Annotated in this window: 50 protein-coding genes, 1 tRNA gene, 1 other RNA gene and 1 pseudogene (2 of these 53 cut by a window edge); 35 read left to right on the top strand and 18 right to left on the bottom strand. The window is 34.2% G+C overall.

Going from position 1 to position 57,671, the window contains the following annotated elements:
* The 3 genes from MHB47_RS12390 to MHB47_RS12380 form a co-directional block, all read right to left on the bottom strand.
* Positions 1-51, bottom strand: the 5' portion of a protein-coding gene (locus tag MHB47_RS12390) for a hypothetical protein (protein WP_340756983.1). It extends 153 nt beyond the left edge of the window; 51 of the gene's 204 nt are visible here — the first part of the coding sequence; the start codon lies at positions 49-51; its stop codon lies off the left edge, out of view.
* 85 nt (positions 52-136) lie between these two features.
* Positions 137-307, bottom strand: coding sequence for a hypothetical protein (locus MHB47_RS12385; protein WP_021339655.1), 171 nt, complete (start codon positions 305-307; stop codon positions 137-139).
* Positions 308-348: 41 nt separating this feature from the next.
* Positions 349-687, bottom strand: a complete 339-nt coding sequence (locus tag MHB47_RS12380; protein WP_340756981.1) for a hypothetical protein — start codon at positions 685-687, stop codon at positions 349-351.
* Between the two features lie 375 nt (positions 688-1,062).
* Between MHB47_RS12380 and MHB47_RS12375 the strand changes: the two genes are divergently transcribed.
* The 5 genes and pseudogenes from MHB47_RS12375 to MHB47_RS13490 form a co-directional block, all read left to right on the top strand.
* Complete coding sequence (locus MHB47_RS12375) at positions 1,063-1,263, top strand: hypothetical protein (protein ID WP_340756979.1); 201 nt, start codon at positions 1,063-1,065, stop codon at positions 1,261-1,263.
* Positions 1,264-1,395: 132 nt separating this feature from the next.
* Positions 1,396-1,779: a phosphate-starvation-inducible PsiE family protein gene (locus tag MHB47_RS12370; RefSeq protein WP_230456613.1), complete on the top strand. Its 384-nt coding sequence runs from the start codon at positions 1,396-1,398 to the stop codon at positions 1,777-1,779.
* Positions 1,780-1,848: 69 nt separating this feature from the next.
* Positions 1,849-2,007, top strand: coding sequence for a hypothetical protein (locus MHB47_RS12365; RefSeq protein ID WP_340756977.1), 159 nt, complete (start codon positions 1,849-1,851; stop codon positions 2,005-2,007).
* Between the two features lie 368 nt (positions 2,008-2,375).
* Positions 2,376-2,576 carry a cold-shock protein CspD gene (cspD, locus tag MHB47_RS12360; protein WP_002506017.1) on the top strand — a complete coding sequence of 67 codons (201 nt, stop codon included), beginning with the start codon at positions 2,376-2,378 and terminating at the stop codon, positions 2,574-2,576.
* Positions 2,577-2,897: 321 nt separating this feature from the next.
* A pseudogene (locus MHB47_RS13490) lies at positions 2,898-3,074 on the top strand (GrpB family protein); the annotation flags it as partial.
* Between the two features lie 132 nt (positions 3,075-3,206).
* Here the strand turns inward: MHB47_RS13490 and MHB47_RS12355 are convergent.
* Complete coding sequence (locus MHB47_RS12355) at positions 3,207-4,820, bottom strand: PucR family transcriptional regulator (protein WP_340756975.1); 1,614 nt, start codon at positions 4,818-4,820, stop codon at positions 3,207-3,209.
* A gap of 261 nt (positions 4,821-5,081) precedes the next feature.
* Here MHB47_RS12355 and allW point away from each other — a divergent pair, with 261 nt between their 5' ends.
* A complete protein-coding gene (gene allW / locus MHB47_RS12350; protein ID WP_340756973.1) occupies positions 5,082-6,572 on the top strand; it encodes an allantoin permease in 1,491 nt (496 codons plus the stop codon).
* Positions 6,562-7,923: an allantoinase AllB gene (allB, locus tag MHB47_RS12345; protein WP_340756971.1), complete on the top strand. Its 1,362-nt coding sequence runs from the start codon at positions 6,562-6,564 to the stop codon at positions 7,921-7,923. The genes allW and allB overlap by 11 nt, the downstream gene beginning before the upstream one ends.
* Before the next feature lie 265 nt (positions 7,924-8,188).
* Here the strand turns inward: allB and MHB47_RS12340 are convergent, their stop codons facing one another.
* Complete coding sequence (locus tag MHB47_RS12340) at positions 8,189-8,437, bottom strand: hypothetical protein (RefSeq protein ID WP_340756969.1); 249 nt, start codon at positions 8,435-8,437, stop codon at positions 8,189-8,191.
* 339 nt (positions 8,438-8,776) lie between these two features.
* Here MHB47_RS12340 and MHB47_RS12335 point away from each other — a divergent pair, with 339 nt between their 5' ends.
* From MHB47_RS12335 to MHB47_RS12325, 3 genes are all read left to right on the top strand, one after another.
* Positions 8,777-9,346: an RNA polymerase sigma factor gene (locus MHB47_RS12335; protein WP_069816724.1), complete on the top strand. Its 570-nt coding sequence runs from the start codon at positions 8,777-8,779 to the stop codon at positions 9,344-9,346.
* The gene (locus MHB47_RS12330; RefSeq protein ID WP_340756965.1) at positions 9,336-10,154 is read left to right on the top strand and encodes an anti-sigma factor; all 819 of its coding nucleotides are present in this window, start codon (positions 9,336-9,338) and stop codon (positions 10,152-10,154) included. The genes MHB47_RS12335 and MHB47_RS12330 overlap by 11 nt, the downstream gene beginning before the upstream one ends.
* 147 nt (positions 10,155-10,301) lie before the next feature.
* Positions 10,302-11,777, top strand: a complete 1,476-nt coding sequence (locus MHB47_RS12325) for a Mur ligase family protein (RefSeq protein WP_340756963.1) — start codon at positions 10,302-10,304, stop codon at positions 11,775-11,777.
* A gap of 194 nt (positions 11,778-11,971) precedes the next feature.
* Here the strand turns inward: MHB47_RS12325 and isaB are convergent, their stop codons facing one another.
* The 4 genes from isaB to MHB47_RS12305 all read right to left on the bottom strand — a co-directional run bounded on the left by isaB (position 11,972) and on the right by MHB47_RS12305 (position 15,848).
* Positions 11,972-12,601, bottom strand: a complete 630-nt coding sequence (isaB, locus tag MHB47_RS12320) for an immunodominant staphylococcal antigen IsaB family protein (protein ID WP_340756961.1) — start codon at positions 12,599-12,601, stop codon at positions 11,972-11,974.
* Between the two features lie 352 nt (positions 12,602-12,953).
* Positions 12,954-13,547 (bottom strand): histidine phosphatase family protein, encoded by a 594-nt coding sequence (locus tag MHB47_RS12315; protein WP_340756959.1) that lies wholly within the window; start codon positions 13,545-13,547, stop codon positions 12,954-12,956.
* Positions 13,548-13,747: 200 nt separating this feature from the next.
* Positions 13,748-14,998, bottom strand: a complete 1,251-nt coding sequence (locus tag MHB47_RS12310; protein ID WP_445684156.1) for a M20 family metallo-hydrolase — start codon at positions 14,996-14,998, stop codon at positions 13,748-13,750.
* 19 nt (positions 14,999-15,017) lie between these two features.
* Positions 15,018-15,848: an alpha/beta hydrolase gene (locus tag MHB47_RS12305; RefSeq protein WP_340756956.1), complete on the bottom strand. Its 831-nt coding sequence runs from the start codon at positions 15,846-15,848 to the stop codon at positions 15,018-15,020.
* A 161-nt stretch (positions 15,849-16,009) separates the two neighbouring features.
* Between MHB47_RS12305 and allC the strand changes: the two genes are divergently transcribed.
* The 9 genes from allC to MHB47_RS12260 all read left to right on the top strand — a co-directional run bounded on the left by allC (position 16,010) and on the right by MHB47_RS12260 (position 26,613).
* On the top strand, positions 16,010-17,242 hold the full coding sequence (allC, locus tag MHB47_RS12300; protein WP_340756954.1) for an allantoate deiminase: 1,233 nt from the start codon (positions 16,010-16,012) through the stop codon (positions 17,240-17,242).
* Positions 17,243-17,346: 104 nt separating this feature from the next.
* Positions 17,347-18,135: a (S)-ureidoglycine aminohydrolase gene (gene allE / locus MHB47_RS12295; protein WP_340756952.1), complete on the top strand. Its 789-nt coding sequence runs from the start codon at positions 17,347-17,349 to the stop codon at positions 18,133-18,135.
* 15 nt (positions 18,136-18,150) lie between these two features.
* The gene (gene allD, locus MHB47_RS12290) at positions 18,151-19,182 is read left to right on the top strand and encodes an ureidoglycolate dehydrogenase (protein WP_340756950.1); all 1,032 of its coding nucleotides are present in this window, start codon (positions 18,151-18,153) and stop codon (positions 19,180-19,182) included.
* 161 nt (positions 19,183-19,343) lie between these two features.
* Positions 19,344-20,393: an ureidoglycolate dehydrogenase gene (allD, locus tag MHB47_RS12285; RefSeq protein ID WP_340756947.1), complete on the top strand. Its 1,050-nt coding sequence runs from the start codon at positions 19,344-19,346 to the stop codon at positions 20,391-20,393.
* A gap of 15 nt (positions 20,394-20,408) precedes the next feature.
* Complete coding sequence (locus MHB47_RS12280) at positions 20,409-22,169, top strand: acyl-CoA synthetase FdrA (RefSeq protein WP_340756946.1); 1,761 nt, start codon at positions 20,409-20,411, stop codon at positions 22,167-22,169.
* 1 nt (position 22,170) lies between these two features.
* Positions 22,171-23,436 (top strand): YlbE family protein, encoded by a 1,266-nt coding sequence (locus MHB47_RS12275; RefSeq protein ID WP_340756944.1) that lies wholly within the window; start codon positions 22,171-22,173, stop codon positions 23,434-23,436.
* An 8-nt stretch (positions 23,437-23,444) separates the two neighbouring features.
* Entirely contained in the window at positions 23,445-24,233 is a 789-nt protein-coding gene (locus MHB47_RS12270) for an oxamate carbamoyltransferase subunit AllH family protein (RefSeq protein WP_340756942.1), read from the top strand.
* Positions 24,226-25,185: a carbamate kinase gene (gene arcC, locus MHB47_RS12265; RefSeq protein ID WP_340756940.1), complete on the top strand. Its 960-nt coding sequence runs from the start codon at positions 24,226-24,228 to the stop codon at positions 25,183-25,185. The genes MHB47_RS12270 and arcC overlap by 8 nt, the downstream gene beginning before the upstream one ends.
* A gap of 216 nt (positions 25,186-25,401) precedes the next feature.
* Complete coding sequence (locus MHB47_RS12260) at positions 25,402-26,613, top strand: CynX/NimT family MFS transporter (RefSeq protein ID WP_340756938.1); 1,212 nt, start codon at positions 25,402-25,404, stop codon at positions 26,611-26,613.
* A gap of 136 nt (positions 26,614-26,749) precedes the next feature.
* Here MHB47_RS12260 and MHB47_RS12255 read toward each other — a convergent pair whose 3' ends face one another.
* Together MHB47_RS12255 and MHB47_RS12250 are read right to left on the bottom strand one after the other, a co-directional pair.
* Positions 26,750-27,961 carry a pyridoxal-phosphate-dependent aminotransferase family protein gene (locus tag MHB47_RS12255; protein ID WP_340756936.1) on the bottom strand — a complete coding sequence of 404 codons (1,212 nt, stop codon included), beginning with the start codon at positions 27,959-27,961 and terminating at the stop codon, positions 26,750-26,752.
* A gap of 152 nt (positions 27,962-28,113) precedes the next feature.
* A complete protein-coding gene (locus MHB47_RS12250; protein ID WP_340756934.1) occupies positions 28,114-28,716 on the bottom strand; it encodes a poly-gamma-glutamate hydrolase family protein in 603 nt (200 codons plus the stop codon).
* A gap of 442 nt (positions 28,717-29,158) precedes the next feature.
* On the opposite strand from MHB47_RS12250, the gene MHB47_RS12245 reads away from it, so the two are divergent.
* Together MHB47_RS12245 and MHB47_RS12240 are read left to right on the top strand one after the other, a co-directional pair.
* A complete protein-coding gene (locus MHB47_RS12245) occupies positions 29,159-29,692 on the top strand; it encodes a hypothetical protein (protein WP_002506006.1) in 534 nt (177 codons plus the stop codon).
* A gap of 184 nt (positions 29,693-29,876) precedes the next feature.
* Complete coding sequence (locus MHB47_RS12240) at positions 29,877-30,614, top strand: alpha/beta hydrolase (protein WP_340756933.1); 738 nt, start codon at positions 29,877-29,879, stop codon at positions 30,612-30,614.
* A 113-nt stretch (positions 30,615-30,727) separates the two neighbouring features.
* Here the strand turns inward: MHB47_RS12240 and MHB47_RS12235 are convergent, their stop codons facing one another.
* Positions 30,728-31,099 (bottom strand): iron chaperone, encoded by a 372-nt coding sequence (locus MHB47_RS12235; RefSeq protein ID WP_340756931.1) that lies wholly within the window; start codon positions 31,097-31,099, stop codon positions 30,728-30,730.
* Positions 31,100-31,265: 166 nt separating this feature from the next.
* Complete coding sequence (gene brnQ / locus MHB47_RS12230) at positions 31,266-32,570, bottom strand: branched-chain amino acid transport system II carrier protein (RefSeq protein WP_340756929.1); 1,305 nt, start codon at positions 32,568-32,570, stop codon at positions 31,266-31,268.
* Positions 32,571-32,867: 297 nt separating this feature from the next.
* On the opposite strand from brnQ, the gene MHB47_RS12225 reads away from it, so the two are divergent.
* A complete protein-coding gene (locus tag MHB47_RS12225) occupies positions 32,868-34,199 on the top strand; it encodes a sodium-dependent transporter (protein WP_340757334.1) in 1,332 nt (443 codons plus the stop codon).
* A gap of 576 nt (positions 34,200-34,775) precedes the next feature.
* Complete coding sequence (locus tag MHB47_RS12220; protein ID WP_340754162.1) at positions 34,776-36,422, top strand: IS1182 family transposase; 1,647 nt, start codon at positions 34,776-34,778, stop codon at positions 36,420-36,422.
* 349 nt (positions 36,423-36,771) lie between these two features.
* On the opposite strand, the gene ilvD is transcribed toward MHB47_RS12220, so the two are convergent.
* Positions 36,772-38,472, bottom strand: coding sequence for a dihydroxy-acid dehydratase (gene ilvD, locus MHB47_RS12215; RefSeq protein ID WP_056935213.1), 1,701 nt, complete (start codon positions 38,470-38,472; stop codon positions 36,772-36,774).
* 480 nt (positions 38,473-38,952) lie between these two features.
* Here ilvD and MHB47_RS12210 point away from each other — a divergent pair, with 480 nt between their 5' ends.
* Positions 38,953-39,732 (top strand): arylamine N-acetyltransferase family protein, encoded by a 780-nt coding sequence (locus MHB47_RS12210; RefSeq protein ID WP_340756926.1) that lies wholly within the window; start codon positions 38,953-38,955, stop codon positions 39,730-39,732.
* Between the two features lie 166 nt (positions 39,733-39,898).
* A complete protein-coding gene (locus tag MHB47_RS12205; RefSeq protein WP_340756924.1) occupies positions 39,899-40,870 on the top strand; it encodes a LysM peptidoglycan-binding domain-containing protein in 972 nt (323 codons plus the stop codon).
* Positions 40,871-41,011: 141 nt separating this feature from the next.
* Here MHB47_RS12205 and MHB47_RS12200 read toward each other — a convergent pair whose 3' ends face one another.
* The gene (locus tag MHB47_RS12200) at positions 41,012-41,281 is read right to left on the bottom strand and encodes a hypothetical protein (RefSeq protein WP_002505998.1); all 270 of its coding nucleotides are present in this window, start codon (positions 41,279-41,281) and stop codon (positions 41,012-41,014) included.
* 206 nt (positions 41,282-41,487) lie between these two features.
* On the opposite strand from MHB47_RS12200, the gene MHB47_RS12195 reads away from it, so the two are divergent.
* Entirely contained in the window at positions 41,488-42,339 is an 852-nt protein-coding gene (locus MHB47_RS12195; protein ID WP_340756922.1) for a GNAT family N-acetyltransferase, read from the top strand.
* 109 nt (positions 42,340-42,448) lie between these two features.
* Entirely contained in the window at positions 42,449-43,693 is a 1,245-nt protein-coding gene (locus MHB47_RS12190) for an ammonium transporter (RefSeq protein ID WP_340756919.1), read from the top strand.
* Between the two features lie 71 nt (positions 43,694-43,764).
* Here MHB47_RS12190 and MHB47_RS12185 read toward each other — a convergent pair whose 3' ends face one another.
* The 3 genes from MHB47_RS12185 to gltC form a co-directional block, all read right to left on the bottom strand.
* Positions 43,765-44,550, bottom strand: a complete 786-nt coding sequence (locus tag MHB47_RS12185) for a YibE/F family protein (RefSeq protein ID WP_056935217.1) — start codon at positions 44,548-44,550, stop codon at positions 43,765-43,767.
* Positions 44,547-45,659, bottom strand: coding sequence for a YibE/F family protein (locus MHB47_RS12180; RefSeq protein ID WP_340756914.1), 1,113 nt, complete (start codon positions 45,657-45,659; stop codon positions 44,547-44,549). Before MHB47_RS12180 ends, MHB47_RS12185 begins: the two co-directional genes overlap by 4 nt.
* Positions 45,660-45,753: 94 nt before the next feature.
* Positions 45,754-46,641: a glutamate biosynthesis transcriptional regulator GltC gene (gene gltC, locus MHB47_RS12175; protein WP_002505993.1), complete on the bottom strand. Its 888-nt coding sequence runs from the start codon at positions 46,639-46,641 to the stop codon at positions 45,754-45,756.
* Positions 46,642-46,778: 137 nt separating this feature from the next.
* Between gltC and gltB the strand changes: the two genes are divergently transcribed.
* The 8 genes from gltB to MHB47_RS12135 form a co-directional block, all read left to right on the top strand.
* Positions 46,779-51,278: a glutamate synthase large subunit gene (gene gltB / locus MHB47_RS12170; protein ID WP_340756913.1), complete on the top strand. Its 4,500-nt coding sequence runs from the start codon at positions 46,779-46,781 to the stop codon at positions 51,276-51,278.
* A 19-nt stretch (positions 51,279-51,297) separates the two neighbouring features.
* Positions 51,298-52,761: a glutamate synthase subunit beta gene (locus tag MHB47_RS12165; protein ID WP_340756911.1), complete on the top strand. Its 1,464-nt coding sequence runs from the start codon at positions 51,298-51,300 to the stop codon at positions 52,759-52,761.
* Positions 52,762-52,821: 60 nt separating this feature from the next.
* Positions 52,822-52,914: transfer RNA gene (locus MHB47_RS12160), tRNA-Ser, on the top strand.
* A 242-nt stretch (positions 52,915-53,156) separates the two neighbouring features.
* Positions 53,157-54,584, top strand: a complete 1,428-nt coding sequence (gene treP / locus MHB47_RS12155; protein ID WP_340756909.1) for a PTS system trehalose-specific EIIBC component — start codon at positions 53,157-53,159, stop codon at positions 54,582-54,584.
* A 91-nt stretch (positions 54,585-54,675) separates the two neighbouring features.
* The gene (treC, locus tag MHB47_RS12150; RefSeq protein ID WP_340756907.1) at positions 54,676-56,310 is read left to right on the top strand and encodes an alpha,alpha-phosphotrehalase; all 1,635 of its coding nucleotides are present in this window, start codon (positions 54,676-54,678) and stop codon (positions 56,308-56,310) included.
* Between the two features lie 28 nt (positions 56,311-56,338).
* Positions 56,339-57,064 carry a trehalose operon repressor gene (treR, locus tag MHB47_RS12145; RefSeq protein WP_340756905.1) on the top strand — a complete coding sequence of 242 codons (726 nt, stop codon included), beginning with the start codon at positions 56,339-56,341 and terminating at the stop codon, positions 57,062-57,064.
* A gap of 109 nt (positions 57,065-57,173) precedes the next feature.
* Positions 57,174-57,443, top strand: an RNA gene (gene ffs, locus MHB47_RS12140) — signal recognition particle sRNA large type.
* 191 nt (positions 57,444-57,634) lie between these two features.
* Positions 57,635-57,671, top strand: partial view of a GNAT family N-acetyltransferase gene (locus MHB47_RS12135; protein ID WP_340756903.1) — the 5' portion only. Its footprint extends 494 nt past the window's final position; only the first 37 of its 531 coding nucleotides appear in the window; it begins with the start codon at positions 57,635-57,637; its stop codon lies beyond the right edge, outside the window.

Here is a 57,671-nt window from a genome sequence, read left to right as displayed (position 1 = left end):
GATCATAAGCGCAATGTTAATTGTGCTGTGTATAAACAGAGACTTGCTCATTTTAATTTCCCCTTAAGTTAATTGGTTTCTAAAAATTTTTAAAGACTATTAGATGTTCACTTACTATTTTAATTTCTGGTGATTATTATAAATTAGAAACTTTCGTGTCACTATAAAGTATGCCGACGCCACAGCCGCTATAACCCATTTGGTAATCGAATTTAATAATCTCGATATATGGATTTTCTGTTAAAAATTCATTCACTTTTTTATTTAATCCTTTTTCTGTCATTGAAGTAAAATTTATGAATTTCATAATTGCATCAATCCTTTTTTATATTATGTATTCTTATTTTATTACTCACCAGTAGTGTATTTTTTCCTAACAACTAAATAATTTATGACAATTAATATAAAAGTTGCAGCTAAAAATATAATTTCAGGATAGTTCATGAAAAGGCTGCTTTTGGTATCCCAAAAACCAAAAAGTCGAAATATAAGTATGAGTACTAAAATATAAACTAGCCAAACGCAAGTTCTAGCTAAAATTTCAATGAATATTTTATTTTGTCTTTTGTTATATCGGCTATTGTTCTTGTTATTATCCACAGCTTCACTTGGTAAATACTTGCTTGTTATCACTGTCCAAATTGATGAAAATATCAAAATAGCAATGAAGAATAAAAGTAATTTCAAAATAAACTCTCCTCATTTATTAATCGACAATATAAGTATAATCCATTTTGTATTGCTTATAAATATATTATCAATAAAAATATAAATGGTGAAAAATTTTATGTTAGTGTATTGTTAAAAGAAATTAATATCAAGGAGATGTATAGATGAAGAAAAAAGAGGATCTAGACACGGGTTTTATGATTTCTAGTTTTATAAATATCTTTCTCGTATTAATCATAGCTTTCGGTTCATCTTCATTAAGTATGCCATTATTAATTATATTAGTGATAATCACCATGCTAAATGCAGGTTACCTCGTTTATAAAGCTATGAGCATAAGAAAAAAGCACAATAATTAAGCTTACATATTATTATAAAAAAGGAGGTATATTTATGATCGTCACAATCTTCATTATAGTCTTGCTCGTTAATTTTCTAGAAGCATTGTATTTATTAACAAAGTGCTGGCATTTAAAGAAAAATAATGCGCCAGATAAAGAATATAAAAAAATGATTGATAAAGTAGCACCCATATTGAGTTGGACGATGATTATTTCGGTAATATTGTTAGTGGGCACATTTCTAGTTGGTTAGCTGAATTATAAATTTTATTTATAAGGTTTTATATGATGTAATTTATGATATAAATGTTAAAATGGATGTCCTTATACAAGTGTTTGTATAAGGACATTCTCAAGCTAAGGAGATTTATTAATATTGAACAAAGTGATAGATTATTTCACTAAAGCACTTTATTTTTGTTTAAACCTCTGTATTGCAATATTAGGAGTTATTTTAGTCGTATTTTTATTTCAAGAATGTTGGGGTATGATTTATACCTTTATAGAAAATAAAAATGTGAAGTATAATTATGTCGTAGAGAAAATGTTGATTGCTTTCATGCATATCGAATTCATACTTTTAATCATACAATATTTCAGAAAGAATTATCATTTCTCATTACAATTTTTTATTTACGTAGGTATTACGGCAGTGATTCGATTTATTATTGTAGAGCATTATAATGCAATTGAAACATTGCTTCTTGCAGTGACAATTGGTGTATTAATATTTTGCTTACACTTATTGAAACGCTATTCATTAGATTAAAAGTTAAGACGCAGGTTTTGTGACTGAAATACTAATAAGCATTTAGAATGTAAAAAAGGAGATTTATAATTGAAAAATAAGGTAAAAAGCACATTAAGTAAATATGTAAAAAACGGTAAATTAGAGCAAGGTTTGTATAAAATAAGTGATAAACTTAAAAAGAAAACAGGAAAAGATTACTCAAAATATGTAAGTAAAATAATGGATCAATTACGTAAAAGAGTATAATATAATCTAAAAATAGAGTCATTTGAAACAATGGAGCACACTTGCTAGAGTATCTTCATTGTTTTATGTAGTGAATTTATGTTCTAAACGGCCATGTAATTAGTGGTCATATTAATGAGAGGCATAGTGTACGCAGGTTTAACTGAAAATAAAATGAGTCGAGCAACACAATATATTCGTATCAAAGATTAAAAATTAAAATTAAATTAGAAATAGGGGTGTACAAAATGAGTATAACTCGTTATAATAGGTATTAAGTAATTTAGTTCGTGAAATTGATTTGTAGTTTTATTCTTTTGAATTTACTCCTTTTGATTTTTTAAGACAGATTACAAATATTAGTGCAAAAGCACATGGAGGAATTTAATATGAATAACGGTACAGTTAAATGGTTTAATGCAGAAAAAGGTTTTGGTTTCATCGAGGTTGAAGGTGGAAACGATGTATTCGTACACTTCTCAGCAATCACTCAAGAAGGCTACAAATCATTAGAAGAAGGCCAAGCTGTTGAATTCGAAATCGTTGAAGGCGACCGCGGTCCTCAAGCAGCTAACGTTGTTAAATTATAATAACGGCTAAAAGACGAGTATAACTCGTCTTTTTTTTATGCCTAAATTTAAATTTCAAAATGAATAATGAAAGTATAAAACGTAAAACTCTTTAATCTAATACAATAAAGACACCTTCATATATTAAAATGAATTTTGAACTGACCCCAAATTGTGCGAACAAAATAAAAACACTTTCGTTGAATTCATACTAAAATGAATTTATACGGAGGTGTTTTTCTATGAAAAGAGTTACTTATTCATTCGAAACCAAAAACAAAGTGGTTGAGATGAAAATGGAAGTAAAAGTAGACTTTTTAAAAGAAAGGTGAAAAACCTCGAACCCATAGCATATATTTAATTCAGAATACAGATACCTATGAGATTGTAGCATTAAGATATTGCTTACGTACATACGAAGCAATTGCACATGAATACAGTGAATTAAAAGAAAAGTTAGCACAAAATTTTCGCTATAATATAGATGGATATTGTGAAGGAAAAGATATTTTAACATAGTATTTGAATTAATAAGAGAGAATGAAAGCGTAGTTTGTAAAAATATTTAAATACCCTTGGTTTCAGATTATTACTCTGAGACAAGGGTATTTGTTGTGAATTTTTGAAAAATAGTAGTGTACAAAATTAATCCTACATAGTGAAATCAGAAATGTATAAAGCAATTCGAATATTTAATGAATGCATCGGATCTTCAATATTTACACCAATCAAGTTACTACATTTATTAATTCTATATTTAACAGTATTACGGTGAATATATATTTTTTCAGCAGTTTTTGTTATATCACATTGGTTATCCATATAGACTTGTAAAGTTTGTTTCAGTTCTACATCCTTTTTGGTTTTAGGATAGCTTAGTGGTCCTAAAGTATGTTTTATAAAGGGCTGTAATTTCTCTTTAGGTATTAATTGTAAAAGTTCTTTTATATCTTTTGAATGATAGTAAGAAATGAACTCCTGTTTGTCTTTTAGTAAACCATTTTCAAATGCTTCATTTGCTTCGAAAAATGAGGAGGATATCTGCGTGAACTCTGTAACTTCATTGCCTATACCAAAGGAAATACTTCCTTCAAAATGATTACCGTAGCTATTTTGAATTCGCACAAGATAGTCAGAATAATAGTCATGTCGGTTTTGTAGTAAAATAGCAAAGCGATTTGTACTTGGTATTTTGTAAATACTAATATAATCATCTAGCCCAGTAAACATATGTTTTAGCCAGTGAAATGTTAGTTGATATCGTTCATTGAGATAATAACTATTTTCTAAACTATCCGGTGTATCAATGTCACAAATGATAATTTGATAATAATCAGATTTAAAAATATTATAACGTTTGAGCAATTCGGCATGTCTTTTAATAGAGAGCGTTTGATCATTTTGGTTATTAACTAAAGATTCAAAAAAGCGATTAATATCATTTTGCTCTGCTTCTTCAATTTTTGTATTTTTGTACAATGCGAAACTCAATACACTGACGACTTGTTCAATTGTCAATAAGCTGAAAGGATACGACAATTTATTGACTTGTGAGACCATTAAATAGTAAGGGAAATACGTGTAACCCAAAACTTTAAAGATGACATGATCTTTATTTTCAAAAACTTGTTTATTTTTATCATAAACAGATGACTGCTGATAATGATTAAGGAAATAACCAATATGTTCGTTAGTTAACTTTTTATTTTGATCATAATGATGACTTAACGCATCAGGTGCTTTGAAAGGATCAAAAAGTATAATAGGTACGCCTAGTAGCTTGCTCATACGTTGAATCATTGTATTGATGCTATAACCTTTGATGAGTAGTTGATTTAGCTCTTGTTGGATGCGTAAAGCATAGTTTAGTTTTCCGGTTTCTGAGTCTGAAATATAAGAAGAAATTTGGTACGTAATTTCACCTAAATTCCAACTTTCTGGAATTTCTATTAATGGAAAACCTAATTTATCAGCAAAGGCTATAACATCTTTATCAATTTCATATAAAAACCTAGAGACTTTTATACCAAGACCTGCCGTATTTATATCATGTAAATCTTTAATTAATCTTTTTAAATTTGTTTGATTCTCTTGAAATAAAACACCAGTTGTGAGTATAAAAGAGTTTTGAGATGTGAAATGCTTAATGTCATTATTTTCAGTAATATCTAAATTTGAAACTTCTGATGACAAATCCCCGTTTTTGTTAATCAGTTCTAATCCCTTAAACTGAGGAACGGACAAAATTTCGTTTAGTGTAGTCATGTTTGAATCCTCCGTTTCCATCTTCTTATATAATTAGGAATATTATTGTTTCTGTCAATATATATACTTATATAATAGTATAAATCCTATAAAAAATAATGTTATATAAAAATTATTATACACATGTTTTGTTCGAAATATATAAAATTCCGCCTAATATATGTCATTACTAACAAAGAAAAACGCTTACATAAGTAATAAACTAATTATTAAAGATTAAAAATATAGTGACTAGCTTATTGAAGCAAAGGAGATATATATATGGAAAGACAGGGGAATGAAACGGCTTATGAGCAATCTTTCTTTGAAAAACGCGGTTATAATAAAGACATAATGCCGAAGACATCAACGCAGAGAAATAATTCTGCATTTAACTTTTTCACTTTATGGATGGGTGCTGTTCATAATATACCTAATTATACAGCGGTTGGTGGGTTTCTATTAATAGGATTATCACCATTGCAAGTAATATTTGCGTTGATTCTAAGTTCATTTGTTATTGCAATGTTACTCGTTGCTAATGGCTATGCTGGTTCTAAATATGGCATACCTTTTGCAATGCAATTACGAGATACATATGGCGATATCGGTGCTAAGTTACCGGGTGTGTTACGTGGTGTTGTTGCTGGAATTGCATGGTTTGGCTTACAAACATTTGCTGGTTCCCAAGCATTGTTAATTTTATTGAATAAAATTTTCCCAGGATTTGAACATATAGGAAGTGGGATAACAATATTAGGTATTTCAATACCTGGTCTTATCGCATTTTTGATTTTTTGGGCAATTAGTTTTGCAATTGGTTTTGGTGGTGGAGATATATTAAATAAATTCACTGCTCTATTGAATCCTCTGATTTATATTGTATTTGGTGGTATGGCTATATGGGGTCTTACTGTTGCTGGAGGTTTCAGTAATATCATGAATTATGAGATATCAACGAAGACAGATGGGATTATTTATCCAGCGATATTATCATTTGTTTTAATTTTTAACTCTTTATTAGGAGTTTGGGCTGGCCCGGGGTCAAGTGTTTCAGACTTCACTCAAAATGCAAAATCTACTAAAACTCAAATTATTGGCCAAATTTCCGGTATCGTTGTTGCCCATGTCTTATTCGCGATTGCGAGTGTGTTCATTATTATCGGTGGCTCAATTTATCTAGGACATCAAGAATGGAACATTTTAACAATCATTAATGAATGGAGTAATTTCTGGGCAATATTGATTTCGACAGGCGTTCTATTAATGACAACCATTTCTACTAATGCAACGAGTAATATCATACCTGCTGCATATCAATTGAGTGCATTACTACCTAAGTGGATTAACTATAAACGAGGGGTGGTCATTGCTTCGGTACTAAGTGTTGTCATTATGCCATGGAAAATGATGGAAAACGAAGATAGCATCTTTTTATTCTTAAATGCAATTGGTGCGATACTTGGTCCTGTTGCTGGTGTAATGATTGTACATTTCTATCTGGTATCCAAATGCCATATAGATATTGATAAATTATACTTTGACTTACATGACAAAAACGTAAAAGTACAAAGAATTAACGTTTCTGCCTACATTGCAACGATATTAGGTGTTGTGATATCACTATTAGGTTTCTTACCAGCGTTTACAGTGATTTCTGATTTTTCATGGTTTATAGGATTCTTTATATCCAGTTTAGTTTATATAGTATTGCATTATTCAGTTAAATTATTTTCAAAAAAACAAGAAGGAGTGAATTATAATGAAATATGATTTAATTTTAAAAAATGGATTAGTTATTTTAGAAGATAGTCAAGAGAATGTAGAAATCGGTGTCAAAGATGGCCAAATTGCTGCGATTGGACAAGATTTAGGTGAAGCGGAAACAGTAATTGACGCTCAAAACCAAATCGTTTCACCAGGTATGGTAGATGCACATGTTCATATCACTGAACCAGGTGGCGGTTATCGTGATGGTTGGGAAGGTTATGTAACTGGAACAAACGCAGCAGCTAAAGGTGGCGTAACTTCATTTATTGAGATGCCTTTAAATCAAGTACCTGCTACAACAGATAAAGCATCTATTCAAGCAAAATTTGATGCTGGTAAAGATGAACTTTCAGTAGATGTTGCAAGTTATGGTGGTTTAGTACCATATAACTTAAACGGAGGTATACAAGAATTAGATGAAGCAGGCGTTGTGGCCTATAAAGCATTTTTAGCAACATGTGGCGATCGCTCAATTGAAGGCGATTTTGAAAATGTGGATGACTATTCATTATACGAAGGTATGAAGCAAATTGCTAAAACAGGTAAAATACTTTCAATTCACTCTGAAAATGCAACGATTACAGATCGTTTAGGTGAAATTGCTAAAGCAAATGGCGAAACAACTTTAAGTGCATATGTCGATAGTCGACCAGTTTTTACTGAAGTTGAACCAATTCGTAAAATTATTTTATTCGCTAAAGAAACTGGTTGTCGTGTACACATTGTACATGTTGCTTGTGAAGAAGGCGTGGATGAAATTATCAAAGCGCAACAAGAAGGTGTTGATATTTCATGTGAAACTTGCACACATTACTTATATTTCTATAAAGAAGAATTAGATGATATAGGGCCAGTTGTAAAATGTTCACCTCCAATCCGAGAACAGTCTCGTTTAGAAGGTATGTGGAAACGTGTATTAAATGGTGATATTGGATTTGTTACTTCTGATCACTCTCCATGTACACCTGACTTAAAAGATACAGATAATGCCTTTGAGGCATGGGGCGGTATCGCTGGCTTACAAAATAATGTTGATATTCTATTTGATGAAGGTGTGCAAAAACGCAATATGTCATTAAATAAATTTGCAGATATTATTGCTACAGCACCTGCGAAACGTTTTGGGTTGGAAAAAAAAGGTAGTATTGCTGTTGGGAAAGACGCAGACTTCATATTAATCAAACCGAATGCACCATACACATTAGCAGCTGAAGATTTAGCATACCGTAATAAGATGAGCCCTTATATTGGTCGTGAAATTGGCGCGCAAGTGACGCAAACCATTCTAAGAGGCGAAGAAATTTACAATCAAGAAACTGGTGTTTCTGAAAAACGTGTGGGACAATTTATTTAAGATTGAAGTATTTAAAATATGGCAACTACTGCTTTATATAAATCATTTTTGAGCATTAAGTATATTAAAGTTTAACAACATAAAACGTCTTAAAATTATTTTAGGGTCTTTAAATAAAAAATAAGTCTAGGATAATTATGCTCCTAGACTTATTTTTTATAATCATTGATAAAATACTCCTTGCAAAAGTTTATGTTTCTCAGTGCCCTATTCAATAAGGAATAACTCCTTGAATTTAAAAGATTAATTTATGATTGAAACGAAATTAGTAACTAACTATTTCTATACTAGTTTCAATTATAAATAAGACAAGCAATGTAAGCGTAAATGCGCCTATAAATGCTGTGATTAAGAAATACATACTTGGTGCTATTAATAAAGACGTGCCTATAAATGCGCCTAAAACACCTGAAATCAGACTGACAATAACAGTGGGAATTGAGTTACTCGTTAACCAAAGTGATAAACTGATGCCTACAATAGCACCTACGATTAGTATAAGAATGATACTCATCAAAATCCCTCCAGTAGGTTATGATTTACGTCCAGTGTAACACCTATTTATAGACAATCTAGTACGAAGGCTTATAGTATTATTACACATGTTAGTTAACTAACATGTGTACAACCACTTTTGTAATGAAATGCTTGAGCTATTAGTGGTAATGTGATTAATAGGTTAAAAATAAAAGGGGAAAAGGAAATAACTCTAATTATTTAGCGATACTATAAAAAGATTCTTGAAAGTTAAACTTTTAACGAATAACTTTCGTATGTTTATTGAATACATATGTAAATATACATATAGGATAGGTATTTCTAGATACTGAATTTAAACTAAGGAGGGGACGGCATGATAGATGAAAATGATCTTTATAGATCAATAATCGATAAAAAGGACAGCGAAAGTTTAGAAATCCTATATGATCGATATGAGTCATTGTTATTTAATTTGGCTTATAAAATCACAAAAGATGTTCAATCTAGTGAAGAAGTTTTGCAAGATGTTTTCATGAAAATTTGGAATCAAAAAGCTATATTCAAACCAAATAAAGGGAAAATGTCGACTTGGCTTATTACGCTATGCCGAAATAAATCAATTGATATGTTAAGAAAGAATAAACATATTGAAAATGAGTTTGATGAGGATTTTCAAGGAATACAAAATGATCATCTACCAGAATATGACTTATTGGATAAGGAAGTGTCTGAAGAAATTAAAAAAATGATTTCACTTTTAAATAAAGACCAACAAAAGATTATTTATTTGTTTTATTATAAAGGTTTGAGTCAGCAAGAAATTGCTGATAAACTACAAACTCCACTGGGCACTGTTAAGAGTAGAATGAGGCTGTCAATTAAGCATTTGAACGATTATTCCAAAAAACATTTAAGAAGGGAGCGTGGAGAAAATGAAAGATAATAAAGTTGATAAGCTATATGATTATTTCAATGACAATCTGAGCGAAAGTGAAAAAGAGCAAGTTGAACAAGAATTAGATTTGTCATCTGAAAGCCATGAGACTTTAGAAGACCTAAACGTTCTTCACGATTCACTTCCTTATAGTAATAAAGAAATTGAACCGCCAACAGGTATGAAGAAAAGAATTTTAACGTCAGTGCTAGATGAAGAAAACAATTCAAACGAAGAAGCAGAAAAAGAACAACAAGAAGATGAACTTGATACAACAAGTGCAAATAACAATCGTGAAAATCAACAAACAGCGCATATTTCAAAACACAAAAAGAAAAAATCTAAAAGTGTTATTACCAAGCGTGTATCGATAGGCGTTATAGTAGCGCTATTGTTCTTATCTATTATAGGTAATGGCGTGCAATACTTTGGATATAAGGCATCTCAAAACCAATCACCTTCTATGATTAATACGAATGATGCGAAAGCAATAAACTTAAAGTCCATGTCTGGAGACGAAGTGCAAGGGCAAGCCTATCTGTCTGACTCTAGTAGTACAAAAGATAGAAAATTAATGGTTGAAGCCAATGATATTGAAGCAACAAAAGGTAATGAAGTTTATCAAGTGTGGATATTAAAAGGCGAGCAAGCACACCCTGCAGGCACGTTTGCGAGTGCGAATGATAAAGGTATGGTTGTTTTTGACTTGAGTAATGTAGATGTTGATAAAAAAGATAAAATAGCAATCACACTAGAACCATCACCTAATAATAAGCAACCTAAAGGACAAATGATTATGTCTAGTAATGAAATTTAACTAGGTTTTAATTTAGAAAAAATGATTTTGAAAGGATCACAAATTAATGTGATCCTTTTCTTTGGTTTATACGTATACTTTATAATTACTTTTTTAATATGCATATTTAAGTATTATAAAATAAACGATAAATGTTGGGTGAATATAATGAAAATAACTGTTGAAGACATATTATTAACAATTGGGGAAAATATAGTTAAGCGTTCATTAAGCGTAAAAGTGAAGACAGATAAGACCTGTAAAAAAATCACGTCAATGTATCAAGATATTCAGCAAGACACAATATTTATGTTGAAGTGCTCGGACAATACGGTTTATTATGCGGAACGTGCGAATGAAATGAAACCATTGATTATGATTACAGATGCGTCTCCGTCTGCTTTTAAAGATTTTGAATTTAATATGCCTGTTATTTATATTAATGATTTTCCTAACGTGGCTAATCAATTAGTGAAGTTATACTATGGAAGCGCCATTGACGCTTTAAATTTCATTGCAGTGACGGGTACAAACGGTAAAACAACAACCTGTCATATGATTGGTAATTTATTAACACAGTTAGATAAAAAAGTAGCCATCATCGGTACGATGGGCGTATTTGATAGTCATTATAACAAAATGAAATTTAACCATACGACGCAAACGACGCCGATGTATTTTGAAATGGGAGAAATCATAGATTATTTTTATCGTAAAAATTATGATTATATAGTTTATGAAGCTACTTCTATTGCTTTAGAACAAAGACGCATTGACTTCATTCAAAATGAGTTAGCAGTATTTACTAACTTTAGTCCGGAACATCTTGAATATCATGGCACAATAGAAAATTATTTAAATGCTAAGTTAAAGTTGGATGATCTAAGTAAATCGAATTTAGTAAATTGGGACACGACTGAATATAGAACTATAGCAAAAGATGATTTATATTTTTCAAATCAAGAAGAAACATATTACCAATATCATGCGGAAAATAGTCATATTGATATCGTCATCGATAGAGCGAAGTATTGTGTTCATCCTACATTTCAGGGCGGGCATAACTACATTAATCTAGCGACGAGTATGTTTGCATTGCATAAAATGGGTTTCGATATCGAAGCCATTATTCAAGCAGCTCATGTGATTGGTTCACCTTTACATCGTTTTCAAATTATTGACGTAGGTGCATATACGATTATTTTAGATTTTGCACATACGGCTTTAGCAGTTAGAGAATCAGTAAACAATGCTTTAGACTATACGGACAGTATAGGAAAAAAATTAAATACGATGATTACTGGTATAGGCTTAAGAGGTTTTGATAAAATTGCTTTGACTGTCGATGAGCTTCCTGATGGGGTGAATAAGTTGATGTTGGCTGCAGAGCAAGTAGGGTATGTAGATTCTAAACTTATCATCAAATTTATGAATCAACATTTACCTGATTGTTATAAAAAGCGTGTGGTTTTAAATGGATGTTCGAGAAAAGAAGGTATACGAGAGCTGCTATATGCCACAGATAGCAATAATGAAGTCATCCTACTTACTGGCATTAATGAACCACAGAACTTTAAAGGCAGTAAGTATGAACACGATGACCAATCATATATAGAGGAAATACTACAAATGGATGCTATTTAACTAAATTGGCATTTTTGTTGCGTACACTTTCTATGGGCACATCCTCACCTTGTAGTCTTTGGTGAGTGCTTTTTCCATTGGAGTCGGTCTTATAAACTGCCATCATTTCGTAATTATTAATATAACCACATTATAAATTATTATATAAAGCACAAAAAAAGGACCTATAATCAGGTCCTTTTTGTTATTGCTTATTAACTTATCATCACTTTCATTAAATAGCCCTGTTCGTCGAAGTGTGCTGTATACATACCATGATTTGTTTCATAAGTTATATATGAGCCGTTTTCTGTTTGTCCTTCGTCAGACATGTGGTTAGACATATGTGCTTTTTTGAACATTGCTTTGCTTACTGTATCTGCTTTAGTATCAAAAGTGATATTAACGACTTGACCATCTTTATTCATATCAACCATTGTGTCATTCACTTTTTTGCTTGTAGCTACATCTTTATCGTTTGTTGCAGCGTTAACTTTGTATCCGTCAATCATTACATTATCGTATTTTAATGCTCTTACAAAATCATAATCTTGAGTAAAATGGCCATCATATGTTGTGTAGCCTGTGTAATTATAATATGGCATCATAGCTTCTTCCATGTTACCCTTCATCATATTGCCTTGCATGTCGTTCATGCCTTGATCCATAGCCATATCGTTTTCCATTGGCATGGCTTGTTGTTGCATATTGTTGTTCATGTTATTTTCTTGAGGATTCATTGCATCTGCATGTGCAGTGTTATTTCCAATTACGCCATTTCCTGCTCCTACTAAAAATCCTGTAGCTGCGACTGTTGATGATAATACTAATAATTTTTTATTCATAATGCTTCACCCCTATTTTTAAAATTTTAAAGTAATTCATGTTGTCTAACCTTAATTCTCATGGGATTTTATCTACCAAATTAAATCCCAAATAAGCTTATACAACTAGCCCCCTTTTTAATTTCACTCAATAAATATACGTTTTCTTTTTAGATAAAGTTCACATTTTACAAAGTTTCTTCTGATTATTTTTAAAACGCTCTATTTATTCAATCTACTTACTGCTCTAAAGCACTGTCATAGAGCTGTATAACATAAAAACGGTTAATCATAACAAAAAGTTATAATCAACCGTTAAAGATATAAAATTCATATACAAGCTACATCATTCATAATAATTATAAAATGACCGTTACTTTTTCCCTAGTGAAGAATGCGATGGTAAGTGTGCCGCCTCATTATAATTTAAAATTGTGGCTTGCTCGCTCGTTAGTTTAAGTGTACTTAGACTGCCATTAGACAATCTCGGCGAATCAGTGCTAATTTCTCCATTAGAATAGTAAGAAAATACTGCTTTAATAAATGCGCCATGAGAAACAATTAGGATTTTTTGATCTTTGTATTGTTCTATAAGTGAATTTATCCCATTAAGAAAACGATTTGTTACGACGTGAGCTTGTTCTTTATTTGGGTAAAGTTGATCGGGATATAACGCTGTACGTTCTTCTGTTGATAATCCCTCAGCATCACCGAATGAAATTTCAATAAAAGCCTCCATTTCTATTAAAGGTATAGTAAGTTGTTGCTGAATAATTTCAGCTGTCTTTTTTGCTCTCGCTAATGGGCTCGTGATGATAATATCCCATTCTGAATGATTTAGAAATTGGCTGCATGCTTTTGCTTGTTTAATGCCTGTATGGTTTAAAGGTACGTCTGTGCGACCTTGTAATTTCCCTACTGAATTCCAATCTGTTTCCCCATGTCTAATAAAACAAATTTCCGTCATTGATATCAACCTTTATAATTTTGTATTTAAAAAAGTCTTAATAATCATACTTTCGCTTTTGCAATAAGTATCTCATTCAAAGATATAATTTTCAAAAAATCATCCCTTAATCCTTGATAGAGAAAAGAGTATGTAATTTTTTAACTAAGTTTCACATATATATTCAAAAGTTGACGAACCATTTAATTTACGAAACATTTCTAATTATCTAGTATTACTTCTATATGAGCTAACTCGATTGTTGTATCAATATATACTTGAATTCCTTTAGCGATTTGTTGTTCTGTGATGGATTCTTCTGGAGAATGGCTAATACCTTTTTTACAAGGTATGAATATCATACTTGTCGGACAAATTGGTGCGAAGTTCATAGCATCGTGACCTGCACCACTATACATATAATGGAAACTAAAATCAGATTGAAGACAGCTTTGTTCAGTGATTTGAGCCATCTTTTTGTTGAAAATACGCGGTTGATCTTGTCCTAAATCATCTAAATGATAGCTTGCATTACGTTTGTTAACAATAGTTTGAATATGCTGTCGGATTTCTGATACTACTTGTTCTCGTACTTCTAGATTTTTTCCACGAATATCAATTAATAATGTCACTTCTCCTGGGATAGCATTCATCGTATTTGGATAGATATTCGCATAGCCTACTGTAGTGACAATGCCTTGATCATGATAGGTTTGTCCTATTGATTCAACACTTAAAATGATTTCTGAGGCCGTAGTTAGCGCGTCTACTCTCATCGGCATAGGCGTGGAACCAGAATGACTTGTCACACCTTGAATCTTTAATTTGAAACGATGGGGCGCAGCAATAGCAGTCACAATACCAATATCTTTACTGTTTTTTTCAAGGATAGGTCCTTGTTCAATATGCAGTTCTAAAAATGCCTTGATTTCATTGCGTTCAAATAGTGCTGCCCTACCATGCATATCTTGGGACAAAGGTTCAATGACATCATAAAGCACATTGCCTTCGTTGTCTTTAATGTATTTCATGTCAGATTTGGTCATTTTACCTGTCAGATATTTACTTCCTAAAGTTGCTTCGTTAAATCTTGTTGATTCTTCACAAGCAAAAGCAATCACAATAATTGGGTGATCTGTTTCTATATTATGTTTGTTTAAATGTTCAATAACCTCTAGTGCGCCTAATACACCTAGCAATCCATCATATTGGCCACCGTCTCTTACAGTATCAATGTGAGATCCTAAAACTACTGGCTTTAAAGAAGGATTCTTACCCTCTCTGCGTGCGATGACATTTCCGAAGAAATCAAAATATACATCTAATCCAGCTTTTTGACATAACATAGAGAATTTTAAGGCGGCTAGTCTCTCTGGATGTGTAAAGGCAATACGATTAATGCCACCATTTTTTTCATTTCGAGCAAAATTATTAAACGTTTGAAAATTATCTAAAACATTTTGTAAATTCACTATAAACATCCTCCTTTAGTTAAATGAGTTGATTTAAAAAATCTACGACTTTTTCATATAAATGAATATTGGTTTCATTTACTACTCTATCGAAATCGTGCTGATTGGAATTTAAAGATTCGATTTGGCAGTTACTCACGTTTTGATAAATATGTTCACTTTCTGAGTATGGTACATCGGGATCATTCTTACAATGTACAATGAACATTGGTGGAAATTTTTTTAATTGTTGAGGTGAAATATTGTAATCACTTTGAGTTGAAGTCTGAATGTCTAAATAATCTAGCCATTTAGCTTCTCCACGTGCATGTATATAAATAGGATATCTGTCTTGCATAGGACCAGAGGTTAACGGTTGCTGTTGAATCAGTTGATTAAGTATCTCAGGAGTGATTTTAGATGATAGTGTTTGGTACTGTGAATTTGGTCTTAAGAATGATGGCACATGTACACGACAATAACCATAAAAATCAACGATGCCATCAACCTGACGATGTGTTGAGACAATCATTGCTAAAAATGCACCTGCAGAACGACCGAATGTAAATAATGGCAATGATGGATAGCGTTGCTTAATCGCATCATATTGTAGTAAAGCATCACTAATGATTGTATTCATATTACTTTCAGGTGCGAGACGGTAAGAAACTAGAACGAGGTGAAAGTCTTGTGATAGTACGTCAATGTAAGGCTGTGCTAAGTCATAGGCATTACCAAAGATTAATCCACCACCATGAAAATAAGTGATAACGCCTTTTGCATGTTTGCTTTTTGCTTCAATAACTGTGAAAGGTAAGGTGAATCCATCTTCAGTTATTATTTCAGAATGATATTGAGACAAACCTATCATCCTCCTATATATAATTTGCTAACTATAGTATCTCAAAGAAATGTTTAGAAGTATTTGTATAAATCGAATAAAAGTCTTACCCATTATTGTTAGAAATGTGAATGATAACTAAAATGTAAACGCTTATAATTGGTTATGAAATGAAAAAGGAGTTGAATTTAATGGACATACGATCTTCTTTTGAATCTTTAGATAAAAAATTCACCGCTTTTGGTGGATTAGACGGTGGCGGTATTACGCGCTTACTGTATTCAGATGAGTGGTCAAATGCTGTACATGAATTAAAACATACATTAGAAAAAGAAGGGTTTGACGCTAGTTTTGATAGTGTTGGCAATTTAAAAGGACGTATTGAAGGTAGCAAATATCCCGAAGAGACAATTATGTCTGGCTCACATATTGATACAGTTGTTAAAGGGGGCCATTTAGATGGTCAGTTTGGTGTGTTAGCAGCGTTAGTTGCAATGCAATCATTGAAAGCTGAGCATGGTCAACCATTACGTTCACTTGAAGTCCTGGCATTAGCTGAAGAAGAAGGTAGCCGCTTCCCGTATGCTTTTTGGGGAAGCAAAAATTTCTTTAACTTAGCGAAAAGTGAAGACGTGAATGACATTGCTGACGGTGAAGGTATTAATTTTAAAGCAGCGATGAACAATGCTGGATTTGATTATCGCAATGAAGATAATGATTATAGCTATATTAAGTCATTTATTGAAGTACATATCGAACAAGGCAAAGTATTGGAAACCGAGAAGAAAGCAATCGGCGTCGTCAATGGCATTGTTGGACAAAAACGTTACACGATTAATTTGAAAGGTGAAGCAAATCATGCCGGAACAACACCGATGGGATTAAGAAGAGATGCGGTAGTTGCTTTTAGTAAAATCGCAACAGAGCTAACTGATAAAGCAAGAGCGATTGGTGACCCACTAGTTATTACTTTTGGTCGTGTTGATCCAGTGCCAAATACAGTGAACGTAGTGCCAGGTGAGGTTACTTTTTCAATTGATTGTAGGCACATCGATCAAGAAGCGTTAAATGATTTTGCGAAAACGATTGATGATTGTATCAGAACTATATCAGAAAAAGAAATCGTCGAATGCGACATTAACTTGTGGATGGACGAAGCACCGACCATGATGGATGAAAGCTTAGTTAAAATAATAGAACAAGCAGCTGAGCAAGTAGTTGGTTCCGAAGATAATAAGGTGATGTCATCAGGTGCAGGACACGATTCTCAAATCTTTGCCAAATATCTACCTTCTGCAATGTTGTTTGTCCCATCTATTAATGGTGTGAGCCATAATGTTACAGAAGAAACTAATATTGAAGATTTGGTTAAAGGTATTGAGGTCCTTAAACAAGTGTTGTATCAACTTGCTTACAAAGAATAAGTATTAAATGAGTATTGATTAAAATAGTTGAATTGCGCAGCAATTTTCAATGAAAAAATGATTATAAAATAATAATTACAAAAGAGAAAAGGAGTAATGTTTTTATGGGTTATTTAAACCACAATCAAGGTTATAGAGAAGGATTACTAGAAACACGTTCAGTAATTAAAAAGGATAACTACGCAGTAATTACACCAGATGGCTTAGTTAATAATGTAGTACCAGGTTTTGAAGACTGTGATGTATCAATCATGGGATCTCCAAGATTAGGCGCTCGTTTTGTCGATTATTTAGTTACTTTGAAAAATCAAGGCGGCAATAAACAAGGCTTTGGAGGTAACGGTGTGCAAACATTTATCTATGTAGAATACGGTAATATTAATGTATACGCAGATGATAAAAAGTATGAGTTAAGCGCAGGCGGTTATTTATATGTTCCAGCTCATCAAGTTATGACGTTTGAAAACAGTAACCAAAATAATGATAGTAGAGTATTTTTATATAAAAAACGTTACCAACCATTAGAAGGATACACACCAGAAGTAGTTACTGGAAACGTTAATGACATGGTGCAAGAACCGTATGAAGGTATGGAAGAAGTTAAAATCTTAGATCTTTTACCAAAAGAACTTGCATATGATATGAATATTCATATTTTATCATTTAAACCTGGTGCGTCTCATGGGTATATCGAAACACATGTACAAGAACACGGTGCTTATATCTTAAGCGGACGTGGCATGTACAACTTAGATAATGAATGGATGCCAGTTGATAAAGGAGATTATATCTTTATGGGTGCCTATGCGCCTCAAGCGACATATGCAGTAGGTTTAGATGAACCATTTGCATATATCTATTCAAAAGATGCTAATAGAGATATTGAAATTTAAGGAAGGTTGTTAACGATGGAAGAAGAGACGTTAGTATATGTTGAAAGAGATAAATTACGTGAACTGTTCAAGAGAAAATTGACGCAAGCTGGTCTTCCTGAAGTACAAGCAGACAAAACGGCTGACCTTATGATATTTGCTGATGAGCGTGGCATCCACTCTCATGGGTCCGTGCGCATGCAATATTATGCAGAACGTATTTCAAAGCAAGGTTATAATTTAGAACCTAGTTTAGAATTTACGCAAAATGGACCTTCAGCTGGAACTTATTTTGGAGATAATGCAGTAGGACATTATGTTGCGTATCAGGCAATGGAAGAAGCTATCACCATGGCTGAGAATAGTGGTATTGGTATGGTAGGTGTCAAAGAAATGGGTCATAGTGGCGCTATTGGCTACTTTGCAGAACAAGCTGCAAAACGAGGAATGGTAGCTATTACAGTATGTCAATCAGATCCAATGGTTGTACCATACGGTGGTACGAAGCCTTACTTTGGCACGAATCCTATTGCATTTGCTGTACCACGACAATCGGGCGAACCTATTTTGTTCGATATGGCAACAACAGTGCAAGCATGGGGGAAAATCTTGGATGCGCGTTCCAAACATAAATCAATCCCAGATACATGGGCGGTGGACAATCAAGGAGAACCGACAACCGACCCATTCGAAGTGGCGGCATTATTGCCAGTTGCAGGTCCTAAGGGATACGGACTAATGATGATGGTTGATATCTTAGCAGGTAGCCTCCTAGGATTGCCATTTGGTCAACATGTCACTTCAATGTATAAGGATTTAAGCCAGTACCGTAGATTAGGGCAGTTTCATATTGTAATAAATCCAGCTTATTTTGGAGATAAAACATTATTTTTAGAAAAAGTCTCTGAAATGGTTGATGAGTTACATGACATCAAACCAGCACAAGGATTTGAACAAGTCTACTATCCTGGGGAAATCCAGGAAACAGTCAAACATCGTTATGCTAAAAGTGGTATTCCAGTCGCTGAAAGTATTTATGACTATTTAGTATCAGAGCAACTGTATTAAATAAAACTAAAGGAAGTGAAATGGGAACGTTATGAAATGTATGATGGTCTACATTTAAAGACCAAGCTTACTCTCCCAAGTAGCTTCCTTTTTAATGCAATAAATAGACTAAAGGTAGATAAAACTTAGTGGAATTGACTATAAAGTGAGGAGGTTTTCGTATGCGTGTATCTAAAGAACAATTACTTGAACTCATGAAAAATAAATTGGTAAAAGCTGGATTAAACGAAAGTGCGGCACAAGATGTTGCCGATGTATTGACGTTTGCAGATCACAGAGGTATCCATTCTCATGGTGCTGTCAGAGTTGAGTATTATGCAGAACGTATTGCTAAAGGTGGCATAACAGCTAATCCAAACTATCAATTTGAACAAACAGGACCTTCAGCTGCAGTCTTTGAAGGAGACAATGGCCCTGGTCAGCAAGCTGCGAAACAAGCGATGGAAAAAGCTATTGCAATGGCTAAAGAGAGTGGAGTTGCAGTTGTTGGTATGAAGCACATTTCTCATAGTGGGGCACTTGGTTATTTCGTCGAAATGGCTGCAAAAGAGAATATGGTTGGTATTAGTATGTGTCAATCAGATCCAATGGTAGTGCCGTTTGGTGGTACAGAACCTTATTTTGGAACTAACCCGATTGCATTTAGTGCGCCATCGAATGACGACCGTATCATTACATTTGATATGGCAACAACAGTGCAAGCGTGGGGGAAAGTGCTTGATGCGAGAGCGAAACATTTATCTATTCCAGATACATGGGCAGTTGACGCACAAGGTGAGCCTACTACTGACGCTAGAGATGTACATGCACTCGTTCCAGTAGCTGGCCCTAAAGGTTATGGCTTAATGATGATGGTCGATATCCTATCCGGTAGTTTATTAGGTGTACCTCATGGTGTACACGTATCATCAATGTATAAAGATTTAACCAAAGGACGAGATTTAGGCCAATTGCATATTGTAATAAATCCGGAATTTTTCACTGATTTAGAACTATTTAAGACGCGTATTTCAACTATGTTAGATGAGCTTAAAGCACAGCCTGCTGCAGAAGGATATGGTGAAATTTTCTATCCTGGTGAACGTGGCCGTATGCGCAGTGAGAAATATGATGAAGATGGTATAGAAATTGTTGATGACATCTATGAATACTTAGTTTCGGATGATGTGCATTATGATCGCTACCACGGAAAAAATAGATTCGCAGAATAATAATGGAGGCATAAGATGTTATACACAATAATTAAAGAAAATACGTATCAAGACTCAATTGTATTAATGCTACTATCAAATAAATTATCTGCTATTGAAGGTGTTAATAAAGTATCTATTATGATGGGAACACCTGCTAATAAAGATATATTTAAATCATCTGGATTAGGAACACCTGAGTTAGAAGAAGCGAAACCAAACGACATTGTCATCGTTGTGGATACTGATGATAAAGATAAGGTTGAAGAAGTTGATCAAGAAGTAGAAGCAGAATTAAAAGGTAAAAATGAAAGTGACGATAAATCACAAAAACAAGATGAAGCTTCAAACTGGAAGCGCGCGTTAGAATTAGCTAATAATCCTAATCTTGCGTTAATTTCTATTCCTGGACAATATGCAGCTATGGAAGTAGAAAATGCTTTGAACCACAATTTAAATGTCTTTATGTTCAGTGACAATGTTGCTAAAGAAGATGAAGTACGTCTGAAAAAACTTGCTCATGATAAAGGATTACTCGTTATGGGACCAGACTGTGGTACGGGGATTATTCATGGTTTACCACTCGCGTTTACTAATACAGTTAACCAAGGTGATATCGGCGTCGTAGGTGCATCAGGTACAGGTATTCAAGAAGTTACAACGATTATCGATAGAGAGGGTAAAGGTGTAACGAATGCATTAGGTACAGGCGGACGTGATTTATCAACTGAAGTTGGTGCAATTACAATGTTAGATAGCATAAAAGCTTTAAATTCAGATCCAAAAGTTAAAGTGATTACTGTTATTTCTAAGCCGCCAGCTAAAGAAGTAGAAGAAAAAGTGTTGAATCTATTACGTAACATTGATAAACCAGTCGTTACTTTATTCTTAGGTTCAAAACCTACGTATACTGAAGAAAATATTTATCATGCGTACACATTAGAAGAGGCAGCTCGTATTTCTGTGCAACTTTCAAATGATGAAACGCCACAATTCAAACCACATGTGAAAGAGAATATTTCGGTGACTTTAAATGCACAACAAAACGGTATCAAGGGTTATTACTCTGGAGGTACTTTAGCATCCGAAGCAGCAATGTTAGTTAAAGATACATTAGGTGATGATTCAACAGATGCAACGCCAGAAGGTTACTCATACAAAGGTGGGAATCATGAAATCATTGATCTAGGTGATGATATCTATACTCAAGGTAGACCACACCCAATGATTGATCCATCAAAACGTATTGAAATGTTAGAAACATCATCAGCTGATCCATCAACTGCAGTCATTATGTTAGATAATGTCATTGGTTATGGTAGTCATGATGATATGGCAAATGAATTAGCGCCAACAATTAAGAATATTCTTCAAAAAGTAAAAGAAGAGGGACGCTCTTTAGCAGTATTAGCAACTGTAGTTGGAACAGAGCATGATCATCAAGATTATCATGCACAAATCAATACTTTAGAAGCAGCTGGAGCTGTAGTATGTGAAACAAATGACCAAATGGTACGTACAGCGTTAAACATTATTTGTAGCAATGTGACGCAACCAAACCGTGAAATAAAATCTTTTGAAGTAGAGCAAGTAGATTTAACTGTCGATGAGAAAGTGATGAATTTAATCAATATGACACCTAGCGTAATTAATATTGGACTACAAAGTTTCACATCAGCGATTCAAGATGGTGGAGCAGAAGTTGTACAGTTTAACTGGCGTCCAATTGCTGGCGGAGACGAAAAACTAATGAAAGTACTCCAATATTTAAATAATTTCGAAGGAGAGACGGTATAACATGGGTTACAAAACAATAGATGAAGCAAACCAAGCAGTTATAGATAAAATGATTGCTGCAGCACCGTTTTTAGTAGATGTAGTGCCAGCGAAATCAAAAATTCCTGAATTAACAGAGCATGTACTGTTACATGCGGGACCACCGATTAAATATGAAAATATGACAGATCCAATGCAAGGTTCATGTGTAGGTGCTATCTTGTTTGAAGGATGGGCGAACAATGAAGAAGATGCACGTGCATTACTAGAAAAAGAAAAAATTACATTTATTCCGTGCCATCATGTTAAAGCTGTTGGACCAATGGGTGGTATTACCTCAGCAAATATGCCGGTCTTAGTTGTAGAAAATAGAGAAACTGGTAATGAAGCATACTGTCAAATGAATGAGGGGATCGGTGCAGTCTTACGTTTTGGCGCTTACAACGAAACAGTAGTGAACCGCTTGCACTGGATGAAAGATGTCCTGGGTCCTGTACTTAGTAAAGCTTTAAAACAAATGAAAGATGGCTTAAACGTCAATGTGTTAATTGCGAAAGCTATTGCGATGGGTGATGAATTCCACCAACGTAATATTGCCGCTTCATTAGCATTTCTAAAAGAGGTAACGCCAATTATCGCTGCATTAGATGATATAGAACAAGAAAAACGTACAGAAGTGCTTCAATTCTTAGCTGATACAGATCAGTTCTTCCTTAATGTTGCTATGGCTACAGGTAAAGCAATGATGGATGCTGCACGTACAATAGAACACGGTACAGTTGTTACTGCATTATGTCGTAATGGAGAAAACTTTGGTGTGCGCATCGCTGGTATGGGCGACGAATGGTTTACTGCACCGGTAAATACGCCTCAAGGTTTATACTTCACAGGTTATTCTGCAGACGATGCTAATACGGATATTGGTGACTCTGCAATTACTGAAACAATCGGTGTAGGTGGTATGGCAATGATTGCTGCACCTGCAGTAACAAGATTCATTGGTACAGGTGGATTTGATGATGCTCTAGAAATCAGTAATGAAATGACTGAAATTTGTATCGGTGAAAACCCTAACTTTGCAATCCCTACATGGAACTTTAGAGGTGCATGTTTAGGTATAGATGCGCGTAAAGTAGTAGAAACAGGAATCACACCCGTAATTAATACAGGTATTGCACATAAAATTGCGGGTTACGGTCAAATTGGCGCTGGAACAGTACACCCGCCAATCGAATGTTTTGAAAAAGCAATTACGGCATTTGCAGAAAAATTAGGCTTTAAAGCGTGATTTTTCATGTGCGTTCAATAGGGCCAATTGCCCAGGAAATACTTGAACAACAACAAGGTTTTTATGTGCATAGTATTTTTGAAAAAGGCTTCAACATTGTCAATGGTGATCAAAAACTTATTTTTATAGGTAGTGACGAAAATGGTACGTTTCCATTTGGCGTTACTGTAGACCATCAAACTAAAAAACAACTGTTAGAAAACATCGCTGTGAAGCAACCTATAAAAGTAACTGCAAATGCAATGTTTATTAGCGATAATTGTCAATTGGTTTGGCGTGATCAAGCGTTACATGCGAGTAGCGTTGAGGTGAATTCAAATCCATTATTATGGTCAAAGTTGCATGAAAATATCACAACATATGACTTTTCAGAGTATAACAATGGAGATTTTTCTTATTTGAAAATGCAGTCCATCATGGAGACATTGAAACAAGAAGATGATAAGGCAGTTGAATCTTCATTACGTTATTTGATAGGAAGAGGACAAGGTTTAACTCCTTCAGGTGATGATATCTTAACAGGTATGCTATTTGTACATTTCATAAATCCTTTTATATTTGATGGGAATTTTGAGGTTATACAGGAGCTTATTCAAGAACAGTTAACAACAATAGTTGCTACAGCCTTTTTGGATAGTGCGTTAAAGAAATTGTTTAGTTCGAAAATATTAGTGTTGCAACAACAACCAACGGTGTACCACATGAACCAACTGTTAGAAGTGGGATCATCATCTGGGAAAGATACATTGTATGGGATATTTATAGCAACAACTTTAAGGAGTGGAGCGTATGAGTAAACGTGTAGTATTAGCTTTAGGTGGGAATGCAATTCTTCAACCAAATCAAGCAGCGTCATACGAAAATCAATATAATAATGTGTATTCAGCTACACGAAAAATGGCTGAATTAAAAGCACAAGGACACAATATTGTAGTTACGCATGGTAATGGGCCTCAAGTAGGGAATATTATTGCACAAAATGAAGCGGCTAAAGACACTGTCGAGCCTTTACCAATTAATGCTTGTAATGCGGAATCACAAGGCTTTATAGGATATATGATGGAAGAATCATTAAAAAATCATTTGAAATCTTTAAATATCGACAATAATGTAGTAACGTTATTGACAATGGTAGAAGTAGATAAAGATGATCCTGCATTTAATAATCCAACTAAACCTATTGGTGTATTCTTTGATGAAATAGAAGCACAACGTTTAGAAGAAACGCATGGTTTCGTAACGGTAGAAGACGCAGGTAGAGGATATCGTCGCGTCGTTCCTTCACCGGAACCATTAGTTATTCATGGTGTGGACCAAATCAAGTTACTTATTGACCAAGCAGTCGTTATTTCTTCAGGTGGTGGCGGTATTCCGGTCTATAAAGATGACAATGGTAATATTCAAGGTGTAGAAGCAGTAATTGATAAAGACCGTTCAGGTTTAAAATTAGCAGAACAAGTTGATGCAGATGCATTTGTGATGTTAACTGACGTTTCAAACGTATGTGTTAACTTTGGAAAACCAAACGAAGAAAAACTAAAAACGATTTCTGTTGAACAAGCGAAGCAATATGTTGCTGAAGGACAATTCCCAGCAGGCAGTATGTTACCTAAGATAGAAGCAGCAATTCAGTTTGCTGAAATGGGTAAAGAGGCCATTATTTGTTCATTAGATGATGCGATAGACGCTTTAGCAGGTAAAGCTGGCACTCGCATTTTACTTGAACCATCAATAGAAGCGGTAAATTAATCGTAAAAAGTAATATGAACAAAGTGATACTGCTTTGATTGAAGTGCATAATAAACATTATAAAACACTGATTGTTCATTGTATTTTTATTATAATTTTTTAATCAGCAAGTTGTTTTGTGGGGCGGGAATGGTAATCTAAATTGAAATGTTAGATTACTGTCCCGCTTCATCATTATATAATTATAAAAAAGAGATTTAAGAAAGGTGGTATAAGATGACTGACCCATACCGCATCAATAAAGTTAATAATAATTGGGGCGTAATACTTGCGATTGTATTTATTGCTTCTACATTACGTGCGCCATTAACGTCGGTCGGTCCTGTAGTTGATGAAATTAAACAAGTTATGGAAATTAATAACAGTGTTGCAGGCATCTTGACTACGATACCGCTGATTATTTTTGCAATTGTTTCGCCATTCGTTTCAAAAGTAACAGCTCGATTAACCATGTCTCGTACAATATTGTATTCTACGATGCTACTCATTGTTGCACTATATTTACGTATTGCAGGAGATTTCACTTTGTTCTTAATTGGCACGGTCATTCTTGGAATTGCTATTGCATTCGGCAACGTGGTGTTACCAAGTTATGTTAAATGGTATTTCCCGATGCAAATTGGTCTAGCTACTGGTATTTATAGTGGAACAATGAATTTTACCGCTGGCTTAGGTGGTGGTTTAAGCTTTCCGCTGTCAGAAATAACACCATTAGGTTTTAGATTGTCATTATCATTTTGGATTCTTTTTGCGATTATTGCAATCATACTGTGGATACCTAAAGCACGAAAAGGTGTGCAGTTAGAGAAGGCAACGGCGATAACGAATCAACAAGATAGACCCAAAAAAGTAGCTATCACGAAATCTAAACTGGCGTGGATGGTTGCCTTGACGATGGGCTTCCAATCGATGGTATTTTATACCGTAGTGGCTTGGGTGCCATCAATTCTTGTAGATAGAGGATTAGATCCTTCTACGGCAGGATATTTGTTAATGCTCAATCAATTTTCACAAGTGCCAATGACCTTTACATTTCCAATCATCGCATCTAAATTGAAAGACCAACGCATATTAGTCGTGATTATTACGGCGTTGTTCTTGGTAGGATTTAGCCTATTCTTTACACAATCATTAGTGCTACTGATTATTGGTATTATCATTGCAGGATTAGCGATGGGTGCTTGTTTCAGTTTATGTATGACTTTCTTCTCAATTCGAGCGCGTACAAGTGATGGTAGTATTTCATTATCTGGTTTTGGTCAATCTGTTGGCTATTTAATTGCTGCTGTTGGACCATTCTTGATTGGTTATCTTCATGATGCTACGGAAAGTTGGGATTCAGGTATTATTGCCTTGATTGTGATGTCAGTGTTATTCTTTATTTTTGGTTATCCAGCTGCTAAAAATAAAGTTGTAGAAGATCACTAATAAGTATTATTGATGTGATATTTATATAACACTATTTTCTGCTGTCATCTTGATTCATTTAAGTAGTTAATTACTGCATAATAAAAGGAGAGACTTAGACATTGATTAATATCTAAGTCTCTCCTTTTGGTTTTCTTTATGCGTAATAAGCTAATAGTGTATCAATAGCTTTTTCTGGATTTAAATTTTGTACGCCTTGATGTGCTAGGTAAAGTGAAAATATAGATAAGAATGTTAAGATGTTTTGTTTTTCAATAGCATAACCCATGATACCGATTCTCCAAATTTTACCATGTAGTTCACCGAAGGACCCTGCAATTTCAATGCCATAATTTTTTAGTAAGCCTTCTCTAAATTTACTGTCATCTGCACCATTTGGAATGTTAACACAGATGACCATTTTCATTTCATTTGTCTCATCACCAAATATTTCTAAACCTAAAGCTTTCAATGCTTGTTTCAAGCCTTCTTGGTGATATGCATGACGTTCAGCACGGGCTTCAATGCCTTCAGTCAATGCTATTTTTAGACCAGTATATAGCGCGTAAATTGACGTTGTTGATTCTGTGTGATGGTTTAATCGCTTAGGACTCCAATAATCTTGTAATTGTGTTAAATCGAGATAATTACTGCGTATAAAATAATCTTGTTCTGTACTTTCATTTGAACGGATACCAAGTTCTACGCGTTTACGTTTATTGATTTCTTCACTAAATCTGTCGTTAAATGTGATAGGTGTAATGCCTGAAGGTATAGATAAACATTTTTGTGCACCACCGATGACGGCATCTAGTTCCCACTCATCTACCGGAATGACCATACCTTGATATGTAGCTACTGCATCAACTACTGAATAAATACCACGTTCTTTACAAGCACGACCTAGTTGATCAATCGGTTGTAAGCGACCAGTAGAAGTTTCACCGTGTACAATTGCAAGTACTTTCGGTTTGACGGTATCTAAAGCGTCTATAATTTCTGCTTGATCAAAAACTTCACCCATCGGTTTTTGAATATTATGTACGACGCCGCCTGCACGAGTGACAAGTTCAGTGAATAAGTAGCCAAACCTACCAATAATTGGGACGAGTACGGTATCACCAGGTTTGACGATACTAGCGATAATGGCTTCTAAACCTGCACGGCTTGTTCCATCGATAGGAAATGACCATTGATTGTCTGTTAAAAAAGATCTTCTAATGAGTTCCATCGTTTTATTCATTATGTCTACAAAATCATAATCAAATTGCCCTAAAATTGAATTAGACATTGCTTGAGAGACACGAGGGTCTACACTTACGGGGCCAGGGGTCATAATTAATCTTTTGTTTATTTTTAAATCATCCATATTATTAACCTCATTTTCTATAAATAATGTCAGTATATACTATACTCTAATAAATAACATTGTTAATCGTCAAAAATGATGAAAAATAATTTGTTATTTGTGAGAATATTACAAAAATTTAGTTGTAATGTATATTCTTAGCATATGTGAATTTATTCATGTTCATGTATTGCTGTTTGTATTGCTTGAGCAAAGTCATACATTGCAAAGCTCCAATTACTTTGATCTTGCCTAGAATTCATGGTTAGATCTTGGTTGTTAAAGAAGGATTGTCGTAGTCCAGTCGTTAATTCTAACTGTACACCTGCACCTTGATTATTTTTATTGGCAATATTTTCATCAGCTTCACCTTCTAAATGACTAGGTGATGTTTGTACATCAAATTCTTTAAGCTCTAATTGTTCTTCAATAGACGCTTTTAAAGCATCATCTTTGCCACCAATATAAACGATAGGCGCTTCGCCATTTGCACCATGAATCATGACGGAATTTGATACTTGTTGTTGCATATCTTCTATTATAGGTTCATCAAAGTTAACTGAAGTCACATGTAAATTTGCGTTGTTCGTGGAACGAATGCCTTGGAAGCTATAGTAATTATAAGCCCCTTTGGTAGCAGCTAGTTTTGCTACTTCAGTAGTTCCAGGTTCGATATTACCGCCATGTATTGCTGCAATAAGCGCGTTGCTTTGGTTGTTGTTATAGTTGAGCTCCCAGTCGCTACCTTCTTCAGTGTCCTCCATAAGTTCAGTCATTGACGTGTATAAATCATCGGCATAAATTGCTTTAGGGGATAAAGTTAGAAAAAAGCAAAAAGTAAAAAAACATAGAGTAGAAAATGTGGTGATTTTTAAAAATGAGGTGACTCTTTGATTAGAACTATACATACGACAACTCCTATTGATATTAAATCATATTTTATAAATATAATATTAGCATACAATTGTAAATGCTATAAAACATTTATAAAATTAAAAATATATGTTGGATTGTAAAAAGTAAAAGTTCATTGTACAATAATTGTTCGTGCCCACGGGCATGATAAATAGAGGCAGGTCTGTAACGTGCCCTTGGGCATGTTAACAGACTTCTTCTTAGTTACGAGCTGCCTTTTGGTGGCTCGTTATTTTTTTTGAGTGTAAAATATGTTACAATTCAAATCCTGCCTCTTAAATAAAACAATGGAGGTTTACAATTATGATAAATATTATTTCGGCGATTGGCTCACTTGGTACATTTATAATGGCACTGTTTTACTTTATATCAGTCAGTGTGCAACTGTACCAAATGAAAATCAGTTTTTTACCGGCGCTCGGTTTTAATCAAATACTGATTACTAGAGACCATGATGAATTAAACTTAAGAAATACTGCTATTGATAGTGATGAAGACCAAGATTTTTTGAAATTATATAACTTAGGTGGCGGTGCTGCTAAAAATATAAAAATCGAAATCTATCTTGGTAATCAAGACATCTTGCAAACAAAATATGTTAATATTTTACCTAGTAAAGAAGGTTATTTGTTACCGATTAATAAAGATGTTTATTCGGAAATTGAAAGTACAATTAAGAATAACGGTTATGAATCTGATTTAAATGTGAGAATAGCTTACCAGCATAATGTAAGTAGAAAAACACAAGAAATACATTTAAATGGTAAAATTGATACTTTTAATGCGTATGATGAAAAATCAATATATGAATTACAATTCTTTAACATGAACCAATAACTAAAAACTAAGAGAAGTTATAAATGTTAATAATTCATTAAAATACCCCCTTCAAAAGTAACACGAAAATGTGTTGGATTTTGAAAGGGGTATTTATTTTAAAAAAGTAATAGTTTATATGCTTTGTACGCATTATGAATTTGAATTACAATAAATGATGAAACTAAATTTTGGAGTGACAAAGATGATAAATGTTAAGGCGCCAAACCCAATATTTTTGGAAAATAATGAAGCGGAACGGGCTATATTATTATTACATTCATTCACGGGTACGGTGAGAGATGTAAAATTACTAGCGACTAAATTACATAAAGCGGGTTTTACATGTTATGTTCCTGCATACAAAGGTCATGGTTTAATGTTAGACACGTTGATGACCTATGATATTGAAGATTGGTGGCAAGATGTATTAGAGGGTTATCAATTTTTACAGGATAAAGGTTATTCAAGTATTGGTGTCTGTGGTATATCATTAGGTGGTATATTATCACTCAAATTGGCAGAGCATCAACCTATAGATGCGATAGCTATTATGTCTACACCATATCGAAAAAGTGATGCTGGTCTCTCAGGTAGATTGACCTATTATGGTCAACGTATGGGAGAGTTGGTTGGTTTAGAACAATCGGAGGTAGCACAACAAATTAAAAATATTGAGCGTTATGGAGCAGGACTTAATCAGTTTCAAATCGTAGTTGAAGATGTGATGTCAAAATTAGATCGAATCACTGCTCCCATTACTATCAAATATGGTGAACAAGACGATGATGCTTATGAAACGAGTGCGCACTATATCTATGATCATATTACGCATGAACAAAAAGAAGTGAAAGGTTATACGCCATGCAAACATTTAATGACTTATGGTGAAGGCCATATAGAAGTAGAACAAGATGTGATTGCATTTTTCGAAGATTATTAACTTTTAAGCATGAGAAATATTTGAGATATAAGCTTTCCAGATAATTAAAATAATGGTTTCTACTGAAATATAGTAGAAACCATTATTTTATATCTTTGACTATGAAATAAATGTTAAGTTCTCCAAAATGTTGAACAATCGGCTTTATCATCAATGTTGAATTGAATTATATCTTTTAATAATCTGTAATCGACCTCTTGAGTCCATTTTATTCGAAATAGATTGTTCGTTTGTGAGTAACCAGCGGCATCAATACGTTCACTAAATTCAGTCATGCCTTTCGCTTCAGGTGCAATTGAAAAGTGTTGTTTTGCTTTACTAAAAGAGAGAATAAAAGTACCGTGATCTGTGAACATAGGCTGGTTCCATTTTATGGTTGTCTCAAGATTAGGAAAGGTTTCTGAAATCCAATTGAAAATCTCAGTCATTGTTTTTTTGTGTTTATCATTATCTATAGTTTGTAAAAATTCATTGAAATTATCCATGTAACATCCCATCCCCTTTTAAAAATATAACTAAAATAAATTTCTTTGCATAATATCCATTTTAGCAAAGCTAATTATGACAAACCATCATAAAGCAAAATAAGAAAAGGCTATGACAGGGAAACCAATATTATCTCCAGCTCGCTTGTATAGAAACACAATGAATTTATAACGATTTTGCTGGTTTATTTTTTAAGCAAAAATCTATTATTAATCCAACGATAAGTAAGACTATAAATGGTATGAGCCAACTTAATTGAATATCAGAGAGTGGTAACACTTGATATAACGCATTCAGTGGTTGGAATAATTTGAAATCATTGAGTATCTGTAACACTGAAATAATTAAAGTCACGATAGTAGGAATGATAAACGCAAATTTCATTTCAAATGGAATAAAAATACTTACTAATGAAATGAGTACCAATACAATCGACGTTGGATATATAAATGTTAACAAGGGTACTGCAATTTCTAATATCAGTTCTAAACCTAATGTTGAAACTAAAAAACCTAATAATGAAAAGATAAGCACGAAAATTTTATATGATATTTTCGGTAATTTTTTCATCGCAAAGGCCGCACATGCATTTACTAATCCAACACAAGTAGTTAAGCAAGCTAATATAACGATGATGCCAAATAATAGGTTGCCAAATGAGCCAAATACACGTAACGAATTAAAAGTTAAAATTCCTGTGCCGTCTTTAAAGCCAGCTTGAGTTGTTGTAGCACCTACATAAGCCAGTGCAAAATAGATGACTAATAGTAAAATAGCAGAGATCAAACCAGCTTTAATTACGTTTTTAACGAGTGTTTTTTGATCGGTGATGCCGTTCATTTTGAAGCTTTGCACAATCACAACAGAAAAGGCTAGCGCAGCCACAAGGTCCATCGTGAAATACCCCTCTAAAATACCTGATACGAGTGGAGTTTGTGCATAATCACCACTTGGTTGGCCAATTGAACCTTCTGGATTTATGATTACTAGAATACATAAAATAGCTATAATAAATATTAAAATGGGTGTAAGGTATTTACCTAAATTATCTATAATACGATTTGGATATAATGCGATAAAATAAACAATCAGGAAAAATATTAGTGAAAATACGATTAATGTAACATGATTATGTACTGGTAAAACATGATTTGTTCCAATTTCGTACGCAACATTTGCAGCACGTGGGATGCCATATAATGCGCCGATAGATAAATAAATAAAGATAGCAAAGATTGTCCCAAAAATAGGGTGGACTTTGTTACCGATACTTTCAACGCCGCCATTCATATAAGCTACGACGATTACTGTAAGATAAGGCAATAAGATGCCTGTTATAGCGAATCCAGTCATAGAAACCCACATATTTTCTTGAGCTGTATAACCTAACATAGGTGGAAATATTAAATTTCCGGCTCCAAAGAAAAATGAGAATAACATTAGACCAGAAATTAAGATGAGTCTGTTCATTTCTAATACCTCGATTTAAAGGAAATTTACTTGCACAAAACATAAGCAACTTTAACATATATTTCTTGTTAATTCAATAAGATGTCAGACAATTTTCAATATTAAAAGTATTGTGTTTTATAAACGTCATAAAATGTTCAATGTAACAGAAGGCTCTCATGTTTTATCTTAAGATACATAGTGCGCACCAACAAAGGAAATTTATATTGAGACAATCACTGAAAAATGTTATAGTAATTGCTATGTTACTAAAACGCTTTAACGCAATGAAGTTTTGTAAAACACAAAGGATGTAAAATTATGAGTAAACAATCACAATGGAAGTCGTCGACGGGCTTCATTTTAGCAAGTGCAGGATCTGCTATAGGGCTAGGAGCAATGTGGAAATTTCCATATATGGCTGGTATGTATGGCGGAGGCGCATTTTTATTAATGTTTTTAATATTTACGATAGTTGTCGGACTACCTCTATTAATGATGGAATTTACTGTTGGTAAGTTGGGGAAGACTTATACAACTGTAATTTATGAAAAGTTAACAAAGAAAAAATGGTTGAACGTTATTGGATGGAACGGTAATTTAGCTGTATTCATACTATTTGGCTTTTATAGTGTGATAGGTGGTTGGATTATCATTTATATATTTAACGTTGCACTTCAAATATTAACCCTTAATGGTGGTCAATTAGGAAGTATACAGTTTGAATCTATTATTAGTAATCCTTTCTTAACGATTACTGGGCAAGGCATCTTTATATTGTTAACGATGTTTATTGTGATGATGGGTGTTGAAAAAGGTTTAGAAAAAGCCTCTAAATTTATGATGCCACTATTGTTTATCTTTTTAATTGTTATTGTTATTAAATCTTTAACGCTTGAAGGATCATTTGAAGGACTAAAATACATTTTGCAACCACGCCTAGAAGAAGTTTCTATGGAGGGTGTCTTATTTGCACTTGGGCAATCCTTCTTCACATTATCATTAGGGACAACAGGCATGATTACGTACGCGAGCTATGCGTCAAAAGAGATGACTATTAAGACTTCAGCAATTTCTATTGTAGCGATGAATATACTGGTTTCAATTTTGGCAGGTTTAGCTATATTTCCTGCGATTTCAGCATTTGGCTACAGCCCAACAGAAGGGCCTGGGTTACTATTTAAAGTATTACCAAAAGTATTTGATCAAATGGCATTTGGCCAAGGATTTTACCTAATCTTTTTAATCTTATTTTTATTTGCAGCACTTACTTCTTCTATTTCACTATTAGAATTGAACGTTTCGAACTTCACAAAAAATGATAATTCAAAACGTAAGCCAGTTGCATTTTATGTAAGTATATTAGTGTTCGTAATCAGTATCCCCGCAACACTATCTTTTGGGAGTTTAGGTCATATACAATTTGCAGCAGGTACTATCTTTGATAATATGGACTTTTTAGTTTCGAATATATTAATGCCATTGGGAGCATTAGGAACAACACTAGTTGTTGGTCAATTATTAGATAAAAATGATTTGAAAGCACATTTTGGCAAAGATAAACTTAGATTATTTATACCTTGGTATTACTTAATTAAATTTATTTTACCTATAGTAATTATTTTGATCTTTGTAGTGCAATTCATATAAAGGTTTTAAAGAACTACTACTGCATTTATGAAGACAAGTAGTTCTTATGCAAGAGCTTTAGCTCTTGTATTCTATTTTCAAGTCCTCTTTGACGGGCTAAGTTCGTACGATGAAATCTTATTAGAATATTAGATTTCTCACCCAATCCCATACTATTCCGATAGACGTCAGCGCTATACAAAAATGGACAATTATATATATTCATACAAAAATAAGACACCTCGTTTTAAAGATGCACCAACATAACTTTAAAATGAGGTGTTTTATGTATAAAAATTTAATATAACTCAGTTAACACTACCAATAAGAGCCTGGGACATAAATATCCCATTCTCAAATTAAAAGCAGCAATCCATTAGAAACTAATAGATTGCTGCTTTTCTACGTTAAAATCTTCCGATTTTGAAAGCGCATGCTTGCCTGGGGTATGGTTCGAGCCTGTAGTCTCTCACTCATACTATTCCCCTAGGCGTCAGCTCTTTACAAAATCGGTACAATTATATAAATTAATACAAAAAAATAAGTCACTTTCGTATAATAAAGTTACTCTAACATAACTTTAGAATGAGGTGTCTTATGTATAAAAATTATAATATGACTCAGTTAACACTGCCAATGGAAACTGAAATTTTGATTCCTAACAATGATATCGCACATGCAGTTAATCAAATTGTTGAAACAATTCCAGAAACAGAATTCTACGAATTCAATCACTTAAATGGTGCATCATCTTATCACCCTAAAATGATGTTGAAAGTAATTCTTTATGCTTATACACAATCTATATTTTCTGGACGAAGAATTGAAGCTGCACTTTCAGATAGTATTCGTATGATGTGGTTATCTCAAAATCAAAAGCCATCATATAGAACAATCAATCGTTTTAGAGTAAATCCAATCATGGATAAATTATTAAAGTCCCTATTTGTTAACTTTAGAACCCAACTTATAGAACAAAAACTCATTGATAATGAGTCCATATTTATTGATGGTACTAAAATTGAAGCTAATGCCAATAAGTATACATTTGTATGGAGAAAAAATACTGAACGCTATAATCAAAATGTGATTGATAAGTCGAAATCACTTTATGAAGAACTCATACAAACTGAGATTTTACCTGAGCTCAAATTAGAGATGAATGAAGAAATGAGCAATCAAGATTTAAAAGAAGTTTGTACAGAATTAGAAAATAAAATCGAAGATTTATCAAAAACAATTAAAACTGATAGTAATATTGAAAATAGAAAGTCACTAGGCTTAAAAAAGAGTAACTTGAAAAAATATAAGAAAGAACTTAACGAAATAATTGAACATAAAAGTAAATACCAAGTTCAACTAAGGACTTTTGGTGACAGAAACAGTTATTCAAAGACTGATAATGATGCCACGTTTATGAGAATGAAAGACGATCATATGAGAAACGGACAATTAAAAGCTGGTTATAATTTACAAATTGCGACAAATCATCAATTCATTTTATCTTTCAATGTTTATCAAAATCCTACGGATACAAGAACGCTTATACCTTTTTTAGAGCACATTAAAAATTATTATGGTGACATTCCTGAATATATCGTCGCTGATGCAGGCTATGGAAGTGAACCAAACTATTTATCTATTCTAGATGATTTTGGTAAAACACCTTTAATTACATATGGAATGTTTATCAAAGAACAAAAAAAGAAATATAAAAATGATAAATTTAATACACAAAACTGGGCATATGATGAGATTAACGATGAACTTATTTGTCCAAATAATCGTAGATTACCTTTTATAAGGTATGCTTATAGAAAAGATAAATATGGTTTTAGAAGAGATTTTAAACTGTATGAAAGTGATAGTTGTAACGGGTGTTTATTAAGAAATCAATGTATTAAAAATAACTCACTATCTAATAAAAAAGTAATGAAGAATTATAATTGGGAATATTTTAAATTTCAAATCAATAAAAAGCTTTCAGAACCAAAAACACAAAAAATCTACAGTCAAAGAAAAATTGATGTAGAACCAGTTTTTGGTTTCTTGAAGGCTATTTTGGGTTTCAAACGAATGTCACTTCGTGGGTTACCTAAAGTTAAACGAGAAGTAGGGCTAGCATTAATGGCAATAAATATAAGGAAAATAGTAGCTCATCGAGCTATTAAAATGGATAAGAACATAAAAATGGTGGTTTCTACTTTATTTCACGTAGAAACCACCATTTTTTTAGTTATCTGAGAAGCTTATGTCTCAGCCTCTTAAAACAATTTCAGAAATTATTTTCCAGTGAATAAACCGATGATTTCTTTGATGATATCAATGATAAAGCTCATATAATTCACCTCGCTTCGTTTTATTATCTTCACTTTAATATAATTGTGCTTAATTTTGTTTAAAATTTCTTATATAGTAACAAATCATTCGTAAGTGCGAATGATTCGAAAAATAAAACACAACGCATGCAAAAGTGATTTTCACGATTCTTTTTTTAAAATATTCAAAAATAAAAAAGCATTACCATAAAGAACAGAATAAATGTTCATTATGATAATGCTTTAGTTAAAGTGGGTAGAAATGTTTTAATATATTAGTCTGTGATAGCACCTTTAGAAGCAGAAGACACGAGTTTAGCATATTTTGCAAGTGTACCTCGAGTAGCTTTTGATGGTGGCGCTTGCCATTGTTGACTACGACGTTCAAGTTCTTCATCTGATACATCAAAGCTTATTTCAAGATTTTCAGCATCGATTGTAACAGTGTCGTTTTCTTCTAATAAGGCCATTGGTCCACCTACCATTGATTCGGGTGCAGCGTGTCCGATTACGAGACCATGTGAACCACCTGAGAAGCGGCCATCTGTGACTAAAGCAACAGATTCGCCTAATCCTTTACCTACTAAAATAGATGATGCGGATAACATTTCAGGCATGCCAGGTGCGCCTTTAGGACCAGCATAACGGATAACTACGACGTCACCAGGTTTAATATCGTCATTAAGAATCGCTTTTGTTGCTTTAGATTCAGAATCGAATACACGTGCTGGTCCTTTAATATAAGTTACACTTAATCCTGAAATTTTAGCAACTGCGCCTTCTGGTGCAAGGTTCCCTTTTAAGATAACAAGTGGACCAGTCGCATGTTTAGGTTTATCAAAATTAATAATTTCTTTATTATCAGTTAAGCCAGGTTCATTTTCTAAGTTTTCAGCAACAGTTTTACCAGTTACTGTTAGGCAATCGCCATGGATTAAGCCGTTGTCATAAAGTAATTTCATTACTCCAGGAATACCACCTGCTTCATCAAGATGTGCCATAACGTATTTACCACTTGGTCTTAAGTCAGCAATGTGTGGCACACGTTTACGAATTTTTTCAAAATCATCAAGTGTCAGATCCACTTCAATCGTATGTGCAATAGCTAATAGATGTAAAATAGCATTTGTAGAACCACCTAATGCCATAACGACTGTGATTGCATTTTCAAAGGCTTCTTTCGTCATGATGTCTTTAGGATAAATATCTTGTTCTAATAAGTTATAAACTGCTTTTCCGGCAGCTCTACTATCTTTCATTTTGTTTGTCGATACAGCTGGATGAGAGGCACTTCCAGGTAAACTCATGCCCATTGCTTCTATAGCTGAAGACATAGTGTTTGCAGTAAACATACCACCACAAGCGCCTGCGCCAGGACATGCTGCACATTCTACTTTATGTAATGCTTCTTTTTCGATTTCTCCGTTATTGTACTGACCTACGCCTTCAAATGCTGAAACGGCATCTAAATCTTTACCATCTAATTTACCAGGCATAATCGTGCCACCAAATACGAAAACAGCAGGCAAGTTAAGACGTGCAATACCAATCATACAACCAGGCATATTCTTATCACAGCCGCCAATTGCCACAACGCCATCTAAATTCTCTGCACTTACTACAGTTTCGATTGAATCAGCAATAACTTCACGACTCGGTAGTGAAAAACGCATGCCATCTGTACCCATGGAAATACCGTCAGAGACAGTAATGGTGTTGAAAATAAGCGGTGAGGCCCCAGCTTCACTAATACCTTGTTTAGATGCACGCGCTAAACCATCAATGTGCATGTTACATGGTGTTACTTCACTCCATGTACTTGCTACACCAATCATCGGTTTTTTGAAATCTTCATCTTCAAAGCCAAGTGCACGTAGATAGGAACGGTTAGGTGTACGACTTACACCTTCACTAATGACTTTGCTGCGTATACGCAAATCTTTTTTATCTTCTGTATGTTCTGTTTCTTTAGTCAAAAAATTACCCCCATTAATAAGTCTATATTGTATGAATACTCTGAAAATTTAAAATAATCAAATGTTTTGTTCGCTAAAAAATATTTAATACATTTTTTAATGTAACCTGCATAGGAATATAAAACGGTTATAAATTTAAAATAACAGTGCGAGATAGGGCTGTTGAGGCATTCATAAAGCACATTTTCAAAAAAATACACCATATATGCTAAGTAAATTAAAAAATGATATTGAATATACACAGTATCGGTATATTTCCTTCATGTCAATATTAAAATGATTTATACAAATCATCATAACATCTATTATATGAAAGCAGAATATGAATGTAGGGTATTTATGAGACAACAATATTTTAAGGACTGGACATAAATAATATGCCATGCTCGTCAAAACAGTCTGTTTGTCTGAAGCGGATTAAATCAGCTAAAATAGTATGGTACAAGTAATAGAATATCGTGTTAAAAGGAGTATCAGTAAATGACAAACTTTAAACGATTGGAAGCGTACTTAAATATTAATTCTGATTATTACAATAAAGTAGATTTAGAAACGTTGAACCATTATATTCACCAATATGTACTACATGTGCCGTTTGAAAATATTAATGTTCAAAATAAGCAACTCATCGCACTAGATGATGAAACTATGCTTCATAAAATCATTCAAGAGCATAGAGGTGGTTTTTGTTATGAACAAAATAGATTGTTTCACAGCTTTTTAAAGGAAAAAGGTTTTGACGTTTATATGATTTCTGCAACAATTAATACAGGTAAAGAGTGGGCAATGGAAGGCTCTCATATGGCTTTGATTGTAAGTTTGAATCACCATAAATATCTTGTCGATGTTGGTTATACGGATGTTCCTAAGAAAGCGATGCCACTTATTACAAATCAAAATGAAGTAATAGATGTAAACGGTAAGTTTCGAGTTAAACATATTGATACATATACAATTGAAATGCAAAAGTATAAAAAAGATGATTGGGAAACACAATATAGAGCAATTGATACCTCTAAAACACTCAGAGATTTTGCAGCGGGAATTGAATTTAATCAACATCATTCAGATTCTATTTTTGTTCAAAAATTATTGGTTAGTAAAGCCAAAACATACGGAAGAGTTACATTATCTAATGCACATTTAACGATAGCAAAGAATGGGGAAGTTCAAAAAATTCCAGTAACACAAAACAATTATCAAACATTACTAAGTGATTACTTTGGCATAGATGATATTCGGATTCAAACATTTGAATAGTATTAAATGAATGGGGAATCATGAAGGCGTTTATATTACGAGTAGTGCTTGTTTGTAATATGAATGTCATACAAATAATATACTCACGCGCAATTTTAAGTTGTATAATAATATAGTGAGCAATGAATGATAAAATGTAAAAAGAAATATTGGGAGGTTTACATAATTGCGTAAAAAAATAATTGCAACTGTAATAGGGACAAGCGCGATAGCGGCTGTAACTTCAGCAAATGCTGATGCTGCAACAACTTATAAAGTTAAGAGTGGGGATTCCCTGTGGTCAATAGCGAATAAATACGATATTTCAATTTCAAAGTTGAAATCGTTGAATAATTTGACGTCTAACGTTATTTTTCCTAATCAAACATTGAAAGTTTCTGGTTCAACAAGTACATCAACGAATACATCATCAGGGTCAACATATACTGTGAAATCAGGAGATACGTTATCAGGTATAGCTGCTAAACACGGTACGACTTACCAAAAAATCATGAGTTTAAATAACCTATCAAACACTAATATTTACCCGGGGCAGAAGTTGAAAGTATCGGGAACAGCTTCAACTGGTGGTTCAAGTTCATCAGGTGGGACGAGCAGTGGTAGTACAACGACATATACAGTAAAATCAGGCGATTCTTTATCAGCAATCGCTGCAAGATATGGCACGACTTATCAAAAAATCATGAGTTTAAATGGTTTATCAAATACTAATATTTATCCAGGACAGAAGTTGAAAGTATCGGGAACAGCTTCAACTGGTGGATCAGGCTCATCAGGTTCTACTGGCTATAACACGCCGATATTCAATCATTCTAATTTATATGACTGGGGCCAATGTACATATCATGTATTTAACAAACGTGCACAAATTGGTAAAGGTATTAGTACATATTGGTGGAATGCTAATAGTTGGGATACTGGTGCTGCAGCTGATGGTTACACAGTTGACCATAAGGCAACAGTAGGATCTATTTTACAATCTGATCAAGGTTATTATGGTCATGTTGCATTTGTAGAATCTGTTAATTCTAACGGTAGTATTACTGTTTCGGAAATGAATTACAGTGCGTCACCAGGAATTGTAACTTATAGAACGATTCCTGCATCACAAGTAAGTTCATATAAATATATTCACTAATTTAAAAAGTGCCTCTAACGTATTCAGTATATAATACATTAGAGGCACTTTTATGTTGTTATGAATAGAAAAATGCCCACAGAGTATGTTTTACTGTGGGCAGTTGAATTGTGTTACTATTTTAATATAGAAAATGACAAATTATGCTTCTTTACGTATAGATTGTACACGTTTAACAGTCGTGAATAATGTACTGGCTGCTGTAAAAGTTGAAAAAACTTTAACGAATTTACGCGGTGATTTTAATGCTGTATATAAATCGAGTATGGCGCCTGTGCCTGTAATTGCCATGCTAGCGTAAAGTAACTTTTTGTTTTTTGATTGATAGGCATACCAGTTGAAACCTTCAACTGCAATGCCTACAAAATTGATTGTGTTAGAAATGCGATTAATTCTTGGTTTTTTAGCCATTCTTATTGGATCCTCCATTTTGAAAACTCATATATTGTTTAATATTATAACATTTTATAAGTTGATTATTATGTTCAATACTATGATGTAGCTCTAAATGAGATGTTCTTGAATAATAAAATATGATAACATAAGCGCAGTTAGTATGAAAATGGTACGATTATTTCCGTATAAAAATAAAAGAAGTACGTTTGGAGTGCGTAGTTATGATTAAATGTGTTTGCTTAGTTGTTGAAGAAGATGACGAACTGCTACTAGTACAAGCTAGAAATAGAGAAAAATATTATTTTCCGGGCGGCAAGATAGATGATGGGGAAACTTATAAACAAGCATTACAGAGGGAGTTGAAAGAGGAACTTCAAGTTAATGTACCGGAAAAGTCGCTCATTTATATGGATACGGTAATTGGAGATGCTTATCCACAAAAAAATGAGCAGACTGAACTGAATTGTTTTTACACAACAGCGCAGATAGATTGGTCCAAAGTTGAAACTGACCAAGAAATTACGGATATAAGATGGATACATAAATTAGAGTATAATAAAATTGCACCTGCTGTTGTGACTTGGATCAATGAACAATTAACAGGTATAAGTATGATTCCATACAGTGCAGAACTAATTTCAGATATTGAACAAATTACTATTACGCCAGAAGACCGTCAATTTACTAAAGCGCCGAAAGTGAACATTGAACTTGCACAATATGATTCGGAGCGACATCCTGTACTCGTATATAATGATGAGCGACAATGTATAGGTTTTTTCACACTGCATGAAGGTGCTGGTGTAACGCCTTATTCGTTAAATGAGAACGCGGTGTTTTTTAGGTCGTTTAGTGTAGATGCTCACTATAGAGGACACGGATATGGAAAACAAATTATTCAATCCTTGCCAGAATATATACACCATCACTTCCCAAATATCGACGAAATTTGTCTAGCGGTCAATGATAATAATGAAGTGGCTCAAAACTTATATCAACAGTGTCATTATAATATGGTAGGTGAAACCTTATTAGAAGGTAGACCTGTCTATATATTACAACAACAAATATAATAAATTTAAAAATGCGTCATGTAACTTAACATATAGTGTTAATTTACATGACGCATTTTTGCTATTCATTTTGGCCAGGGGTATGATTTTGACCAAAGGAGTGATTTGGATGAATATGAATGATGTTTTGTTTTTATTTTTGTGTACCTTATTAGTTTGGTTAATGACACCGGGGTTGAGTTTATTTTATGGTGGGCTTGTACAATCTAAAAATGTGCTGAATACAATTATGCAAAGTATGTCTGCAATTGTTGTTGTGACATTTGCATGGGTTATTTTAGGTTTTAGCCTGAGTTTTGGTTCTGGAGAGATATTTTTAGGCGGCTTTACGTATTTTGGTTTAAAGGAAGTTGGATTCAATACACAATCGGATATCGCTACACATATCCCTCTAGCACTTTTCATGTTATTCCAATTAATGTTTTGTACAATTGCTGTATCGATTTTGTCAGGATCAATTGCAGAAAAAATGAAGTTTATACCTTATTTAATTTTTGTATTTTTATGGGTCATTATAGTCTATAGTCCAGTTGCACATTGGGTGTGGGGTGGTGGTTGGATAGATAAATTAGGTGCAATAGATTATGCAGGCGGTACAGTAGTTCACATTACATCAGGTATATCAGGACTTGTACTAGCGATTATGATAGGAGCAGGAAAAAACTTTGAAAAACGACCACCACATAATCTTATAATTACACTAATAGGTGGCATATTGGTATGGGTTGGTTGGTATGGGTTTAACGTAGGCAGTGCCTTAACTTTTAATGATATTGCGATGACCTCCTTCGTGAATACTGTACTCGCAGCAAGTGCAGGTTCACTTGGTTGGTCTGTTATGGAATATTTTATGAAAAAAACAACAAGTTTGATAGGAATGTTATCGGGAATGTTAGCTGGTTTAGTAGCCATTACGCCGTCTGCTGGTTTTGTAAACTATATGAGTGCAATAGTAATTGCATTTATTGGCGGTGTTAGTTGCTATTTTGCAATTAATTATATCAAAGTAAAATTACAATATAATGATGCTTTAGATGCATTTGGTATACATGGTATTGGTGGCATTGTCGGTGCAATTTTAACTGGTGTATTTCAATCTCATAAAGTGAATAACGAGATTGTTGATGGAATGCTATATAGTGGGACGCTTCAAACAGTTTGGGTACAATTTGTCGCGGTGTTCGTAACAGTTATTTTTAGTGGCGCAATGACATTTTTAATTGCAAAAACAATAAAATTGTTTAGTGCTTTAGGTACGGATAAAGTTGAAGATGAAAAAGGCTTAGATTATGTTGTTCATGGAGAAAGTGCTTATTTTAGTGGAGAGATAAACAAATTTAATAAGCGTTTATAATGAATTAAGAATATAAAAAGTAAAATAAAAATCACTCCCTTTTTGATAAGTGCAGGTGAGTGATTTTTATTTTAATCAACTGTTTTTGTTGTAGGTGGATTTGTTTTGTGTTCCTTTTTAATTAATAGTGAGGATAGCCAAGCCGTAATAGGGATACTTATAGCAATTGCAATACCTCCTAATAAAATAGAGATGAATTCTTGCGCAAATATTTTGGAGTTGATAATGTGACCAAACGAATAATTTAATTTGAAAAACCAGAAAAATAATGTGAGTTGGCCTCCAAAATAAGCAAGATAAATTGTATTAGCTGATGTGGCTAAGATTTCTCGTCCTACACGCATCCCTGAATGAAATAGTTCTTTTTGAGTTAAATCAGGGTTGGTCTCACTTAATTCGTACATGGGTGAACTAATTGTAATAGCTAAATCAATAACTGCAGCAATGACAGCAAGTACTATGGTGAAGACCATGAATTTAACCATGTCTATACCGATATTCATAGAGAAAATGTACGTTTCATCTTGTTGCTCAGTTGTGAATCCTTGTAGGTTACCAATAGATACAGACAAGTAGATGGCAGCAATCAAGATTACTGTTGTTAGAATTGTTGCGTAAAAAGCTGCCTGTGTCTTGGTATTATAACTATTAAGTACAAATAGATTACACGCTGCGATAACGATACAAAATACTAAGGTTACAAGGTAAATTGGCGCACCAAACATAATGATAACCAAGCTTATTAATAGAATGACAAAGTTTAAGAATAATGTCAGATAAGAGATGAGTCCTTTTTTACCACCAAAAATAAGCATAAGTATGAACAGTATGATACCTAAAATTGTTATTGCACTCATTGTTTAGCACCTCGCATTTTGAACCATACTTGCATCAATAATATTGTAATAGGAATTGTTAAGACAATACCAATACCACCTGTAATTGCCCGGGAAATTTCTAATGACCAATTCATAGAAATTGTGTAGGTAATGGTATTTGCATTTTTTAAATAAATAAGTAACATCGGTAAGCTTCCAGATAAATAAGAGAAAAGTAAAATGTTGGTCATCGTTCCCATAATATCTTGGCCGATATTGCGTCCGGCAAGTGCCCAACGCGTCATACTAATATTGGGTGTGCGACGTAGGATTTCAGCCATCCCACTTGCAATTGTAATGGCGACATCCATCACTGCACCAAGTGATCCAATCATTACCGATGCGAGAAAGACTTCTTTAGGTGGTAATGTTAAGAAACTCATCGTTTCAAATTTTAAGCCTTCGCCACCAGTTATTTGAATTACTAATTGTGTTAACCCAACGCATATAAATGTACCAAGCAAGGTACTGACAATAGTAATGAGTGTCCGCCATTGCCAACCAGTAACTAGCAGTAAGGTTAATATAGTAGATATGATAACTCCAATACTCATTAGACTGAATAAAGTCATAATATGAAATTGGTTATAAATATAAATCGCTAGAATGACGACGGCTGTGTTAATTGCCAAAGATAAAATGGATTGAAGTCCGATTTTCCTACCTACAAGTAGTACAGTTAATAAAAATAAACCTGTCATGGCTACTACGAGGCTATCACGCTTTTTCTCTAATATATATGCATCATTTGGATGTTTATCGATATGTAGCAAAACTTTATTGTTTTTAGAAAATTTTTCGCTATCTGCTTGAGATTCATAATATTCGTGTGGAATCGCTGCAGTTTGACCTTCGAATTTTCCATTTAAAATTCGAAGTTTCAATGTTTCTGTATGTTTTATATCTTTATTATGATGGTCATCCATGGTTTTAGATGTAGATTTATTTTCAATATTTGTAATTTGACCAATAGGTGTATCGTAAAACTTAGCATTTACAAATGTGAAAATAAACAACCCAATAAATATGATGCAAAACAACAATAATACCCAATTGAAAGGGCGTTTAAGTAGTGTTTTGATTGGCATCGCTCTATTTCAACCCTCTCTTTATAGACAATGCGATTATACGCGTCTCATATGTTGAATTCAACGATTTATAGGTTTGCGGATAAATTTTGGATTAGTGATATGTTGTACTGCGACTCAATAATTGGTCGATCATCGAAAGCATTAAGCGAATGTCATTTTTACGATTATCTTGGCGCATCACACTACAAATTGTGCGTTTTAGCTCTGTGTGCCCGAGAGAGATATCCACCCATTTATCAGGATTCTTATCTAGTAGATGATAGGAAGCTGCAATAATATATCCGCGCTCTTTATTTAAAATGTATTGTGCGAGTTGTGGATGGGTAATGGTACGTATAGGTTTTATTACAATATTGGCTAGTGTTTGCTTGATATGCGAGGGTAATGGATAAAGCTCGTAAATTGTTTTGTTCGAAAACTGGACTAGAGGCGGATGGGTTGCCATAGTAATTGGCGCATCTTTAGGGGCATAGATGTGGTAGTTTTCCTCAAACAAAGCATTTACTTTTAGTTCGCGATTTTGTTTGATGTCATTTGATAGGTCGGTAAATGCAATATCGATTTGATCAGTAGTTAAAGCATTTAAAATTTCACTCTCTTCCATTAGAATAGGTTCGACAATTGAATCGCTTTGGTTTTCGAAAGATTGTATTAATAGCGTGAGTACTTGTGAGATATAACTTTCAACATAACCAATACGAATTATAAAATGATTAGACTCTGATTGTTTGTGAAATAAACGGACAGTTTCGTCGAATTGATCTATAATTTTAGTCGCTTCTGAAAATAATTGCTTTCCTTCATCAGTTAGATAAATATTACGTCCTTCTCTATTAAATAATTTAACTTGTAATTCTTTTTCGAGTTGCGTTATTTGACGACTTATTGCAGATTGTGCAATTTCCAATTCAAGTGCAGCTTCTGATAAATGCTCTCTTTTTGCGACTTCTATAAAGTATTTTAGTTGTTTAATTTCCATTGTATCCCCCCAAATTCAAAAACGTTCTAATAAATAGAATAATATCATCTATTTTATATATTGAACAGATTGATCAACTACTATATAGTTTACTTACTAATTTAATATTCAGAATTTTCGAAAAAGAGGTGAAGATCATGCTCGAATACAATAAGAAAATTGGCTTATATGATAGTCGTGAGGAACATGATGCATGTGGTATTGGCTTTTATGCCAATATGGATAACGAAAGGAACCATGCTATTGTTGAAAAATCATTGGAGATGCTACGTAGGTTAGATCACCGTGGCGGTCTTGGTGCGGACAGTGTGACAGGTGATGGTGCAGGGATTATGACCGAAGTGCCATACGATTATTTTTCAAAACAAACTGACTTTGATTTGCCTGGAGAAGGTCAATATGCCGTTGGAATGTTTTTTACAAATGAACAAATTGCAGGTTCTCAGCACGAGGCGCAGTTTAATGCACACTTTGAAGCGGAAGGTTTAAGCGTAATTGGTTATAGAGATGTACCTGTAGACATCAATGCAATTGCTTCACATGTTGCCGATACAATGCCTTTTATTCAACAAGTGTTCGTGGCATTAAATGATGTTTCACATGCAGATCGTAAATTATTTTTAGCGCGAAAACAAATTGAAAATTATGCGAATCAGCAACAACTAGATTTATATTTTACAAGTCTATCGAATAGAACGATTGTATATAAAGGATGGTTGCGTTCGGATCAGATTAAGGCTTTATATCAAGATTTGAATCATGAATCTTATATTTCGAAATTAGGACTTGTTCATTCGCGTTTCAGTACAAATACTTTTCCGAGTTGGAAACGTGCACATCCTAATAGATTACTCATGCATAACGGTGAGATCAATACAATTAAAGGTAATGTAAACTGGATGCGCGCTAGACAAGATGAGCTGATCACGACTATTTTTGGTGACGAAAAGGACAAGGTTAAAGAAATTATTGATGAAGATGGCAGTGACTCGGCTATAGTCGATAATGCTTTAGAATTTTTATCGTTAGCTATGGAGCCTGAAAGAGCAGCGATGCTCATGATTCCAGAGCCTTGGTTATATAACAAAGCCAATGATGCGAATGTACGTGCTTTCTATGAGTTTTATAGTTATTTAATGGAACCATGGGATGGACCGACGATGATTTCATTTTGTAATGGAGACAAGATTGGTGCTTTAACTGATAGAAATGGCTTAAGACCAGGACGTTACACAATAACAAAAGATAATTACATTGTTTTTTCATCTGAAGTTGGTGTAGTTGATGTACCCGAAAAGAATGTTGCTTTTAAAGGTCAGTTGAATCCTGGAAAGCTATTACTTGTTGATTTTAATCAACATAAAGTGATTGAAAATAATGAGTTAAAAGCAAATATTGCAGACGAACTACCTTATGAAAGTTGGTTAAACGATTTTAAAGTAGATTTGGATTTAGAAAATGTGACGTATAAATCATCCGAGTGGGATAGTGCAACATTGAATCGATTGCAAAAACAATTTGTCTATACAAAGGAAGAAATGGATAAATACATGACAGAACTGGTTGAAAATAAAAAAGATCCAATCGGAGCAATGGGTTATGATGTACCTATCGCGGCATTAAATGAAAAAAATGAAACGCTTTTTAATTATTTCAAGCAATTATTTGCTCAAGTAACGAATCCACCTATTGACGCTTATCGGGAAAAAATTGTCACAAGTGAGTTAGCTTATTTAGGCAGTGAAGGGAATTTGTTAAATCCTGATGCGGACGTATTGAATAGAATTCAATTGAAACGTCCCGTGATGACAGAAGCGCAACTTGAGGAAATTGAGCAGAGTAGATTTAATGTAAGTCATCTATCAACTGTTTATAAAGATGATTTAGAAGCAGCATTAGACGCTTTAGGGGGTAAAGCAATACTTGCTGTTAAAGAAGGTAGTGAAATTTTAGTATTAGATGATCGTACACTTGTAACGGAAAATGGGTATGCCATGCCGATATTACTTGCGGTAAGTCATATTCATCAATTGCTTATCCGAGAAGGTCTACGTATGCGTACAAGTATTGTTGCTTTGTCGGGCGAAACAAGAGAAGTGCATCACGTTGCATGCTTATTAGGTTATGGTGCGAATGCGGTAGTACCATATTTAGCACAACGTACGATTGAACAATTGGTCCTGAACCAACGTTTAGAAGGGGATATTTCTGAAAATGTTCAAACCTATACACATACCTTGTCTGAAGGTGTCATCAAAGTAATGGCTAAGATGGGTATTTCTACAGTTCAAAGTTATCAAGGGGCACAGATTTTTGAAGCTGTGGGACTTTCAAATGAAATTGTAGACAAATATTTTACTGGCACCCAGTCGAAATTATCTGGGATAACGATGGAGTTAATTGATAAAGAAAATAAAGCGAGACAAACACCTGAGAGTGAGTATATTGAATCAGGTAGTACGTTCCAATGGCGCAAACAAGGGCAACATCACGCGTTTAATCCAACTTCGATACACTTATTACAACATGCATGTCGCTTAAATGATTATGAAAAATTCAAAGCATTTTCAAATGAAGTTAATCACAAGCGCACAGATCATATTCGTCATTTGATGGAATTTAAAAAGCAGAAATCCATAGATATTGATAAAGTTGAACCTGCGAGTAATATTGTGCAACGTTTCAATACTGGAGCGATGAGTTATGGTTCGATTTCAGAAGAGGCACATCAAACGCTTGCAGAAGCAATGAATCAAATGGGCGGTAAAAGTAATAGTGGTGAAGGTGGCGAAAATCCTGAACGTTTTGTGATAGATGAAGCAGGTAGAAATCGTTCAAGTGCTATTAAACAAGTTGCTTCAGGTCGTTTTGGAGTAACGAGTGATTATTTACAACATGCAAAAGAAATACAAATTAAAGTTGCGCAAGGCGCTAAACCAGGGGAAGGCGGACAATTACCAGGTACGAAAGTATATCCGTGGATTGCGGAAGTAAGGGGTTCTACACCAGGTATTGGCTTAATATCACCACCGCCACATCACGATATTTATTCAATAGAAGATTTAGCACAATTAATCCACGATTTAAAAAATGCCAATAAAGATGCAAATATTACAGTGAAACTTGTCTCTAAAACAGGTGTCGGTACGATTGCGGCAGGTGTTGCGAAAGCATACGCTGATAAAATCGTAATCAGTGGCTACGATGGTGGTACAGGTGCATCACCTAAAACAAGCATTCAACATGCAGGCGTGCCATGGGAAATTGGTCTATCAGAGACGCATCAAACTTTAATGATGAACGGCTTAAGGTCAAGAGTGAAAGTGGAAACGGATGGCAAACTACTTACAGGTAAAGATGTCGCTTACGCATGTGCGTTAGGTGCTGAAGAATTTGGTTTTGCCACTGCACCATTAGTAGTTATGGGATGTATTATGATGCGTGTATGTCATAAAGACACATGTCCAGTAGGTATCGCTACACAGAACCAAGATCTACGCGCGTTATTCAATGGCAGAGCAGACCATGTAGTTAACTTCATGCATTTTGTAGCGGAAGAAGTAAGAGAAATATTAGCTGAACTCGGTTTGAAATCAGTCGATGAATTAGTAGGGAGAACGGATTTACTACAACGAAGTAGCCAGTTATCAACACGTCGCTCTAAAGCAGCTACTATGAATGTTGAAGCGTTGTTGTATCAACATGAAGGTGACAGATTTAATAAAATAAAACAAAATCATCATCTTGATGAAGGATTTGATTTAACAAGATTGTATCCTGACGCACGAACGGCTATTGAAAAAGGTGAAGCATTTACAGGTAAATATAAATTGAAAAATGAACAAAGAGATGTAGGTGTAATCACTGGTAGTGCAATTACTAAGATTCATGGACCTGAAGGTTTACCTGAAGATACGATTTACGCACAAACACAGGGTCATGGTGGACAAAGCTTAGCGGCATATACGCCTAGTGGATTAACGATACATCATACAGGTGATTCAAATGATTACGTTGGTAAAGGGTTATCTGGCGGTAAGATTATTGTGAAAGCGCCGAATAAACACCGTGAGAATGAAATTATTATTGGTAATGTTTGTTTTTACGGTGCATCACATGGTAAAGCGTACATTAATGGTAAGGCAGGAGAACGTTTCTGTATCCGTAATAGTGGTGTGCAAGCAGTTGTCGAAGGTATTGGCGACCACGGCCTTGAATATATGACTGGCGGACGTGTCGTTATACTTGGAGATGTAGGTAAAAACTTTGGCCAAGGTATGAGTGGTGGTGTGAGTTACATTTTCCCATCAGACGTTGAAGCTTTTAAAAAAGAACATGAATTAGATAGTCTGGATTTCGATACGATTAGTGTAAAAGCAGAGCGTGAAATTTTGAACGATATGCTACAAGCTCATGTTAAATATACACAGAGCACAAAAGCACAAGCTATTTTAAATGATTTTGAAAATGTGGCACATAAAGTAGTCAAAGTAGTTCCGAAAGATTATAAATTGATGATGCAAAAAATAGAATTACAAAAACGTGATTCGAGTGAGTTAGATGAAGCTTTGTTGAATGCATTTAATGATAAACGTACAAGCTTAGCATCAGAACAACAGCAGACTGCCGTATATTAATCATAAAGGGGGATTTGTCATGGGCGAATTCAAAGGATTTATGAATTATGACAAACAACAATTAGATGAATTGTCATTGGTTGAACGTATAAGTAATCACGATGCCTTTCAACAGAGGTTTACTAAAGATGAAGCAGCAGAACAAGGTGCACGTTGTATGGATTGTGGGACCCCATTTTGCCAAACGGGAGAACCTCATGGAAAAGAAACGATTGGTTGCCCAATTGGGAATTATATTCCGGAATGGAACGATCTCGTTTATAGAAAAGATTTTAAAACAGCATATGAACGCTTGAGCGAGACAAATAACTTTCCAGAATTTACGGGGCGCGTTTGTCCTGCGCCTTGCGAACATTCATGTGTGATGAAAATTAATCGTGAATCTGTGGCTATCAAAGGTATTGAGCGCACTATTATTGATGAAGCTTATGAAAATGGCTGGGTTAAACCAACAAAGCCTGAGCAACGTCAATCTGAAACAGTAGCAATCGTCGGCAGTGGTCCAGCTGGGTTAACAGCGGCAGATGAATTGAATAAACTAGGATACAAAGTAACAGTATATGAACGTGCACATGAAGCGGGTGGGCTTCTAATGTATGGTATTCCTAATATGAAATTAGATAAAGATGTCGTACGTCGTAGAATTGAAGTGATGAAACAATCAGGTATTGAGTTTATGACAGATACAGAAATTGGTGTAGACGTGAGTCGTGATGAATTAAATGAACGACACGATGCAATTATACTTTGTACAGGTTCACAAAATGCGAGAGATTTACCATTGGAAGGGCGCATGGGATTTGGAATTCACTTTGCAATGGATTATTTAACTGAACAAGGGCAATTTTTAAATGGAGAAATTAACGAACCTGAAATTTCGGCTAAAGGGAAAAATGTTATAGTTATTGGTGCTGGTGATACAGGTGCTGACTGTGTAGCGACAGCACTGCGTGAAAATTGTAAGTCTATCGTTCAATTTAATAAATACACAAAGCAGCCAGAAGAGATTACATTTGATGAGAACACATACTGGCCATTAGCAATGCCTGTATTCAAGATGGACTACGCGCATAAAGAATATGAGTCACGTTTTGGTTTTGAACCACGTGCATATGGCGTACAGACGATGCGTTACGATGTTGATCGTATCGGCAATGTAAAAGGTGTTTATACTCAAATACTTGAAGAAACAGAAGATGGCATGGTCGTGGTGGATGGTACAGAACGTCACTGGCCAGCAGACCTAGTCTTATTGTCTATCGGTTTTGTCGGTACAGAAACGACAGTGCCTCATGCTTTCGATATTCAAACCAAACGTAATAAAATTGTGGCTGATAATAAAGATTTTAGAACGAATCAACCACATATATTTGCAGCAGGCGATGCGAGAAGGGGACAGAGCCTTGTGGTTTGGGCTATTCAAGAAGGAAGAGCTGTAGCAGATTCAGTAGATGCTTACTTAAAAGAAAAAGCGTTGGTATAGTGCTGAAATTTTAATTGACTTTTGAAACGGGCTATAATATTATAAATAATGTATTTATTTGGAGGAATACCCAAGCCCGGCTGAAGGGATCGGTCTTGAAAACCGACAGGGGCTTAACGGCCCGCGGGGGTTCGAATCCCTCTTCCTCCGCCATAATATTATAAAAACTAAGACTAATAAATAGAGTAGACAAGTAATCAATCGTGTATTGAGTACTTGTCTTTTTTATTTGCCGTTTTAGGGTATTGTATAATAATTAAATGGATTTATTGAAATTATTATACAAAAACATGAAAATAACATTATTTTTTTAAATTAACATGAAAGCCTTTACAAAACTTGTCTATACAAGTTATACTTTCAGTGATGTTAAAAGAAAAAGGGAGTGAATCATCATGGCAGTTAAAAAGAAAGATGTGCAAGATATAGTCGAAGCTATTGGGGGCAAAGACAACTTGGACACAGCAACACACTGTGTAACGCGTTTGCGACTTGTCTTGAAAGATGATGATAAAGTAGATAAGGACCGATTGGGTGATAACGATTTAGTAAAAGGACAATTCAAAGCTGATAAACAGTATCAAATTGTCATTGGTCCAGGCACAGTCGATGAAGTTTACAAACAATTCATTGAAGAAACAGGTGTAGGTGAAGCGTCAAAAGATGACGCGAAAGCTGCAGCGGCTAAAAAGGGTAATCCGGTCCAAAGATTGATTAAATTGTTGGGGGACATATTTATTCCAATCTTACCGGCAATTGTTACTGCTGGTTTACTTATGGGGATTAATAATTTACTTACGATGGAAGGGCTATTTGGTCCTAAACCGTTAGTAGAACAATTTCCTCAACTTGGAGATATCTCTAATATTATCAATGTAATTGCAAGTACAGCATTCATATTCTTACCAGCATTAATTGGTTGGAGTAGTATGCGCGTGTTTGGTGGGAGTCAAATACTTGGTCTAGTACTAGGCTTAATTTTAATGAATCCACAATTAGCTTCACAATATGATATTGCTAGTGGTAATATTCCTACTTGGGATATTTTCGGTTTAGAAATTAAGCAATTGAACTATGAAGGGCAAGTGTTGCCGATTTTACTTGCAGCTTATGTATTAGCTCAAATTGAGAAGTTCTTAAATAAATATATTCATGATTCAATTAAAATGTTAGTTGTAGGTCCAGTAGCGCTACTGATTACAGGTTTCTTAGCATTTATAGTTATTGGGCCAGTTGCATTATGGCTTGGTACAGGAATTACAGAAGGCGTGACATTTGTCTTTGAACATGCTGGTTGGTTAGGTGGCGCACTTTATGGTCTGTTCTATGCACCACTCGTTATCACAGGTTTACACCATATGTTCTTAGCGGTAGATTTCCAATTAATGGGAAGTAGTCTTGGCGGCACATACCTATGGCCGATTCTTGCAATATCTAACATTTGCCAAGGGTCAGCAGCATTTGGCGCATGGTTTGTCTATAGAAGACGTAAAATGGGCAAAGAACAAGGTCTTGCTATGACTTCAGGTATTTCAGGTTTCTTAGGTGTAACAGAGCCAGCATTATTCGGGGTGAACTTACCACTAAAATATCCATTTCTAGCAGCGATTTCAACATCTTGTGTGATAGGTGGTATTATAGGTGCAAGTCGTGTGCTAGGTAGCGTAGGCGTAGGCGGCGTGCCAGCTATTATTTCTATCCAAAAGGATTTCTGGTTAATATATGCTATTTGTACTCTTTTAGCAATTGTCGTACCAGCAATTTTAACTGTTGTTCTATCAAGATTTAGTAAAGAAGAAACAAAAGAAATGGTTGAAAAATAATTTAAGTTATATAGATAAGTACAATTAAACTCGCTAAAATTCATTAGCGAGTTTCTTTTTGAAAACAGTAAAAGAAAAGGTGGTAATTGTTATGGCACATAATGATTGGAGAAAATCAGTTGTTTATCAAATTTATCCAAAATCATTTAATGATACAACAGGTAATGGAGAAGGTGATTTACAAGGTATTATTGAAAAACTAGATTATTTACAATATCTAGGTGTAGATTACATTTGGTTAACACCAGTATATGAATCGCCAATGAACGATAATGGTTATGATATTAGTAACTATTACAAAATTAATGAAAAATTTGGAACAATAGAAGATCTTGAAACATTAGTAAGTGAAGCGCATAAGCGTGATTTAAAAGTTATGATGGATATTGTAATTAATCATACCTCTACAAAACATGAATGGTTTAAACAAGCATATGCAGATAAAGAAAGTCCTTATAGAGATTATTACTTCTTTAGACGATCAGCAGATAATCAACCACCGACAAACTGGGAGTCAAAATTTGGTGGTAATGCATGGAAATATGATGAAAAAACAAATGAATATTATTTGCACCTATTCGACGTTACTCAAGCTGATTTAAATTGGGATAATCCTGAGGTACGAGATGCTTTATATGACATTGTTAACCACTGGATTAGTTTTGGTGTAGATGGATTTAGATTTGATGTGCTTAATTTGATTTCTAAAGGTGAGTTTAAAGACTCTGAAAAAATCGGCAAAGAGTTTTATACAGATGGACCACGCGTACATGAATATGTACATGAGATGAACCGTCGTACGTTTGGAGACAAAGACATAATGACGGTTGGTGAAATGTCCTCAACTACAATAGATCACTGTATTAAATATACGAATACTAAGCGCCAAGAATTAAGTAGTGTCTTTAATTTCCATCATTTAAAAGTAGATTATGCCGATGGTGAAAAATGGACGAATGCTAAATTAGATTTCCATAAATTAAAAGATATACTTATGGAATGGCAACTTGGTATATATGAAGGGGGCGGTTGGAACGCAATATTCTGGTGTAACCATGACCAGCCTCGTGTTGTTTCTCGTTTTGGTGATGACTCGTCTGAACGAATGCGTAAACAAAGTGCTAAGATGTTAGCTACTGTACTGCATATGTTGCAAGGCACGCCTTATATTTTCCAAGGTGAAGAAATCGGTATGACAAATCCAGATTTTGAAAACATTGACCAGTATCGTGATGTTGAATCTTTAAATGCTTATCAAAATATGAAAGATGCAGGTTATAAAGAAGAAGAAATTATTACTATATTAGGACAAAAATCTCGCGATACTTCAAGAACACCAGTTCAATGGACTGATACAGAGAACGCGGGCTTTACTACTGGTACTCCATGGATTGATGTTCCAAATAATTTTGATAAAATCAATGTTGAAGCGGCTATTAAAGATGAATCATCTATATTGCACACTTATAGACATTTGATTCAATTACGTCATGAACACGATATTATTACGTATGGGGGTATAGAACCTTTATATATGGAGCATAATGAGTTGTTTGTTTATAAACGCCATTATAATGATGAAACGTGGCTTGTTATTGCAAACTTTTCAAATGAACAAGTAACGATTCCAGCAGATTTAGCTATTGAGGGAGAAATTATTATCCAACATGGTGAAGTAACACATGAATTAATTGATGGATTTGGCGCAATTGTAATTGCACAATAATTTAGAAAAGGGCAGTGAGTGAGCGCGCATGACACAGAAAAAATTTATTACGATATATGAAACAATACGTACAGACATCATAGAGTCACGCATATCGTATGGCACTCAATTGCCATCTGAGCATGAGTTAGTAGAAACCTATAGTGCCTCTCGTGAAACAGTACGTAAAGCACTGAACTTATTAGTGAGAGACGGTATGATTCAGAAGATTCGCGGCAAAGGTTCGGTTGTTATCTATCAAGGCTTAACAGAATTTCCTTTTGCAGATTTAACCAGTTTTAGAGAAGTTCAACAAGGATTAGGCTTGCGACATGAAACTGACGTCAAGGTGTTTGAAAAGATAACTGCAGGTGAAGTTCCTAAAGTACAAAAGGCCTTGAATGTTCGACAAGGAACAGTATTGTGGCATATCGTTCGAATTAGAAAAATAGAAGGCAGAGTAAAGATTATAGATGAAGATTACTTAATAGAAGGAATTGTCCCGAACATTACTACGGAGATTGCTAAAGCATCACTATATGAGTATATAGAAGATATATTAGGTTTAGAAATTAGCTACTCTAATAAGTCGATTACGTTTGAGGGCTTCGGAGAAAGAGAACAAGAAATATTTGGCGATGTGGCACCACCATATACGGCAACAGTTCGAGGCATTGTACATTTGAAAGATACTACAATATTCCAATATAATATTTCGAAACACTTAGCTACAGAGTTTAAATTCAATGATTTTTCTAGACGTCACAAAAGGTAATGTATTTTATCGTAAAAATGACTATAATGTGAATTATATAATGAAGATATAGTATCTAGGATAGGTTATACTTGCAATCAGTTGTTAAATTATAGTATGATATATTTTGCCGTGCTAAGTGGGGAGGTAGCGGTTCCCTGTACTCGAAATCCGCTTTACGCGAGACTGAATTCCTTTGCTAAGGGTGTGTTTTTGTGAAGTCTGCCCAAAGCACGTAGTGTTTGAAGATCTCGGTCCTATGCAATATGAACCCACGAACCATGTCAGGTCCTGACGGAAGCAGCATTAAGTGGATTATCGTATGTGCCGTAGGGTTGCCGAGATTTAGCTAACGACTTTGGTTACGTTTGTGATACACATTCGAAGTGAAGGTGCACGGTTTTAATTTTTTAAATAATGAAATAAACTTATATAAATACTGAGCGACGTATCTTTTGATAGCAGTCGCTCTTTTTTTATATTAAAATATAAGGAATACTTTGATAGGATGTTGGTATCGTTTAAAACTTCTCGCAAAGCCGATGTTGTTGAGTCAAAGTTTGGAAATTAAACGTTACAAGGGGGATGTCTATGCAAATATACTTAAGTACTTTAACTGAAAATGATT

It is taken from the genome of Staphylococcus sp. FSL K6-3157 (genome assembly GCF_038005145.1).
GTDB classification, from domain to species: domain Bacteria; phylum Bacillota; class Bacilli; order Staphylococcales; family Staphylococcaceae; genus Staphylococcus; species Staphylococcus equorum.
The sequence above is the reverse complement of the archived record's forward strand: the minus strand, read 5'-3'. Positions and strand labels throughout refer to the sequence as shown.

Excerpts from the sequence above, each read along its gene's own strand:
- MHB47_RS12385 (WP_021339655.1), bottom strand. The coding sequence starts at position 307 with ATGAAATTCATAAATTTTACTTCAATGACAGAAAAAGGATTAAATAAA.
- MHB47_RS12375 (WP_340756979.1), top strand. The coding sequence starts at position 1,063 with ATGATCGTCACAATCTTCATTATAGTCTTGCTCGTTAATTTTCTAGAA.
- cspD (WP_002506017.1), top strand. The coding sequence starts at position 2,376 with ATGAATAACGGTACAGTTAAATGGTTTAATGCAGAAAAAGGTTTTGGT.
- MHB47_RS12355 (WP_340756975.1), bottom strand. The coding sequence starts at position 4,820 with ATGACTACACTAAACGAAATTTTGTCCGTTCCTCAGTTTAAGGGATTA.
- allW (WP_340756973.1), top strand. The coding sequence starts at position 5,082 with ATGGAAAGACAGGGGAATGAAACGGCTTATGAGCAATCTTTCTTTGAA.
- allB (WP_340756971.1), top strand. The coding sequence starts at position 6,562 with ATGAAATATGATTTAATTTTAAAAAATGGATTAGTTATTTTAGAAGAT.
- MHB47_RS12340 (WP_340756969.1), bottom strand. The coding sequence starts at position 8,437 with ATGAGTATCATTCTTATACTAATCGTAGGTGCTATTGTAGGCATCAGT.
- MHB47_RS12335 (WP_069816724.1), top strand. The coding sequence starts at position 8,777 with ATGATAGATGAAAATGATCTTTATAGATCAATAATCGATAAAAAGGAC.
- MHB47_RS12330 (WP_340756965.1), top strand. The coding sequence starts at position 9,336 with ATGAAAGATAATAAAGTTGATAAGCTATATGATTATTTCAATGACAAT.
- MHB47_RS12325 (WP_340756963.1), top strand. The coding sequence starts at position 10,302 with ATGAAAATAACTGTTGAAGACATATTATTAACAATTGGGGAAAATATA.
- isaB (WP_340756961.1), bottom strand. The coding sequence starts at position 12,601 with ATGAATAAAAAATTATTAGTATTATCATCAACAGTCGCAGCTACAGGA.
- MHB47_RS12315 (WP_340756959.1), bottom strand. The coding sequence starts at position 13,547 with ATGACGGAAATTTGTTTTATTAGACATGGGGAAACAGATTGGAATTCA.
- MHB47_RS12305 (WP_340756956.1), bottom strand. The coding sequence starts at position 15,848 with ATGATAGGTTTGTCTCAATATCATTCTGAAATAATAACTGAAGATGGA.
- allC (WP_340756954.1), top strand. The coding sequence starts at position 16,010 with ATGGACATACGATCTTCTTTTGAATCTTTAGATAAAAAATTCACCGCT.
- allE (WP_340756952.1), top strand. The coding sequence starts at position 17,347 with ATGGGTTATTTAAACCACAATCAAGGTTATAGAGAAGGATTACTAGAA.
- allD (WP_340756950.1), top strand. The coding sequence starts at position 18,151 with ATGGAAGAAGAGACGTTAGTATATGTTGAAAGAGATAAATTACGTGAA.
- allD (WP_340756947.1), top strand. The coding sequence starts at position 19,344 with ATGCGTGTATCTAAAGAACAATTACTTGAACTCATGAAAAATAAATTG.
- MHB47_RS12280 (WP_340756946.1), top strand. The coding sequence starts at position 20,409 with ATGTTATACACAATAATTAAAGAAAATACGTATCAAGACTCAATTGTA.
- MHB47_RS12275 (WP_340756944.1), top strand. The coding sequence starts at position 22,171 with ATGGGTTACAAAACAATAGATGAAGCAAACCAAGCAGTTATAGATAAA.
- arcC (WP_340756940.1), top strand. The coding sequence starts at position 24,226 with ATGAGTAAACGTGTAGTATTAGCTTTAGGTGGGAATGCAATTCTTCAA.
- MHB47_RS12260 (WP_340756938.1), top strand. The coding sequence starts at position 25,402 with ATGACTGACCCATACCGCATCAATAAAGTTAATAATAATTGGGGCGTA.
- MHB47_RS12255 (WP_340756936.1), bottom strand. The coding sequence starts at position 27,961 with ATGGATGATTTAAAAATAAACAAAAGATTAATTATGACCCCTGGCCCC.
- MHB47_RS12250 (WP_340756934.1), bottom strand. The coding sequence starts at position 28,716 with ATGACTGAACTTATGGAGGACACTGAAGAAGGTAGCGACTGGGAGCTC.
- MHB47_RS12245 (WP_002506006.1), top strand. The coding sequence starts at position 29,159 with ATGATAAATATTATTTCGGCGATTGGCTCACTTGGTACATTTATAATG.
- MHB47_RS12240 (WP_340756933.1), top strand. The coding sequence starts at position 29,877 with ATGATAAATGTTAAGGCGCCAAACCCAATATTTTTGGAAAATAATGAA.
- MHB47_RS12235 (WP_340756931.1), bottom strand. The coding sequence starts at position 31,099 with ATGGATAATTTCAATGAATTTTTACAAACTATAGATAATGATAAACAC.
- brnQ (WP_340756929.1), bottom strand. The coding sequence starts at position 32,570 with ATGAACAGACTCATCTTAATTTCTGGTCTAATGTTATTCTCATTTTTC.
- MHB47_RS12220 (WP_340754162.1), top strand. The coding sequence starts at position 34,776 with ATGTATAAAAATTATAATATGACTCAGTTAACACTGCCAATGGAAACT.
- MHB47_RS12210 (WP_340756926.1), top strand. The coding sequence starts at position 38,953 with ATGACAAACTTTAAACGATTGGAAGCGTACTTAAATATTAATTCTGAT.
- MHB47_RS12200 (WP_002505998.1), bottom strand. The coding sequence starts at position 41,281 with ATGGCTAAAAAACCAAGAATTAATCGCATTTCTAACACAATCAATTTT.
- MHB47_RS12195 (WP_340756922.1), top strand. The coding sequence starts at position 41,488 with ATGATTAAATGTGTTTGCTTAGTTGTTGAAGAAGATGACGAACTGCTA.
- MHB47_RS12190 (WP_340756919.1), top strand. The coding sequence starts at position 42,449 with ATGAATATGAATGATGTTTTGTTTTTATTTTTGTGTACCTTATTAGTT.
- MHB47_RS12185 (WP_056935217.1), bottom strand. The coding sequence starts at position 44,550 with ATGAGTGCAATAACAATTTTAGGTATCATACTGTTCATACTTATGCTT.
- MHB47_RS12180 (WP_340756914.1), bottom strand. The coding sequence starts at position 45,659 with ATGCCAATCAAAACACTACTTAAACGCCCTTTCAATTGGGTATTATTG.
- gltC (WP_002505993.1), bottom strand. The coding sequence starts at position 46,641 with ATGGAAATTAAACAACTAAAATACTTTATAGAAGTCGCAAAAAGAGAG.
- gltB (WP_340756913.1), top strand. The coding sequence starts at position 46,779 with ATGCTCGAATACAATAAGAAAATTGGCTTATATGATAGTCGTGAGGAA.
- MHB47_RS12165 (WP_340756911.1), top strand. The coding sequence starts at position 51,298 with ATGGGCGAATTCAAAGGATTTATGAATTATGACAAACAACAATTAGAT.
- treP (WP_340756909.1), top strand. The coding sequence starts at position 53,157 with ATGGCAGTTAAAAAGAAAGATGTGCAAGATATAGTCGAAGCTATTGGG.
- treC (WP_340756907.1), top strand. The coding sequence starts at position 54,676 with ATGGCACATAATGATTGGAGAAAATCAGTTGTTTATCAAATTTATCCA.
- treR (WP_340756905.1), top strand. The coding sequence starts at position 56,339 with ATGACACAGAAAAAATTTATTACGATATATGAAACAATACGTACAGAC.